Consider the following 57,041-nt stretch of genomic DNA (forward strand, 5'->3'; position numbering starts at 1 on the left):
AGGGTCAGGCGTCGTGGCGCTCGGGACCGAGCATCATCAAGGCTACCAACTCGTCGGCCGCAGCGTGAACTTCGTGGTTGACGATGGTCACGTCGAACTCACTCTCGGCGGCCAGCTCGTCGCGTGCGGTGTCGAGCCGACGGGCCCGCTCCTCGTCGTCCTCGGTGCCCCGACCGACCAGTCGGCGGACCAGCTCGTCCCACGACGGCGGCTTGAGGAACACGAAGACCGCGTCGGGCATCGTACGGCGCACCTGCCGTGCGCCCTGCAGGTCGATCTCGAGCATCGAGGGCCGGCCGGCCGCGAGCGAGACGTCGACGGGGCCTCGCGGCGTCCCGTAGCGCGCACGCTGGTGGACGACGGCCCACTCGAGGAGCTCGTCGTCGGCGACGAGCCGGTCGAACGTCGCGTCGTCGACGAAGTGGTAGTGCACGCCGTCGATCTCACCGGGACGCGGCGCCCGGGTCGTCGCCGACACCGAGATCCACACGTCGGGGTGTCGCTCGCGCACCGCGGCCGCGACGGTCCCCTTGCCGACGGCGGTGGGGCCGGCCAGCACGACGAGCCGCGTGGGGGTGATCGGTCCGCTCACGGAGCGTCGGGCGCGAACTCGCGCTCCAGCGACGCGATCTGCTTGGTGCCCAGGCCGCGGACCCGACGCGACTCGGCGATGCCGAGGCGCTCCATCACCTGGCGGGCCCGGACCTTGCCGAGGCCCGGCATCGACTGCAGCAGGTCGACGACCCGCATCTTGCCGATGACCTCGTTGGTCTGGCCCTCGGTGACCACGTCGATGATCGAGGCACCGGAGTTCTTGAGCCGGTTCTTGACCTCGGCCCGCTCGCGGCGGGAGGCGGCGGCCTTGTCGAGCGCCGCCTGGCGCTGTTCGGGGGTCAACGGGGGCAGGGCCACGTGCGGGGACTTCCTGGTGGGGTGGGCGGCGGGAGCAGAGAAGCCGCTAGCGGGTCACACTAGCCAGGTGACTCCGCGAGGGGCAATGCACCCGTTGATGATGCGCTGAGGGGGTGGCGCTACGGGACCAGCGAGGTCCCGCAGACGTCCCTGGCCTGCTGCTGGACGTTGTCGAAGGCCTCCACCACGCCCTCGGTGGCCAGGCTGCCGGCCGCGAGCGAGATGGCCTCGCGCTCCTTGGCGGTGACGCCGTCGGGCGGGTCGACGGGGTCGTACGACGCCGGGTCGGCCCCGGCGTCCTCGAGGGCCTGGGACAGGCCCCGCAGGCGCTGCACGACGACCGACCAGTCGTCGGCGATGTCGCGGGGTGCGGCGTCCTCGAGACGCTCGAACACCGGCAGGGCGGGAAGCAGCCCGGAGGACCCGCTGCCCTCGTCGAGGAGCTTGCCCAGCCCGGGCCGCTCCTTCTTCACCACCGCGCAGTAGGAGTCGACCGGGTCGTCGTCGCCGCAGCCGACGGTCACCAGCGGCAGCAGCAGGACGACGGACGCCAGCGCGCCGGCCCTGGCCCCCCGGGTGGTCACCGCAGGCCGCGCAGGTCGTCGTTGGCCCGTCGTACGGCGTCCTGCATCGCGCCGTGGTCGGGCCCGGCCCGCAGCACCTCGCGCGACGAGCTCGCCGCGACCTGGCCCGCCGAGGCACCGAAGATGCGACGGATGTCGTCGACGGTGCCGCCCTGCGCGCCGAAGCCCGGCGCGAGGATCGGTCCGTTGAAGGCCAGGTCGGCCCCGGTCTCACCGATGGTGGCGCCCACCACCGCACCGAAGGAGCCCAGCGGGCTGGCGTCGGCGTTGAGCGCGCGGAGGTGGTCGAGCATCCGGTCGGCGACGGTCTCGCCGGTGTCGGTGCGGGCGTGCTGCACCTCGGGACCCTCCTTGTTGGAGGTGAGCGCGAGCACGAACAGACCGCCGTCGTGCTTGCGTGCGGTGTCGACGAACGGGTCGAGCGAGCCGAAGCCGAGGAACGGGCTGACCGTGACCGCGTCGGAGCCGAGCGGGCTCGCCGGGTCGAGGTAGGCGTCGGCGTAGGCCTGGGACGTGGTGCCGATGTCGCCGCGCTTGACGTCCATCAGGACCAGCGCGCCGGCCGCACGGGACTCCGCGACGACGCGCTCGAGCACGGCGACGCCGCGCGAGCCGAACCGCTCGTAGAAGGCCGACTGCGGCTTGACCATCGAGCACAGCGGCGCCACGGCCTCGACCACCGAGAGCGCGAAGGTCTCCAGGCCCGCGACGTCGTCGTCGAGGCCCCACTCGTGGAGCAGCGCGGCGTGGGGGTCGATGCCGACGCAGAAGGGCCCCCGCTCGGCGAGGGCGGCGACGAACCGGGCTCCGAAGGTCACCGCGCCACCTCCGAGCCTGCGAGGAGGTGGACCACGCGGGGAGGTCGAGGAGTCGCGCGAGCGACGCAGGACCTCGCGACCGGCGTCTCGCGACCCATCACGAGGACCTCCGGTGCTGGTCGACCAGCGCGTCACGGGTCAGGTCGGACAGCGTCGGGTAGCCGTCGACGCCCATGATCAGGTCGGCCTCGGCCTGCAGGGAGCGGATGACGTGGACGCCACCGGGGACCCCGCCGAGCGCGAGGCCGTAGACGTAGGGGCGCCCGACCGCCACCGCGGTGGCGCCCAGCGCGATCGCCTTGACGACGTCGGCGCCGGTGCGCACGCCGGAGTCGAAGACGACCGGGGCGCGTCCGTCGACCGCGTCGACGACGCCGGGCAGCCAGTCGAGGGCTGCTCCCCCGCCGTCGGCCTGGCGGCCGCCGTGGTTGGAGCAGTAGATGCCGTCGACGCCCTCGTCGATCGCGCGGCGTGCGTCGTCGGGATGGCAGATGCCCTTGAGCAGGATCGGCAACGAGGTCAGCGAGCGCAGCCACGGCAGGTCGTCCCAGGTGAGGGGGTTGCCGAAGGTGCCGGCCCACGTGAAGACGACCGTCGAGGGGTCGGGGTCGGGCCCGGTCATCTCCTGGAACACGGGGTCGGAGGTGTAGTTGGCCAGGGCCTTGCCGCGCAGCTGGGGGAAGTTGCCGCTGGCCAGGTCGCGCGGGCGCCAGCCGGGGACCCACGTGTCGAGGGTGATCACGATGGCGTCGTAGCCGGCGGCCTCGGCACGCGAGACCAGGCTGGCGGCGAGCTCGCGGTTCTTGGGCGTGTAGAGCTGGAACCACGCCGGGGTGTCGCCGGTGGCGACCACCACGTCCTCGAGCGGGTCGCTCATCAGCGTCGACCCGATGAGGGGTACGCCGGTCGCCGCGGACACCTCCGCGGCGTGGATGTCGCCGTGCTGGTCGGGGGTGCAGAGCCCGACGACCCCGACCGGCGCCATCAGCAGCGGGCTGGTCAGGGCCTTGCCGAACAGCTCGATCGACAGGTCGCGCTCGGCGTGGGCGTTGAGCATCCGCGGCACCAGGGCCCACCGCTCGAACGCCGAGACGTTGGCCCGCTGGGTGCCCTCGGTGCCGCTGCCGCCGGCGACGTAGGTGCGCAGCTCGGGTGGCAGGGCCGCCAGCGCGTTGGCCTCGAGCTCGGCGTGGTCGAAGGGGTGCGGCGGGAGGGTGCCGCTCAGCGCCCCGAGGTAGAGCTCGAGCTGGTAGTCACCGAAGGCCATCGTCCAGTCCCTTCACGATGCGGCGGGGCCACGTCGGGCCCCCGTAGACGAACGCCGTGTAGGCCTGCAGGAGGTCGGCGCCGGCCTCCACCCTCTCTCGTGCGTCGTCGGCGGTCGAGATCCCCCCGACCCCGACCAGGGTGAGGTCGGGACCGACACGCCCGCGCAGCAGTCGGAGCACCTGGAGCGAGCGCGCGCGCAGCGGCCGGCCGGACAGCCCGCCGGCTCCGACGCCGGCGACCTGGTCGGCGTGGCTGCGCAGCCCCTCGCGACTGATCGTGGTATTGGTCGCGACGATGCCGTCGAGCCCGACCTCGAGGGCCAGGTCGGCGACCGCGAGCACGTCGTCGTCGGCGAGGTCGGGAGCGATCTTGACCAGCAGCGGGACCCGCGCGGTGCTGACCGCGTCGGCCACCCGGCGTACGTGGGCGAGGAGCGGGCCCAGCCGCTCGACGGCCTGCAGGCTGCGCAGACCGGGCGTGTTGGGGCTGCTGACGTTGACCACGAGGTAGTCGGCGTGGGGCGCGAGAAGGCGCGTCGAGAGCCCGTAGTCGGCCAGGACCGCTGCCTCGTCGTCCTCGGGCACGACCTTGGTCTTGCCGATGTTGATGCCGAGGACGGGTCCGGGTCTCGACGAGCCCGACCTCCGATGCCCGCGTCGGGCGAGCCGGTCGGCGACCGCCGGCGCCCCCTCGTTGTTGAAGCCCATCCGGTTGACGACCGCCCGGTCGGCGACGAGCCGGAACAGCCGCGGTGTCGGGTTGCCGGGCTGGGGCCGGGCGGTGACGGTGCCGACCTCGACGTGGCCGAAGCCCAGCGCTCCGAGGGCGTCGATGCCGACGGCGTTCTTGTCGAAGCCCGCGGCCAGGCCCAGCGGGTGGGCGAACCTCAGGCCCATGGCGGTGACCGGCGTCGAGCGCAGCGGGAACCGGGCCACGAGCGGCGCCCCGGCCCGGATCGCGCGGAACCCGAGGTGGTGCGCCCGCTCGGCGTCGAGCCGGCTCAGGCCGTGCTCGAAGGCCCGCTCGTAGAGCGTCACCCGGTGACGCCCTGGCGCAGGAGCGCCCAGTCCTGGAGCGAGCGGACGCCGATGTCGCCGTGCCGCATCGCCTCGATGCCCTGCACGGCCGCGCCCAACCCCTGCACGGTGGTGATGCACGGGACGTTGGCCATCACCGCCGCGGTGCGGATCTCGTAGCCGTCGAGGCGCACGTTGCCACCGCTGCCCGCACCGTAGGGCGTGTTGACGATGAGGTCGATCTCGCCGTCGTGGATCAGCTGGACGGTCGTCCGCTCGCCCTGCGGCCCGACCCCCTCGTGCTGCTTGCGTACGACGGTGCACGCGACGCCGTTGCGGCGCAGCACCTCGGCGGTGCCCTGGGTCGCGAGGATCTCGAAGCCCATGTCGGCGAGCACCTTGACCGGGAAGATCATCGAGCGCTTGTCGCGGTTGGCCATCGACACGAACACCCGGCCCGCCGTCGGCAGCGGGCCGAACGCCGCCGCCTGCGACTTGCTGAAGGCGGTGCCGAAGTCGCGGTCGAGACCCATCACCTCGCCCGTCGACTTCATCTCCGGGCCCAGCACGGTGTCGACCTGCTGGCCGTCGGGGGTGCGGAACCGGTTGAACGGCATCACCGCCTCCTTGACCGCGATCGGCTGGTCGGGCGGCAGCGCTCCCCCGTCACCGGTCGCCGGCAGCAGCCCCGCGGCGCGCAGGTCGGCGATCGACTCGCCGAGCATGACGCGCGCCGCGGCCTTGGCCAGCGGCGTCGCCGTCGCCTTCGACACGAACGGCACCGTGCGCGAGGCCCGGGGGTTGGCCTCGAGGACGTAGAGGATGTCGGAGCCGAGGGCGAACTGGATGTTGATCAGCCCACGTACGCCGACCCCGCGGGCGATCGCCGCGGTGGCGACCCGGATGCGGTCGACCTCGCGCGCGCCGAGCGTGATCGGCGGCAGCGCGCAGGAGGAGTCGCCGGAGTGGATCCCGGCCTCCTCGATGTGCTCCATGACGCCCCCGAGGAACAGCTGGTCGCCGTCGTAGAGCGCGTCGACGTCGACCTCGACGGCGTCGTCGACGAACCGATCGATGAGCACCGGCGCCTGGCGGCTGATCAGGCCGGCGGCGACGTACTTGTCGAGATAGGTGCGCAGGGTGTCGTCGCCGTAGACGATCACCATGCCGCGCCCGCCGAGCACGTAGGACGGGCGCACGAGCACCGGGTAGCCGATCTCGGTGGCGATCTTCTGCGCCTCGTCGTAGGACGTGGCGGTGCCGTGCTGCGGTGCGACGAGCCCGGCCTCGGCCAGCACCCGGCCGAAGGCGCCGCGGTCCTCGGCCAGGTCGATCGCGTCGGGCGAGGTGCCGACGATCGTGACCCCGTTGGCGGCCAGGCCCTGGGCCAGCCCGAGCGGCGTCTGGCCGCCGAGCTGGCAGATGACGCCGGCGATCGGACCGGCCTGCTGCTCGGCGTGGACGATCTCGAGGACGTCCTCGAGAGTGAGCGGCTCGAAGTAGAGCCGGTCGGAGGTGTCGTAGTCGGTCGAGACGGTCTCGGGGTTGCAGTTGACCATGATCGTCTCGTAGCCGCCGCCCGGGATCGACGGGTCGCTCAGCGCGAGCGAGGCGTGCACGCACGAGTAGTCGAACTCGATGCCCTGCCCGATCCGGTTGGGTCCCGAGCCGAGGATGATCACCGCCGGCTTCTCGCGCGGCGTCACCTCGGTCTCCTCGTCGTAGGAGCTGTAGTGGTAGGGCGTCTTGGCGGCGAACTCGGCCGCGCAGGTGTCGACGGTCTTGTAGACCGGGCGGATGCCCAGGGCGTGGCGTACGCCGCGGACCACGTCGGGCGTCATCCCGCGGATCTTGCCCAGCTGGACGTCGGAGAAGCCGTGACGCTTGGCCAGGCGCAGCAGCCCGGGGGTGAGCTCGGGCGCGGCGGTCACCTCGGCGGCGACCTCGTTGATCAGCGCGAGCTGGTCGAGGAACCACGGGTCGATCTTGGTGGCGTCGAAGACCTCGTCGGGTGTCGCGCCGGCGCGGATCGCGTCCATCACCTTCTTGAGCCGACCGTCGTGGGGCACCGCGATCTCGGCGAGCAGCGCGTCCTTGTCGAGGTCGACCCACTCCTTGCTCCAGTCGAACGGCGCGTCGGCCGACTCCAGCGAGCGCAGCGCCTTCTGCAGCGCCTCGGTGAAGTTGCGGCCGATGGCCATCGCCTCGCCGACGCTCTTCATGTGGGTGGTGAGCACCGGGTCGGCGCCCGGGAACTTCTCGAACGCGAACCGCGGCACCTTGACGACCACGTAGTCGAGCGTCGGCTCGAACGCCGCGGGCGTCTCCTGGGTGATGTCGTTGGCGATCTCGTCGAGGGTGTATCCGATCGCCACCTTGGCGGCGATCTTGGCGATCGGGAACCCGGTGGCCTTGGAGGCGAGCGCGCTCGACCGGCTCACCCGCGGGTTCATCTCGATGACGATGACCCGACCGTCGGCCGGGTTGACGGCGTACTGGATGTTGCAGCCGCCGGTGTCGACGCCGACCTCGCGGATGATGCCGATGGCCAGGTCGCGCAGGTGCTGGTACTCGCGGTCGGTCAGGGTCATCGCGGGCGCGACGGTGATGGAGTCGCCGGTGTGGACGCCCATCGGGTCGACGTTCTCGATGGAGCAGACGATGACGACGTTGTCGGCCTTGTCGCGCATCACCTCGAGCTCGTACTCCTTCCACCCGATGATCGACTCCTCGATCAGCACCTCGGTGGTCGGGCTCGCGGCCAGGCCGGCACCGGCGATCCGGGCCAGGTCGTGCTCGCTGTAGGCGATGCCCGAGCCGGTGCCGCCCATGGTGAACGACGGGCGTACGACGGCCGGGTAGCCGAGCTCGGCGACGGCCGCCTCGCAGTCGGCGAGGGTGTGGCAGACGCGGCTGCGCGCGGTCTCGCCGCCGACCTTGGCGACGATCGCGTTGAAGAGCTCGCGGTTCTCGCCGCGGTGGATGGCCTCGAAGCTGGCGCCGATCATCTCGACGTCGTACTTCTCGAGCACGCCGTTGGTGTGCAGCGCGATGGCCGCGTTGAGGGCCGTCTGGCCGCCGAGGGTGGGCAGCAGGGCGTCGGGGCGCTCCTTGGCGATGACCTTCTCGACGTACTCGGGGGTGATCGGCTCGACGTAGGTCGCGTCGGCGAACTCGGGGTCGGTCATGATCGTCGCCGGGTTGGAGTTGACCAGGATGACCCGGATGCCCTCCTCCTTGAGGACCCGGCAGGCCTGGGTGCCGGAGTAGTCGAACTCGCAGGCCTGGCCGATGACGATCGGCCCGGAGCCGATGACCATCACGGACTTGAGGTCGGTGCGCTTGGGCATCAGAGAGCCTTCCCGTCCACGTCGGTCGAGGGGATCTCGACAGGCTCGATCACCGAGCCCGTCGTCGGTCGAGCCTGTCGGGACCCCATCAGGTCGACGAACCGGTCGAAGAGGTAGGCCGCGTCGTGCGGACCGGCAGCCGCCTCGGGGTGGTATTGCACGGAGAAGCTCTTGAGAGCACCGCTCTCGTCACGCAGCTCGAGGCCCTCGACGACGTCGTCGTTGAGGCAGACGTGGCTGACGGTCGCCACGCCGTAGGGCGTGGTCGTCGGGCCGTCGAGCGGCGCGTCGACGGCGAAGCCGTGGTTGTGGGCGGTCACCTCGACCTTGCCGGTGGTGCGGTCCATGACGGGCTGGTTGATGCCGCGGTGGCCGTACTTGAGCTTGAAGGTGTCGAAGCCGAGGGCACGACCGAAGAGCTGGTTGCCGAAGCAGATGCCGAAGTAGGGCAGGCCCCGGGCCAGGGCGCCCTGGAGCACCTCGACCTGGTGGGTCGTCGCGGCCGGGTCGCCGGGCCCGTTGGAGTAGAACAGCCCGTCGGGCTGGAGAGCGGTGATCTCGTCGAGGGTCGCCGTGGCGGGCACGACGTGGACCTCGATCCCACGCTCGGCCATCCGGTGGGGCGTCATCGTCTTGATGCCGAGGTCGAGGGCGACGACGGTGAACCGCTTGTCGCCGAGCGCCGGCACGACGTAGGTCGACGGCGTCGAGACCTCGCTGGCCAGCTCGCTGCCGGCCATCTCGCCTGCGGAGAGGACGCGCTCGAGGAGCGCGGCCGGGTCGGTCTCGGTCGAGGAGATGCCGACGCGCATCGCGCCCCGCTCACGCAGGTGGCGGGTGAGCGCACGGGTGTCGACGCCGGAGATGCCGACGACGCCCTGGGCGCGCAGCTCGTCGTCGAGGGTGCGGACCGACCGCCAGCTCGAGGGGACCCGGGCGGGGTCGCGCACGACGTAGCCCGCCACCCAGACGCGGGAGGACTCAGGGTCCTCGTCGTTGACGCCGGTGTTGCCGACGTGGGGAGCCGTCATCACCACCACCTGGCGGTGGTAGGACGGATCGGTGAGCGTCTCCTGGTAGCCGGTCATGCCGGTGTTGAAGACCGCCTCGCCGAAGGTCTCGCCCTCGGCGCCGTAGCTGTCGCCACGAAAGGTGCGACCGTCCTCGAGGACCAGGATCGCGGGTGCATGCACGGGCACGCCGTACCTCCTTCTCCGCCTCACAGGACGGATCGTTAAAGGATGTTCGAGCAGTCGGGATGTTATCAGCGCGGACGCCTCGCGGGGCCCCGGGACGGCGCCGCGGACAGCGGGTCCTCGGGCCAGGCGTGCTTGGGGTAGCGCCCGCGCAGGTCGGCCCGCACGGCGGCGTAGCCGGTGGCCCAGAACGACGCCAGGTCGGCGGTGACGGCGGCCGGTCGCCGGGCCGGTGACAGCAGGTGGAGCAGGACCGGGACCCGGCCGTCGGCGAGGCGGGGCGTGGCGGTCCAGCCGAAGACCTCCTGCAGGCGTACGGCGAGCACGGGCTGGTCGGCGCCGTAGTCGAGGGCGACCGTCGACCCGCTCGGGACGGTGAGCCGCTCGGGCGCGAGCTCGTCGAGGCGCGCCGCCTCCGGCCAGGGCAGCAGCCGGCGGATGGCCTGGGTGAGGTCGAGGCGTCGGGGGTCGCTGCCGTCGAGCCAGTCGGCGGCCCGGTCGAGCAGCGCGTCGTCGGAGACGTCGGGCCAGGGGGCACCGATCGCGCGGTGCAGGAAGGCCAGGCGCGCGCGCAGCGCGGTCGCCGAGGGGGTCCAGCGCAGGACGCCGAGCCCGTCGCGGCGCAGCGCGTCGGCGACGGCCGTGGCGACGTCGGCCGGGTCGGGGTGGGCCAGCGGGGCCGAGGACAGCTCGATGCTGCCGAGCCGGGTGACCCGCCGTGCGCTGATGCGGCCGTTGCTCCAGGTGACGACGTCGGCCTCGTGCCACAGCGCAGCCGCGGCCTCCAGCGCCGTGGCCTCGTCGACCGGGGCGGCGGCTCGGATCGTGGCGTCCCGCTGCCCGGGGCGCCGGTCGGCGTCGGCGACCGCCAGCCACGGCGTACCGGCGAGCGGGGAGCCGGGGGCCAGGACCGCGCCGGTCCCGCCCACGGTCGCGTACGACGCCCCGCCGGGTCGCAGCCGGGCCAGGCGTCCGGGGAACGCCAGGGCCACGACGAGCCCCACGGCGAGGTCGTCGCCCGCGCCGGGCTCGCCGGCGCCGGCCGGCACGTGCCCCTCGAGGCGGCGGGCGGCGGCCCGCCAGGGGCGGTTGTTGCGGCGGGCCTCGCGCAGCGCGGCGGCGAGGTCGGCGCCGGGGGCGCGGACGTCCTCGCCGATGAGGGCGACGACCTCGGCGGCCCGCCGGCTGCCGACGGCGACCGCGCCGTCGAGCAGGGCGCGGGCCAGGCGCGGGTCGGCCGGCACCCGGGCGATGGCGCGACCGCGGCCGGTCACGGCGCCGTCGTCGTCGACGGCGCCGAGGGTGCGGAGGGTCTCGCGGGCCGCGGTCATGGCGGGGCCCGGCGGCTGGTCGAGCAGCGCGAGCCCGGCACCGTCGGGACTCCCCCAGGCCGCCAGCTCCAGGGCGAACGACGTGAGGTCGGCCGTGACGACCTCGGGCTCGGGGTGGTCGGCCAGGTGGGCGTGGTCGGTCTCGGACCAGCAACGGTAGACCGCGCCGGGGGCCTCGCGGCCCGCGCGACCGGCGCGCTGGTCGGCACCGGCCTTGCTCACGCGCACGGTGACCAGGCCCGCGAGTCCGCGGGCGTGGTCGGTCTGGGGCCGGCGCGCGAGCCCGGCGTCGACGACCGAGCGGACGCCGGGGACCGTGAGGGACGACTCGGCGACGGCCGTCGAGACGACGACGCGCCGTCGTGCGCCGGGCGTCAGCGCGCGGTCCTGGTCGCGGGCGTCCAGGCGCCCGTGCAGCTCGAGGACGTCGAGGTCGGCGGCTCCCGGGCCGCCGAGGCGTCGTACGACGCCGCCCACCTCGCCGACGCCGGGCAGGAACACCAGCACGTCGCCGGGCTGCTCGGCCAGCGCCCGGCGGGTCGTCGCCGCGACGTGGTCGAGGAACGCCGGCGTCACCCCGCGCTCGTCACGTGGGAGCACGCCGGGTGGCGGCGGGCTCCAGTGGCGGGCGACCGGGTGCAGCGAGCCCGGCACGTCGACGACCGGGGCCGGTCGGTCGGCGTCGAGGACGCCGGCGGTGCGCTCGGCCTCGACGGTCGCCGACATCGCGACGACGACGAGGTCGTCGCGCAGGTGGCGCCGTACGTCGACGAGCAGCGCGAGCACCAGGTCGGCCTCGACCTGCCGCTCGTGCACCTCGTCGAGCACCACCGCGGCGGTGCCGGCGAGCTCGGGGTCGCGCTGCAGCCGCCGGAGCAGGACGCCCGTGGTCACCATCTCGACCCGCGTCGCGTCGCTGGTGCGGCTCTCGCCGCGCACCGTGAACCCGACCGTCTGCCCGACCGGCTCGCTCAGCAGCGAGGCCAGCCGGTACGCCGCCGCGCGCGCCGCGATCCGGCGCGGCTGGGTGACCACGACACGACCACCCGTCGCCATGGCGACGGCGGGCGGGACCAGCGTGGTCTTGCCCGAGCCCGGCGGTGCCTGGACGACCACCACCCCACGCGCGCGGACGGCGTCCGCCACCTCGCCGAGACCGGCCGCGACGGGCAGGTCGGGCGGGTGGGCCAGGAGCCGCTGGAGGGGGGTCACGTGGGCCCTGGCCCGGGCGGCGGTGAGCTGGCGACCGATGTCACGACGTGATCGGTCGCTGGGGCACCGCCGGCCGGCCGCGCCCCGGAGGAGCGGTGCCGTGGCGACCAGCCTCGTCGGAATCCGGGTCGCTGACTCACCGCTCCTCGGCGACGAGCCCGGTCACGGCTCGGTGAGCTCGCCACCGAGCACCGTGGGTCTTCCGCGCAGGAACGTCGCGACGACGCTCGCGCCGAGGGTGCGGCCGTGCCAGGGGTTGTTGCGCGACAGGGAGACCGAGCGCTCGCGGTCGACGACGAGCGTGGCGGCCGGGTCGACCAGCACCAGGTTGGCCGGTTGGCCGACCTCGAGCGGACGGCCCTGCGACCCGAGACCCGCGATCGCGGCGGGCGTCGACGACATCACCCGGGCCACCTCGGCCCAGGTCATCAGTCCCGAGGACACCATCACCGAGGCGACCACCGGCAGCGCGGTCTCGAGGCCGAGCATCCCGAACGCCGCGTCGACGAACGCGTGTTCCTTGTCGTGGCGCGCGTGCGGGGCGTGGTCGGTGGCGACGGCGTCGATGGTGCCGTCGGCGAGCGCGGCGCGCAGGGCGTCGACGTCCTCCTGGGGGCGCAGCGGCGGGTTGACCTTGTAGGTCGGGTCGTAGCCGGCGAGCAGGTCGGTGGTCAGCAGCAGGTGGTGGGGGGTGACCTCGGCGGTCACCTCGATGCCGAGGGACTTGGCCCAGCGCAGCACCTCGACGGTGCCGGCGGTCGAGGCGTGCGCGACGTGCACCCGCGATCCCGTGTGGCGCGCGAGCATGACGTCGCGCGCGACGACGACCTCCTCGGCGATCCCGGGCCAGCCGGGCAGCCCGAGGCGCCCGGACAGCTCGCCCTCGTGGCAGCACGAGGTCGGCCCGGCCAGCGACGGGTCCTGCGCGTGCTGGCTGACGACCCCGCCGAACGCCTTGACGTACTCGAGCGCGCGACGCATCACCCGGGCGTCGGCGACGCACCTGCCGTCGTCGGAGAAGACCGACACCCGGGCACGCGAGCGGTGCATCAGCCCGAGCTCGGCGAGCTCCTCGCCGCCGAGCCCGCCGGTGACGGCGCCGACGGGGTGGACGTCGACCAGCCCGGCCGCACGCCCCAGGTCGTGGACGCGTTCGGCGGCCTCGGCGGTGTCGGTGACCGGCGAGGTGTTGGCCATGGCCAGGACGGCGGTGTAGCCGCCCACGGCCGCGGCCCGTGATCCGGTCAGGATCGTCTCGGCGTCCTCGCGGCCGGGCTCGCGCAGGTGGGTGTGGAGGTCGACGAGGCCGGGCAGCGCGATTAGCCCGTCGGCGTCGACGATCCGCGCACCGTCGGGTGTGGAGATCGAGCCGATCTCGGCGATCACGCCGTCGCGCAGCAACAGGTCGGCCGTGCGGTCGCCGTACAGGCTTGCGCCCTTGACCAGGGTCGTCTCGCTCATGCTTCGTCTCCCGCCAGGAGGTGGTAGAGGATCGCCATCCGGATCGCGACCCCGGCCGAGACCTGCTCGAGCACGGCCGACTGGGCGGCGTCGGCGGCGTCTGCGGCGATCTCGAGGCCGCGGTTCATGGGTCCGGGGTGGCAGATCGGGACGTCGGGCCCGAGCAGCCGCAGCCGGTCGCGGGTCAGGCCGTAGCCGACGGTGTACTCGCGGGCGCTCGGGAAGTAGCCGCCGGTCATCCGCTCGCGCTGGACGCGCAGCATCATCACGGCGTCGGCCGTGGGCAGCACCTCGTCGAGGTCGTACGACGTCGCGAACCCGGCCTCCCGCGACCACGACCCGACGCCGCTCGGCATCAGGGTCGGCGGGGCCACGACCGTGACCGACGCCCCCAGCTTGGTCAGCAGCAGCACGTTGCTGCGGAAGACCCGGCTGTGGGTGAGGTCGCCGACGATCGCGATGCGCTTGCCCTCGAGGGAGCCGGGCCCGCCGAGGCGGCGCTGCAGCGTGTAGGCGTCGAGGAGTGCCTGCGTGGGGTGCTCGTGGGTGCCGTCGCCGGCGTTGATGACCGCGGCGTCGATCCACTGGCTGACCTGGAGCGCCGCGCCGCTCGCGGGGTGGCGCATCACCAGGGCGTCGACACCCATGGCGGCGATGGTCAGCACGGTGTCGCGCAGGCTCTCGCCCTTGCTGGCCGAGCTGCCCTTGGCGGCGATGTTGATCGTGTCGGCACTGAGCCACTTGCCGGCGATCTCGAAGCTCGACCGGGTGCGGGTGGAGTCCTCGAAGAACAGGTTGATGATCGTGCGACCGCGCAGGGCCGGCAGCTTCTTGACCTGACGGCTCTGGACGTCGTGCATCTCGGCCGCGGTCGCGAACAGGGTGACCGCGTCGTCGGCGCTGACGTCGTCGATGGAGAGCAGGTGCTTGCGCATTACGAGATCCACACCCCTTCGACGCCGTCCTCGTCCGCGAGGCGGACCATCACGCGCTCGGTGTGGGCGCTGGGGAGGTTCTTGCCGACGTGGTCGGCGCGGATCGGCAGCTCGCGGTGGCCGCGGTCGACGAGCACCGCGAGGCGGACCACGCCGGGGCGGCCCAGGTCGTTGAGCGCGTCGAGCGCCGAGCGCACCGTGCGCCCGGAGTAGAGGACGTCGTCGACCAGGACGACGGTGCGTCCGTCGACGCCGCCGGGGGGTACGTCGGTGGGGTGCGGGCTGCGGGCCGGCTGCCGACGCAGGTCGTCGCGGTACATCGTCACGTCGAGCGCGCCAACCGGCACGTCCACGCCCTCGACGTCCTTGATCCGCGCCGCGATCCGTCGCGCGAGCGGGACACCGCGACTCGGGATGCCGAGCAGCACCAGGTCGCTCGCACCTTTGTTGCGCTCGAGGAGCTCGTGCGCGATGCGGGTCAGCGCCCGGGCGATGTCACGGGCGTCGAGGACGACGCGGCCCTCGGGCTCGTGCTGGGGCTCCGAAACTGAGGCTGCAGCGGAGGCTGCGGGGGGCTCGGGGGGTGGCGCGGACACGTGGCCCAGGACCTCCTTCTCCGCCTCTCGGGACGGCTCGTTAAAGGATGTCGATCGCCGCCGACCCTAGCAGCGCCGCCCCGGCCCCGACATGGCCCGACATACGCCGACCTACGCCGGACCTACGCCGGGTCGGGCGGGGGCTGCGTAGGGTCGGGGCATGCCCTCGCTCCCGTTCCGCGACGACGTCCGCGCCCTGCTGCTGAAGCCCAACCCGGCGGTCATCGCGACGCTGCGCTCCGACGGTGCGCCGGTGACGGTGGCGACGTGGTACCTGCTCGAGGACGACGACCGGGTGCTGGTCAACATGGACGACACCCGGGTCCGGCTGCAGCACCTGCGTCGCGACCCCCGGGTCTCGCTGACGGTGACCGACGCCGACGACTGGTACACCCACGTCTCGATCGTGGGTCGCATAGAGGGGCTGGTCGCCGACGAGGGCCTCGTCGACATCGACCGGCTCAGCACCCACTACGCGGACCGGCCCTACCCCGACCGCGAGAGCCCGCGCACCAGCGCCCGGATCGTCGTCGAGCGCTGGCACGGCTGGGGCGCGACCAAGTAGCGCGAGCAAGTGACGAGTGGGTGGCGCAGGGTTACGCGAGGTCGATGAGGACCTTGCCGACGGCCCCGCCCTCGACCGCGTCGTGGGCCGCCGCGGTCTCCTCGAGCGCGAAGTGGTGCAGCGGCACGCCGCGCTCCTCCCCCACGCCGAGCGCCCCGTCGGTGACGGCTGCGGTGACGTCCTCGGCCCCGATCCGCAGGGCCTCCTCCCCGACGGTGTAGAGCAGGATCCCCTGCAGCCGCACGTTCTTGGAGAAGCTCGGCCGCAGCGGCATCGTGACCTCGTCGCCGCCGTTGTTGGCGTAGAACGCGATCGTGCCGAGGTTGGCGACGACCTCGAGGTCGAGAGCGAGGTTCTGGGCCGGCGCCACCTCGACGACCAGGTCGACGCCGTCCGGGGCGATCTCGCGCACCCGCGCCGCAACGTCCGCGCTGGTGTAGTCGATCACGTGATGGGCCCCGGCGGCCCGCGCCAGGTCGCCCTTGGCGTCGCTGCTGACGGTCGTGACGACGGTGGCCCCGGCCCAGACCGCGAGCTGGATCGCGGCGTTGCCGACAGCCCCGGCACCGCCCGCGACGAGGACGGTGCGGCTGGCCAGCGACCCGGGGGCGACCCGCCCGTCGGCTGTGGCGAACGACAGCGCCCGGTGCGCGGTGAGGGCCGGCACCCCCAGGCTCGCGCCGACGTCGTACGACGCCGCGTCGGGCAGCGGGGAGACGTGGGCGGCGGGCTGCACGGTGAGCTCGGCGGCGGTGCCGATCGGTCGGCCGTGCTGGGCCATCGCCACCCACACCCGGTCGCCGACCGCGAGGGTGTCCACGCCTGCGCCGACGGCCTCGACCGTGCCGGCGCCGTCCTGACCGGGCGAGACCTGCTCGTGGACCTTGGGCATCATCCCGGCCCGGAACTTCCAGTCGGTCGGGTTCACCCCCGCGCGCACCAGGCGGACGACGACCTCGCCGGGACCCGGGGTCGGGTCGGGCAGGTCGACGAGGTGCAGGACGGAGGAGGGACCGTTGTCGGTGTAGACGACTGCGCGCATGTGAGCCGTAACCGGTGCGGGCGCCGAGGGATTCCGTGACGACCGCACCGGAGCGTCGACGACGAGCCGGGGCGGTGCGTCGTTCAGCCCAGCGCCTGCCGGGTCAGCTCGTGCAGGCTCCGGTCGGGCTCGTGCTCCAGCCAGTGCTCGTAGGCGTGCTCGGCCGCCGCGAGGCGGCCGGCCACCAGCGCCCCGGGCCGTACGTCGACCGCCGGGTCGACCCCGAGCCGCTCCCCCACCAGCGCCACCAGCTCGGCCCGCTCGGCGGCGTCGAGCAGTGAGGCCCGACGCACGCGGGCCGGGGCCGACGCCATCGCGCGGCGCCACAGGTCGATCACGGTCGTCTCGTCGGCGAACTGCTCGGTGCGGTGCAGGATCGCCGCGACGAGCCCGTCGCCGACGGGCTCGTCGGCCGGGCGCTCCGCGAAGGCCCGGACGATGGCGGCGCGCCCGGTGCGGACGACCCCCACCAGGAGGTCCTCCTTGCTCGCCACGTGCCGGAACAGGGTGCTGAGCGACACCCCGACCTCGGCCGCGATCGCCTCGACCGTCACCGCCTCGTAGCCGTCGCGGGCGAAGAGCTCGAGCGCGACCCGGTCGATCCGCTCGCGCAGCTCGACCCGGCGCCTCTCCCGCAGCCCGCTCATCGAGACCTCATCCGGCCGACGGCTCCAGCGGCGGCACGGGCACGTCGATCGCCGGCCGCTCGCAGCCCCCGTCGACGTGCAGCAGCTTGCCCGTGACCCACGACGACGCCGGCGATGCCAGGTAGAGCGCGGCGCACGCGACGTCGTCCGGCCGTCCCGGGCGGCCCATCGGCGTGTTGGCCTCGAACTGGGCCCGCAGCGCGTCGTCGGTCAGCACCACCTCGAGGCCCCGGGTGGCCACGCCCCCGACGCCGATGGCGTTGACGCGGACCCGCGGCGCGAGCTCGACGGCGAGGTTGCGGGTCATCTGGTTGAGCGCGGCCTTGCCTGCGCCGTAGGCGACGAAGGAGCTCAGCACCATGTCGGAGGAGCGCGAGGACACGTTGACGATCGCGCCGGTGCCCGCGGTGTCGACCATCGCGCGGGCGGCGAGCTGGCTCATCAGGAACGGCTGGGTGACGTTGAACTTCATCGCCATGTCGAAGAACCGCTCCGAGGTCGCCATCGCGGGCCGTGGTCGGCTGCCACCCGCGTTGTTGACCAGCACGTCCAGCCGGCCGTACGTCGCCACGGCCGCCTCGATCAGGCGCTCGCGGTCGCCGGCGACCAGCACGTCGGTCACCACCGCGAGCCCGCGGCGGCCGGTCTCCTCGATCCGCGACACGACCTCGTCGAGGTCGGTCCGCGTGCGGGCCCCGACGACGACGTCGGCGCCGGCCTCGGCGAGCCCGATCGCGATGCCGCGACCGATGCCCTGCCCGGCGCCGGTGACCACGGCGACCATGCCGTCGAGCCGGAAGCTGTCGAGGATCACCGCGCGCGCCCGAGGTGCGGCGCCGCGCGGCCGGCGAGCAGCGGCAGGTCGAGGTAGGTGGCGATGCCCGGCTGGGCCGCGACGACGTACGGGATGGCGCTGACGCAGTGGTTGGCGGTGACCACGACCCCGGGGTTGCGGACCAGCCCCTCCTCGATGCTGGCTGGTTGCAGGCCCTTGAAGGTGACCTTGACGTCGGGGTCGCCGGTGACCTCGACCTCGAACCGCTCGCCCTCGGGGCCGAACTCCCACGCCGGGTCGAGGTGCTCCTCCCCCATCAGCCAGTTGACGGTGGCGGTGACGACCGGGACGCCGTCGACGGTGGCGCGCCAGTGGAAGCGGCGCGCAGCCACCTGTCCCGGCTCGACGACACCGATCGGCGCCTCGATCGGGGCGGTGGCGACCGCGATCTCCTGCACCGTCTCGATCTCGGGATCCACCGCGAAGCCCAGCTCGGCCACGATCATCCGGACCGAGGCCTTGAAGCCAGCGCCGAGCAGGCCGACGATCGGCCCGGACATCGCCTGCTCGGGGCTGACACCGAAGCCCATGATGTGACGCACGACGTCGGGGGCGTCGTAGGTACGGATGTCGCTGAACTCCTCCGAGCGCACGTGCGTGATGCTCGCGGTCAGCGCCGAGACCGTCAGCGGGAAGCGCTCGGTGATGCCGCCAGGGTGGATGCCCGTGCCGTGCAGCGTCGTACCGCCCTCGCGGCAGGCGTCCAGGATCGCGCCGCTGCGCTCCAGGTCGGGATAGATCCACCCGACCGGCGTCACGACGTTCTTGCCGCTGCGCAGCAGGGCGACGACCTGGGTCTCGTCGGGCACGAGCGGGCTGTAGACGACGACGTCGGCGTCGGTCGCCAGCACCTCCTCGACGCTGGTGGTCGCCAGCACGCCGACCGGGTCGAGGCCGGCGAGCGTGCCGACGTCCTGGCCGTGCTTGTCGGCGCTGTGGACCCACGCGCCCACCAGCTCCAGGTCGGGGTGGGCGACCACGCCCTGGATCGCGGCCTTGCCCACCCCGCCGGTCGCCCACTGGATGACCTTGATCCGCTGCGTCGTCATGACGAGCGATTCAGCCAGTGACGTAAGTCACTGTCAAGATCGAAGTCACTGTCATGTTCGGCGGCGCGTCGGTCAGAGGCCCTCGGCCATGCCGGCACACGCCTTGAGCCATGACATCCGGGTCTCCTCGGACAGCTGGGCGTAGGGCACCACGCCTCCGGCCACCAGGACCGGGTCGTAGGGCACCCGGTAGACCGCACGGGTCCGCTGCTCGTAGACCTGCACCAGGTCGTGCGCCAGCTTGTTGTCGACCTGCGGCGACGGGTCGGACAGCACCGTGACGCACTTGCGCTTCAGGTCGGTCAGGCCGGCGTCCTGCAGGGCGTCGAGCATCCAGAGCCCGCTGTAGCCGGTGTCCTCGCGCACGGTGCTGGTCACCACGAGCAGGTCGGCGGCCTCGGCGGCCGCGAGCCAGTTCTCGGCCCGCATGTTGTTGCCGGTGTCGACCAGGATGATCCGGTAGAACCGCTCGAGGAGGGCGTGGACCTCCTTGAAGTCGTCGGCGTGGATCATCCCGGTGACGTCGGGGCGCTCGTCGGAGGCCAGCACGTCGAAGTGGGCGTCGCCCTGCGAGCGCACGAACGCGCCCAGGTCACCGATCCGCGACTGGTAGACGTCCTTGAACCGGCCGAGGTCCTCGAGGAGCTCACGCGTGGTGTTGCGGTGCGAGCTGCGGGTGCCCCGGATGCCGAGGGTCCCGCGGGTCTCGTTGTTGTCCCACGCGACCACGCCGCCACCTCGGACGGTGCCGAAGGTGTAGCCGGTCGCCAGCACGCCGGTCGTCTTCGCGGCGCCGCCCTTGGGGTTGATGAACACGATCGTCCGCGGGCCGTCGAAGTCGCGCTGGATCGCCGCGCGGTCGGTCTCGTAGGCGACCTCCTTGGGGCCCATGGACGGCTTGATCGTGCCGCCGGACCAACGGCGGACGCGCCCGCGCCAGCCCCACGTCGCCGGGCCGAGCTCCTGCTCGCTGTCACGGCGGTCGAGGAAGTCGGTCGCGGTCATGAACCGCCGCGGCTCGGCCTGCGGCTCGCTCGCCGGTGCCGAGGCCGGCGGGGGCCCGACCGGCGGAGCACCGGACGGGGCACTGGGCGGGGCACTGGGCGGCACCGGCCCGGCCGCGGGCGGCGTGACCGGCGCTGCGACGGGGGGTGCAGCAGTCGGCGGTGCGGCAGCCGGGGGCACGGCGACGGGCGGCGGCGCGAACGCGGCCACGGGAGGCGCGCTCGGCGGTACGGCGGCAGCCGGCGGCGCAGACGGCGCTAGAGACGGGGCTGCGGACGGCGGGGGGCCGCTCGGGGGCGGACCCGCGGGGGCGCTCGGGGCCTGGCCGACCACGGGAGGAGCAGCCGGTCCAGCCGGTCCAGCCGGGGGGACGACCTGGGTCGGCCACGGGTCACCCAGCGGGTCGTGGAGCTGCTGGGCGAGCGCGTCCGAGGGGTTGACCGCGGGCGGGGTCGACGCGGGCGGCCCAGCCGGGGCAGCGGGGGCCGGCGCCACCTGCTGGCGCGCGTAGGCCTCGAGCTCCTCGGGGGTGTAGAGCCGGTCGCTGGTGGCGGTCGCCTCGGTCTCGCCCGGGTCGTCGGTGGGCGGGTGGGTCATGAGGCCTCCTCGAGAACGGTGTCACGACGCGGTGACTCTATGACCAGCGCGCCGTCGGGAGACACGTGCCCACGTGCCGACGACGGAAACTCCGGTCCGGAGCTCCCGGTCCGGGCAGCCCGCCCGTTCAGCGGTCGAGGTGACGGGCCCAGGCGAAGCAGAACAGCCCGTAGGCCGCGAACCCGAGGCCCATCAACGTCAGCAGCACCGGCCCGTAGGGCTGCTCGAGCACGGTGCGCAGTGCCTCGTCGAGCCCGCCGGACTTGTCGGCCTCGTGGGTGACGGCGGCGTAGACGAACAGGCCGCCGACCACCCCCAGGGCGATGCCCTTGGCGACGTGCCCGACCCGGCCGAGCACCCGGTAGGCGGTGCCCGTGTCGCCGCTGCGGCCCTCGCCGTCGAGCTTCTTCAGGTAGGACTCCTTCCAGGCGATCACCAGCAGGGCGATCCCGACGCCGATGACCGCCAGCCCGGCCGCACCCACGAGGATCTGCCCCCCGGGCAGGTCCATCACCTTCGCGGTGGTCGAGTCGGTGCCGTCCTTGGAACCGCCACCCGAGCCGGAGCCCGACGCGACGCGGAAGGCGCTGACCGCGATCACGGCGTACAGGACGGCCTTGCCGGCCGCGACGACGCGCTTGCGCAGCCGCTTCTTGTCGTCGGTCTCCTCGCGGTAGCCGACGGCGGCGTCCAGGCCCTTCCAGACGACCAGCAGCACCATGCCGATGCCGACGGCCCAGACCAGGGCGGTGCCGAGCGGCTGCTCCTGCAGCTGCTGGAGCGCCCCCTCGCTGTCGGCCGAGGACTCCCGGTCGCCGAGGGCGAGCTGGACGGCGAGCCACCCGATGATCAGGTGGACGACACCGAACGCGACCAGCCCCGCCGAGGCGGCCCGGTCGAGCCAGTCGCTGTCGTCGACCTGGCGCGCGGCGTTGTCGGCCGTGTTGCCGGGGGTGCTCACGACAGGTCCCCGATCGCGGTCTCGATCGCCCGGTGGAAGGTCGGGTAGGCGTAGATCATGGTGCGCATCATGGCGACCGGTACGGCGGCGTGCACGGCCAGGGCCAGCAGCCCGAGGATCTCGCCGCCGGCCGGCCCGACGACGGTCGCGCCGACGAGCACCCCACGATCGGCGTCCTCGACGACCTTGACCAGGCCCCGGGCGCCGGGACCATGGGTGAAGCCGCGCGAGGACTGCTCGAGCGGGGTGCTGCCCACCCGGACGCTCAGCCCGGCGTCGCGGGCCTGCTGCTCGGTCAGGCCGACGCCGGCGACCTCGGGATCGGTGAAGGTGACGTGGGGCAGTGCGTGGTAGTCGGCGGGCGACCCGTCCTGGCCGAGCAGGTCGCGCTGGGCGATGCCCGACTGGTACATCGACACGTGGGTGAACGCGCCCCGGCCCGTCACGTCACCGATCGCCCACAGGCCGTCGACGCCCTCGACCCGCAAGCGGTCGTCGACGTCGAGCCGGCGCGCGGACGGGTCGAGCCCGACGGTCTCGAGGCCGAGGTCGTCGAGGTTGGGGGTGCGGCCCGCAGCCACCAGCAGCTTGTCGGTGACGACGTCCTCGCCGTCGATCGTCAGCGTGAACGCGCCGTCGGCGTAGGTCACCCGGCTCGTCTCGGCCGAGGTCAGGACGCGGATGCCCTCGGCGACCAGGACGTCCTGCAGGATCGCCGACGCCTCGGGCTCGCTGGCCGGCACGAGCCGGTCGCCGTGCTGCACGATCGTGACCCGCACCCCGAACCGCGCGAACACCTGGGCCAGCTCGCAGCCGATCGGGCCGCCGCCGAGCACGACGATCGAGCCCGGCAGGGTGTCGGCGCGCAGGGCGTCGCGGTTGGTCCAGTACGGCGTCCCGTCGAGCCCCTCGACCGGCGGAGCGGCGGGCCGCGTGCCCGGGTTGAGCACGACGCCGCGCTCCGCGACGACGGTGCGCGTCGAGCCGTCGGGCAGCTCGACGGTGACCCGACCGGGTCCGTCGAGCCGGGCGACGCCGTGCTGGACCTCGGCGCCGGCGTCCTCGAGGCGGCGTACGGCGATGGTGTCGTCCCACCCGGAGGTGGCCTCCTCGCTGACCCGGCGCGCGACCGGCGCCCAGCTCGCGGTGACGCTCACGTCGCCCGCGAGGACGGCGGCGCGGCCGGCCTCGGCGAGGGTGTCGGCCGCGCGCACCATCATCTTCGACGGGATGCAGCCGTAGTAGGGGCACTCGCCGCCGACGAGGTGCTTGTCGACGGCGAGGACCTTCAGGCCCGCCTGGGCGGCGCCGGTGGCGAGGGCCTCCCCGCCGGGTCCGAGTCCGATGACGACGACGTCGTAGGTGTCAGGCATGGGTCCAGCATGTCGGACCGACGAGCCGGAGGTCAGTCGTCGGCGGGGTGAGCCCGCTGGATGGCGCCCAGGACGCCGTTGACGAAGGTCGGGGACTCGTCGGTCGACAGGTCCTGGACCAGCGCCATCGCCTCGGTCACCGCCACGGTGCCCGGGACGTCGTCGGCGTAGAGCATCTCCCAGACCCCCAGGCGCAGCACGTTGCGGTCGACGGCCGGCATCCGGTCGAGGCTCCAGCCGGTGGAGTACTGGTCGAGCAGGCCGTCGATGCGCACGACCTCGGCCGCGACGCCACGCACCAGGGTCAGGGTGTAGTCGTTGGGCGGGCCGTCACCGGCGTCGATGACGCGCTCGAGCGCCTCGGTCGGCGACTCGCCGCGCAGGTCGGCGGAGTAGAGCACGTCGAGGGCGCGCTTGCGGGCCTTGGAGCGGGCCCCCATCAGGCGGGGCCCACGGACGGGCTCGAGAACGGGGTCACGACTTGACGCGACCCATGTAGGACGAGTCGCGGGTGTCGACCTTGACCTTCTCGCCCTGGTTGATGAACAGCGGCACCTGGATCTCGTGACCGGTCTCGAGCGTCGCGGGCTTGGTGCGACCGGTGGCGCTGTCGCCGGCGAGGCCGGGCTCGGTGAAGGTCACCAGGAGCTCGACGGAGGCGGGCAGCTCGATGAAGAGCACGCGGCCCTCGTTGGTGGCGACCACGGCCTCCTGGTTCTCGAGCAGGAAGTTGGCGTTGCCGCCGACGATCTCGGGGGCGATCTCGAGCTGCTCGTAGTTGCCGGTGTCCATGAAGACGAAGGACGAGCCGTCGTTGTAGAGGTACTGCATCGTCGAGCGGTCGACCGTCGCGGTCTCGACCTTGGTGCCGGCGTTGAACGTCTTGTCGACGGTCTTGTTGGACTCGACGTTCTTGAGCTTGGTCCGCACGAAGGCGGGGCCCTTGCCCGGCTTGACGTGCTGGAACTCGATGACGGCCCAGAGCTGGCCCTCGATGTTGAGGACCATGCCGTTCTTGAGGTCGTTGGTGGTAGCCATGCGCGCAGGTCAGCCTTCGTCGTCGGGAGATGTCACGGGAGTTCTGTCGGTCGCCGGCACCGACATCTCAGGCGCCCGGGCAACAGCGCAGGAGTCTATCCGCCCGGACCGGATCTCAGCGATTGCCAGCGGCGGCGGTGCGTCTGGCCACACACTGGGGGTCGTTCCAAGGGAGGGACCCCACATGAAGAACGTCAAGACCGCGCGCCCCATGGCCGCCCTGGTGACCACCGTCGCCGCCGCCCTGCTCGTCGTCGCCCCGATCGCGGCCGGGCCGGCCGAGGCCGCCGCCAAGACCTACAAGAACTGCGACGCGATGCACCGCGACTACCCGCACGGTGTCGGCAAGCCGGGCGCCCGGGACAAGACGTCCGGCAAGCCGGTCACCAACTTCAAGGTCAGCACCGCGCTCTACAACGCCAACACCAAGAGCGACCGCGACAAGGACAAGATCGCCTGCGAGAAGCGCTGACCCCAGCCCTCAGCCCAGGCGCCACACGACCTTCACCGTGACGGACAGGTCCGAGCGTCCGGCCCGGATCGGCACGCTGCTCAGCGCGTCGGCGGCGTAGGTCAGCCGGTAGCCGGACGACCTCTGGACCTGGCTCTCGTAGGCCTCCGGTCCGACCTCGACCAGGGTCTCCACGTCGCCCAGCTCCTGGCCGGTCGCCTCGGCGTACTGCCGAGCCTTGGCGGTCGCGACCTCCACCGCCTTGGCCCGGGCCTTGGCCATCGCCGCCTCGGGGTCGCCGACCCGCAGCTGGATGTCGCCGACGCGCACGGCGTTGCCGCCGGCCGCGACCGTCGTCGTGATCGCCTGGCCGGTCCGGCCCAGGCGCTTGACCAGCACGGCGACCGACTGGTCGACCCGGTAGCCCCGGAGCACCGGGGGCTGACCCTTCACGCGGTCGTAGACCGGCGTCATCTGCAGGCCGGTCGTCTCGACGTCGCTGCGTGCGATGTCGAGTCCCTCAAGGCGCTCGAAGATGCGGTCGAGCACCGCGCTGGAGTCGTCGAGCGCGGTCTGCAGGTCGTCGCGCTCGACCTTCACCGACACGTCGAACGATGCCTGGTCGGGCACGACCGAGGCCTCGCCCTCGCCGCGCATGGTCAGGGTCCGTGGCTCGTCCGTGCCCGTGTCGTCGGTCGTGTCGTCGGCCGCCGCGACCGTGTCGCCGGGTGCGGCCTGGGCGCTGGCCGTCGTACCGTCGCGGCCGACGAGGAAGGCCGCCGCCAGCGCGAGCAGCACCACCCCTGCCACCAGGATCCCCTTGACGCTGACCGTCACCTGCTGTTCCATCGCTGCCTCCGTCGTCCACCGGTCGTCCGTGCGGCCACGTCTGTGGCTGTCCGGACGACGAGGTGGCGGCGGCTGGGGTTCCGTGCCGGGCTCGGTGCCCGCGCTCAGAGGCCGAGGCGCGCCAGCACCCGGTCGGTGGCGTGCCCGTCCTCGAGCGAGGTGAAGGTCGAGCGGAACCGTGCGTACTGGTCGGCGTGGCGCGCCACCTCGGCGTCGAGCCGGCCGAGCACCTCGACGAGCTCCTCGCTGGTGCGCACCAGTGGGCCCGGCGCCTGCGAGACGAGGTCGAAGTAGAAGCCGCGCACGGTGCCCTCGAAGCGCTCGAGGTCGTGGGCCAGGAGCACGATCGGCCGACCGGTCACGGCGAAGTCGAACATGGTGGAGGAGTAGTCGGTGACGAGCACGTCGGCGGCGGCGTACAGCTCGCTGACGTCGGGCCACCACGAGACGTCGTGCACCCCGTCGTGCGCGGCGATCTCGGCTCGCGCGGTCACCATGTAGTGCGCCCGGACCAGGAGGTCGTGGCTCTCCCCCAGCGTCTCGGCGAACAGCCCGAGGTCGAGGGGCAGCGCGATGGCGGGTGCACCGTCGGCGAAGGTCTCGTCGTCCCGCCAGGTCGGTGTGTAGAGGACCACGCGCGAGGCCTCGTCGAGCCCGAGGGCGTCGCGGACCCGGGTACGCACGGCGGCGGCGTCGGGGCTGCTGAGCAGGTCGTTGCGTGGGTAGCCGTGCTCGAGGACCTCGCCGTCGTAGCCGAAGGCCTGCCGGAAGCGGGGGGTGCTGGCGGGGTTGGGCGACAGCAGCAGGTCCCACCGGGCGACGTCGTGGTCGAGCCGGTCGAGCCGGCCCGGCGGTGCCCAGAGGACGTCGCGGTGGATGCGCTTGAGGGGCGTGCCGTGCCAGGTCTGCAGGTAGGTCGTCGTGGACGGCTTGTCCCAGTCGACCTCGGTGTGGGTGTTGGCGATCAGCAGGTCGGCGGACTCCAGCGTCGCGCGGGCGTCGGGTCCGGCGATGTCGACCACCTCGACGTCGTCGGGGAACCCGGCCCGGTGGCCCTGGTCGCCCAGCCACACGTGCTCGATGTCGGGGCGGTCGCGCAAGGCCTCGAACAGCACCCGGGGGTTGTCGCTGTAGCGGCCGCCGAAGCTCTGGTAGACGATCCTCATCGCGGGTCTCCCGGGGTCGTGAGCGAGGTGGTGACGAGGTCGTGGACACCGGCCCAGTCGTCCACCACGGCGTGGGCGCCGGCGTCGAGCAGCTGGGCGCGCCGGGTGGCCCGCTCGTCGGCGGGCACGAACACGAGGTTGCCGATCACCGGGATGCCGGCGCCGACGGCGGACAGCACGCCAGCCGTGGCGTCCTCGACCGCGAGCGCGTCGGCCGGCTCGACCCCCAGCACCCGGGCGGCCAGGACGTAGACCGCGGGGTCGGGCTTGCTCGTGGGGACCTCGAGGGAGTCCTGGGCACTGAAGCGGTCGGCCTCGGGGAAGAGGTCGGCCAGGGCGGTGGCCTGCAGGCAGGCGTCGAGGCGGGCCAGGGCGCTGGAGCTCACCAGGGCGAGCCGCACCCGGTCGGCGAGCCCGCGCAGGACGTCGCCCACCGCGGCGTCGGGGCGCAGCACCGAGGCGAGGTGGGCGGTGACCACCCGTGCCTCCTCGTCGACCTGCTCGTCGAGCTCGGTGGGGTCCAGGTGCCGTCCGTGCTCGCGGGCCAGGTCGCCGGCGAGCGCGCGGAAGTTGCGGCCCAGGGCCTCGCGGCGCAACGTCGCGGCGTCGTACTGCAGGTCGACGCCGAGCCGCGTGAGGAACCGGTTGGTCACCGCGACCGAGGCGTCGAAGGCGGGGTCCTCGGACGGGAACAGGTTGCCGTCGGCGTCGCACAGCAGCGCCCGGACCGGGGTGGGCAGGGGCTTAGGAGGCAGCGGCACGGGCCTGATCCTCCCCGGTGGTCAGTCGCCGCTGCACGGAGGCCACGAAGGCCGGCACCGCCGCGAGGTCCCCGAGGCCGGCCGCCACCAGGAACGGTCGTACGTCGTGGGCCGCGCCCCGCGCCAGGGGCACCAGCGTCGAGGCCGCCGGGTCGGTGGCCACCTCGGGAGCCTCCGCGTCGCGGTCGAGCTGGTCGATCCAGGCGGCGAGCGTGTCGGTCAGCACCGCGCGGGGTGCGCCGGCGTGCACGGCGCGGCGCAGCGGAGGGGCGAGGTAGTTGAGGACCCGGACCGACCCCCGGCCGCGCAACCGCTCCAGCGGGTCGGCCAGCGCCTGGTTGGCGAAACGACCGAGGAGGTCGGCGACGTAGGCGTCGAGGTCGACGCCGGGCACGTGGGCGAGCAGCGGCGTGACCTCGAGCCGCATCATCCGCGACACCGTCGCGGCGAGGACCTGGTCGCGCATCGCGTCGGCCGTCGTGCCGTGGCCGGCGCGGCCACCGAGGAAGCCCAGGGCGACGTGGCTGGCGTTGAGGAGGCTGGTCTTCATCGCGACGAACGGGCGGGCATCGGCGACCATCTGCACCCCGACGGCGTCCAGCGGCGGCCGCTCGGCGCAGAAGGAGTCCTCCACAACCCACTGGCGGAACGACTCGCAGACCACCGGAGCCGCGTCGATCAGGCCGTGGCGGCGCCGCAGCCACGCCCCGTGCTCGGCGTCGGAGGGCGGGGTGATCCGGTCGACCATGGTGCTGGGGAAGGTGACGTGCCGCTCGACCCAGGCGGCCAGCCGGGGGTCGCGGGCCTCGGCGACGGCGAGCACACAGGCCCGGGCGGCGCGGCCGTTGTCGGGCAGGTTGTCGCACGACATCACGGTGAACGGCCCGCGCCCGGCCCGACGACGGCGAGCGAGCGCGTCGACGACCAGGTCGAAGGCGTCGACCGGCGAGGGCGCGGGGATGCCCGGCGGCGTCGGGACGGCGGCGGCGTAGGCGGGTGCGGTGATGGTGAGCGTCACGACCTGGGTCTGCGGGTCGGCCATCCGGCGCACGAGGGCCGCCGGGTCCGCGACCGCGTCGACCTGGTCGCGCAGCACGCCGACCACCCGCACCGAGCGGGACTCGCGCCCCACCTCGGTGACCGAGTAGAGGCCGTCCTGGCGGGCCAGGCGGCGTACGGTCGTGTGGGACCGCAGGCTGCTGCCGACCACGCCCCACCGGTCGGACACGCCGCTCTGGGCGAGGTCGTGCAGGTAGACCGCCTGGTGGGCCCGGTGGAAGGCACCGGTGCCCAGGTGCACGATGCCGGGACGCAACGACGCCACGTCGTAGGACGGCACCTCGACGTCGGGACCGAGCCCGGACATCGGCTGGGTCCCGAGGCGGACGGCCCCACGGGCCGGTCCGGCGACCGGCGCACCGGGCCGGACGGCCGCCGTCACAGACGCTCGGACGGGCTGTCGCCGGGCGGTCCGGCAGAGCCGGGACGGGCCGAGAAGCCCGGGATTTCGGGGAGTGAGAATCGCGGGAACATGCCCCAAGGTACCCGGCGGACTCCGGTCCGGTTCACGCGGGAGTCGCCGGGGCGTCACCCGGCAGCCGTCTCGACGTCAGGGTCGGGTGAGCCGGGCGAGCGACTCGAGGGCCAGCCGGTAGCCGTCGATGCCGTGTCCGGCGACCACCTCGGCGGCGTGGGCGGTGACCACGGAGGTGTGCCGGAAGACCTCGGGGCGCTGGGTGGGGTCGCTGATGTGGACCTCGACCAGCGGCGCGCTGAGCTGCGCGCAGGCGTCGAGGAGGGCGTAGGAGTAGTGGGTCCAGGCCGCGGCGTTGAGCACCACCGGAGTGGCCTCGTCGGCGGCCTCGTTGAGCCAGTCGAGCAGGACGCCCTCGTGGTTGGTCTGGCGTACGTCGACCGCGAGCCCGAGCGGCTCGCCCCAGCCCACGCAGAGCGCGGCGAGCTCGGCGTGGGTCGTCGTGCCGTAGATCTCGGGCTGCCGTCGCCCGAGGCGCCCCAGGTTGGGGCCGTTGAGCACGAGCACCCTCACGACGCCGCCCCCGAGATCGCCGCGAACGCCTCGCGCAGGTGCTCCTCGGACGGGCCGGACAGCACCGTGGGGCGCCCGACGTCGTCGAGCACGACGAAGCGCAGCACGGCGCCGCGCGACTTCTTGTCCACGCGCATGGTGGCGAGCAGCTCGTCGAACCCGGCCCCCGCGTAGGTCGTCGGCAGCCCGACCCGCGCGAACGTCGCCCGGTGCCGGTCGACCACCTCGCGGGGCAGCCCGGCGGCCCGGTGGGCGAGCTCGGCGACGAAGACGCAGCCGATGGCCACGGCCTCGCCGTGGCGGATGCCGTAGTCCTCGGCCCGCTCGATCGCGTGAGCCAGGGTGTGGCCGTAGTTGAGGGCCTCGCGGCCGGGGTGGCCGTCGGCGCCGCCGGTCTCGCGCAGGTCGGCGACGACCACGTCGACCTTGACCCGGATGGCCCGCTCGACCAGCTCGCGCAGCACCGGGGACGACGCCACCAGCTCGTCGGGGTCGGTCGTCTCGACGAGCCGCAGGATCTCGGGGTCGGCGATGAAGCCGCACTTGACCACCTCGCCCAGCCCCGCGACGAGCTCGTCACGCGGCAGCGTCTCGAGCAGAGAGAGGTCGCAGATGACCCCGGCGGGCTCGTGGAAGGCGCCGACGAGGTTCTTGCCGGCCTCGGTGTTGATGCCGGTCTTGCCGCCGACCGCCGCGTCGACCATCGCCAGCAGCGTGGTCGGCACGTGCACCACGCGGACCCCGCGCAGCCACGACGCGGCGACGAACCCGCCGAGGTCGGTCGTCGCTCCCCCGCCGAGGGTGACGACGACGTCGGAGCGGGTGAACCCCTCCTCGCCCAGCGCCTCCCAGCAGGAGTTGGCGACCTCGGCCGTCTTGGCCTCCTCGCCGTCGGGCACGACGAGCACGGTGACGTCGCGGTCGGGGTGGCTCTCGACGAGGGCGTCGGCCACCTCGCCGACCAGCTCCTCGAGAGCCTCGGGGCAGATCACCGCGACCCGCAGCGCGTCGCCGACCATCTCGGGCAGGTGGTCGGCCAGGTGGTGGCCGACCACGACGTCGTACGGCGACGCGCCGCCGACGTGCAGGACCGTCTCGGGTGCGTGCTCGAGGTCGACGTCGTCGGGCGAGTCGTTCACAACGCCTCCAGGATGCGGGTGGCGACCTCGTCGGGCGAGGTCTCGTCGGTGTCGATCACGAGGGTGGCGACCGACTCGTAGATCGGCGCCCGGGTCTCCAGGGTGGTCTTGATCTGCGCGCGGACGTTGCCGAACAGCAGCGGGCGTCCGGCCCCGAGCCCGACTCGCTTGACCGCCTCGGCCAGGCCGACGCGCAGGAAGACCACGCGGTGCCCGGCGAGCAGGGCCTGGGTCGACTCGTCGAGCACGGCTCCCCCGCCGAGCGAGAGCACGCCGTCGTGCCCGGCCAGTGCCTCGGCGACGGCCGCACGCTCGAGCGCGCGGAAGTGCGCCTCGCCCGAGTCGACGAAGATGTCGGAGATCGTGCGCTGCTCGGCCGCCTCGACGTCGGCGTCGGTGTCGCGCGCCCGGACGCCGAGCCGCTCGGCCAGCAGCGCCGCCACCGTCGACTTGCCGGCGCCCATCGGGCCGACGAGCACGACCACCGGACCGTCGGTCACCTGTACCTCAGCGCCTCGACGTACGTCGACCAGTTGCGTCGGGTCTCGCCCAGCGAGTCGCCCCCGAACTTCTCGACCACGGCGTCGGCGAGCACGAGGGCGACCATCGCCTCGGCGACGATGCCGGCCGCGGGCACGGCGCACACATCGGAACGCTGGTGGTGGGCCGCGGTCTGCTCACCGGTGGCGACGTCGACGGTGCGCAGGGCGCGCGGCACCGTGGCGATGGGCTTCATCGCCGCGCGGACCCGCAGCACCTCACCGGTGGTCATGCCGCCCTCGGTGCCGCCGGAGCGGTCGGTGACGCGGCGCAGGGCCCCGTCCTGGGTGACGATCTCGTCGTGGGCCAGGGAGCCCGGGGTCGCGGCGAGCTCGAACCCGTCGCCGACCTCGACGCCCTTGATCGCCTGGATGCCCATCAGCGCGCCGGCCAGGCGCGAGTCGAGGCGTCGGTCCCAGTGGACGTGGGAGCCCAGGCCGGGCGGGAGCCCGTGCACGACGACCTCGACCACACCACCGAGGGTGTCGCCGTCCTTGTGGGCCTGGTCGATGCGGGCGACCATCGCGGCAGAGGCCTCGGGGTCCAGGCAGCGCACCGGGTCGTCGTCGAGCCTGGCGACATCGTCGGCCTCGGGCCACAGACCCGCAGGCGCGCGCACGCCGCCGAGCTCGATGACGTGGGAGACGATCCGCGCGCCGACGGCCTGCTCCAGGAAGTTGGAGGCGACCCGGCCCAGCGCGACCCGGGCGGCGGTCTCGCGCGCCGAGGCCCGCTCGAGCACCGGCCGGGCCTCCTCGAAGTCGTACTTCTGCATGCCGGCCAGGTCGGCGTGGCCGGGGCGCGGTCGCGTGAGCGGGGCGTTGCGACCGGTCTCCTTCAGCAGGCCCGGGTCGACCGGGTCGGCCGACATCACGGTCTCCCACTTGGGCCACTCGGTGTTGCCGATGGTGATCGCGACGGGTCCGCCCTGGGTGCGCCCGTGGCGCACGCCGCCGTTGATGGTGACCTGGTCCTGCTCGAACTTCATCCGCGCGCCGCGGCCGTAGCCGAGGCGTCGGCGCGCGAGCGAGTCGTCGATGTCGGCGGTCGTCACCTCGACGTGGGCCGGGAGCCCCTCGAGGATCGCGACCAGGGACGGGCCGTGGGACTCACCCGCGGTCAACCAGCGCAGCATGGCGCCAGTCTCGCACCGGCGTCGTCACCGACGGTGCGCGGTCACCCCGTCGCGAGACGGTCGGCGACCGGGCCGCCGGCGAGAAGGCCCACCACGATCCCGGCCAGCAGGAACGGACCGAACGGGAAGTGGTGCTTCAGCAGCCCCGCGTCGCGGCGTACGACGGCGAGCAGGACCCCCGGGACACCGAACAGCAGGAACGCCGAGTAGAGCCCGACCGCCCACTCCGCCCACCCCTGGTGGGCCAGGGCGAGGCCACAGAGCCCGGCGAGGCGGACGTCGCCGTAGCCCATCCCGGGCGGGTAGACGAACCAGATCACGAAGAACAGCCCGAACCCGAGGGCGAGTCCGACGACCCCCCGCACGAGCTGGTCGGGCTCGCCGGACAGCGGCCACAGCACGAGCGCCGCGGTCAGGGCCAGCACGACCGCACCCGAGACCACCGACCGCGGCAGCAGCCGGGTGTGCAGGTCGACGACCGCGAGCAGCACGCCGATCGGGACCAGCGGCAACAGCACCGCGAGGTCGCGGTCGACCCCGACCGCCACCACGACCAGCACGGCCACCACGGCCGCCACGACGCTGGAGACCGGCCCGAGGTACGGCGCGGCGGCGACGTCGACGTAGAGCGGCTTGGGACCCTCCTGGAGCCGACGCTGCTGGCGCTCGGTGAGCGTGCCCCCGAGGGCGAGGGCCTCGAGCTCGGCGCGCTCCGGGTCGGGCCCGGGCTCGGGCAGGTGAGCGATCGCCACCGGCACGAGCAGCCCGAGCAGCCCGCACGCCACCGCGGCCAGGGCCGCGACCAGCACCACCTGGTCCGTCAGCTGGGCCATCAGCCAGCCGCCGCACGCGCCTCGAGGGCGCGCTGCCCCGCCGTCCGCATCGCCTCGAGGGGGCCCGGATGGCCGGTGAACAGCTCGACCTGCAGCACCGCCTGGTGCACCAGGAGGTCGAGCCCGGCGACCAGCGCCCGGTCCGACGCCACGGCGGCGGTCGCCAGCGGCGTGGGCCAGGGGTCGTAGAGCACCTCGAAGACCACGTCCACGTCGTCGCAGCGGCGCACCAGGTCGGGGGTCTGCGCTGCCGCCGGGACCGTCGACACCAGCACGTCGGCGACGACGGGGGCCTCGTCGAGGGCGCCCACGCTCACCGCCGGACCGCCAGGGTGCGCCGCGATCGCCGCGACCGTGTCGGCCGCCCGCTCCGGCGAGCGGACGAGCAGGCGTACGGCGCGTGCGCCCAGGTCGCACATCGCCAGGGCGGCCGAGGCGGCCGTGGCCCCGCCGCCCAGCACCAGCACCGTCGACACGTCGTCGGACCAGCGCTCGCGCACCGCGGCCGCCGCACCCGGCAGGTCGGTGTTGTCGAGGCGCAGCCGCCCGTCGTCGACCACCACCGTGTTGGCGCCCCCGGCCAGGTCGACGGCCGGGGTCCGGTCGGCGACCAGCGCCAGCACCTCGCGCTTGAGGGGCATCGTCAACGACAGCCCGCGCCACGTCCCGTCGGCGACCCCCTCGAGGAACCCCGCGAGCCCGCCCGACGGCACCCGCACCGCGTCGTAGGTCCAGTCGAGCCCGAGCACGTCGTACGCCGCCCGGTGCAGCGTCGGCGACAGCGAGTGGGCGATGGGGTCGCCGAGGACGGCGCAGCGCATCAGCAGCGGTCGGATTCGTTGTCGCAGTAGTCGCGCAGCTCCTGCTTGAGGCCCAGGAACTCGTCGTAGGTCTCGGCGAACTTGGTCTCGCCGGTGCCTAGGTTGACCGTGACGTAGTAGAGCCAGTCGCCCTTGGCCGGCTTCGTCGCCGCCTCGAGGGCCGCACGGCTCGGGGTGGCGATCGCCCCGGGAGGCAGACCGACGTTGGTGTAGGTGTTGTAGGGGCTGTCGGCGACCTCGTCGATCTGGGCCTGCGTGAGCACCGCGACCCGCTCCTTGCGCGCGAAGTTGACCGTCGCGTCGAGCTGGAGCTTGCCGATCGTCTCGGCGGTCGGGTTCTCGAGCCGGTTGTAGATGACGCGGGCGATCTTGGCCTTGCCCTTCTCGTCGAGCAGGCTGCCCTCGGCCTCGATGAGGCTGGCGATGGTGACCAGGTCGTGGGCGCTGTAGTCGAGCCGCTTGGCGGCCGAAGCGACGCCGAGCCTGCCGAGGGTCTGCTTGGTGCGCGAGACCATGGCCGACAGGATCGCCGTGGCGTCGTCGTCGGGGAAGAACGTGTAGCTGCCCGGAGAGAGGTAGCCCTCGACGTCGCCCTCGGCCTGCGCGGGCAGCCCGAGCGACTCGGGGTCCTCGAGTGCGGCCTGGTACTGCCCACGGCTCACCCCGGTGTCCTTCGCGAGCAGCGAGACCACCTCGGAGACCCACTTGCCGGAGGTGAACGTGAACGACGTCCCCTCGGTCCTGCCGCTGACCAGGAGGTCGACCACGTCGGCGGCCTTCATCTCCTTCTTGAGCTGGTAGACGCCCTCGCCGATGCCGCGCGAGGCCGTGTCGGCCTCGGCGGCCTCCACGTAGGCCTTGCTCGAGGCGACCACGCCGAGCTCCTCGAGGTTGCGCCCCATCGCCGAGATCGAGTCGCCGGTGGACACCGTGAAGACCACCTCGCCGGTGCCCGGCCCGGAGTAGTCCTTGGCCTCGTCGGAGGCGAAGGGGTTCTTCAGGTCGATGCTGCGGACGAGGAAGAAGCCTCCGGCCGCGACCAGGGCCAGCACGATCAGGACCGGGAGGCACCCCGAGCGGCGCTTGCGCCCGCGGCGTCGTCCGCCGGCGGCGGAGCCACGGGGGGCCGCCGCCGCGGAGCCGCCGAGCAGGCCGTCGTCGTCATGGCTCCCGTGGTCGACCCCGTAGGGCTCGTGGTCAGACATCGGGCTCCTCGGGCGGTGGGGACGTCGGCTGAATCGTCACGAGCTCCCCTGGGGGGAGCCCGGTGGCCCGCTCGGTGTCGAGCGCGTGCTGCAGGATCAGGACGGCCGCGGCCTGGTCGACCACCGCGCGTCGCTGGGCGCCCTTCGTGCCACGGTCGCGCAGCATAGCCTCCGCCGAGACGGTGGTCAGCCGCTCGTCGACCAGGCGCACCGGGAGCGGGGCCACCGAGGTGGCGAGCTTGAGGGCCCACTCCCGCGTCTTGAGCGCCGCCGGTCCCTCCCTGCCGGACAGCGAGCGCGGCAGCCCGACGACCACCTCGAGGACGCCAGGGCCGGCCGAGTCGTCGGCGATCGCGCGCAGGATCTGACGGATCCGCTTCAGGTCGCCCTGGCCGCGTCGTACGGTCTCGACGGGGGTGGCCAGGAACCCCGACGGGTCACTGCGCGCGACGCCGATCCGGGCGTCACCCGGGTCGATGCCGAGCCGCGGGCCCGGCCTCATCGGGTCGGCCTCAAGAGCCGCTCGAGGCGACGGCGGCGCGCACCGCGGCGAGCGCCTCGTCGAGGCGCGAGGTGTCGGTGCCGCCGCCCTGCGCGACGTCGGCCTTGCCGCCACCCTTGCCGCCGACGAACGGGCCGACCGCGCGCACGAGGTCGTTGGCGCTGAGCCCCCTGGCCTGCGCGGACTCGTTGAGCGCCGCCACCACCGACACCTTGCCGTCGGCGGCGCCGATCACGACGACCGCCGCCGGCTGGTCGCCGGCGAGCCGGCCGCGCACGTCGAGGGCCAGGGTGCGTACGTCGCCCCCGCCGGCCCCGTCGACGCGGTGCGCCACGACCCGGACGCCGCCGACGTCGACCGCGGAGGCCGCGAGCTCGGCGCCGCCCGACAGCAGCTGCTGCAGGCGCGCCCTCTCGATCTCCTTCTCGGCCGACCGGAGCCGGTCGACGAGGTCGGCGACCCGCGGGACGAGGTCCTGCGGCTGGATCTTGAGCAGGCTGGTGAGCTGGCCGACGACGTCGCGCTCGCGCGCGAGGTAGTTGAAGCCCTCGACGCCGGTGAACGCCTCGATGCGGCGGTTGCCCGAGCCGACCGACGCCTCGCCGGTGACCACGAGGGTGCCGATCTGCGAGGCGTGGTCGACGTGGGTGCCGCCGCAGAGCTCGCGCGACCAGGGACCGCCGATCTCGACGACCCGGACCTTGGTGTTGTCGTAGGTCTCGCCGAACAGCGCGACCGCGCCCCAGTCCTTGGCCTGCTCGAGCGTCATGTACTGCCAGCCGACGGGCAGGTCGGCGCGCAGCGCCTCGTTGGAGACCCGCTCGATGTCCTTGACCTGCTCGGGGCTCAGCCCGGTGGTCCAGCCGAAGTCGAGGCGCAGGTAGCCGGGCCGGTTGTAGGACCCGGACTGCAGGGCGCTGGGCCCGAGCACCTGGCGCAGTGCGGCGTGGACGACGTGGGTGCCGGAGTGGGCCTGGCGCGCACCGGTGCGCCAGTCGGGGTCGACCTGCGCGTGCAGGAGCGCGGCGTCGGCGGGCAGCTCGCCGTCGACGACGCGCACCTGGTGCACGACCAGACCCTTGATCGGCCGCTGGACGTCGACGACCTCGAGGCGTCCGCCGTCGAACTCGATGATGCCGGCATCGGCCGCCTGGCCGCCGGACTCGGCGTAGAAGGGCGTGCGGTCGAGCACGATCTCGCCGACCTCGCCGTTGCCGAGGGATGTCACCGCGACGCCCTCGCGCAACAGCGCCAGCGGGCGCGACTCGGTCTCGAGCGTCTCGTAGGCCAGCCACTCGGTGGGTCCGTGCGCGTCGAGGACGGCCCGGTAGGCAGCAGTGTCGGCGTGCTGGCCGCGCTTGCTGCGTGCGTCGGCCTTGGCCCGCTCCCGCTGCTCGGCCATCAGGCTCCGGAACCCGTCCTCGTCGACCGACAGACCGGCCTCGGCGGCCATCTCCAGCGTCAGGTCGATCGGGAAGCCGAAGGTGTCGTGCAGCTGGAACGCCTCGGGCCCCGCGATCGCCGCGCCCCCGGACTGCTTCACGCGGCTGGCGGCCTGGTCGAACATCGTGGTGCCGGCCTGCAGCGTCTTGCGGAAGGTCTCCTCCTCGGCGTACGCGACCCGCGAGATGCGCTCCCAGTCGGTGTGCAGGTCGGTGTAGGTCTCGCCCATCTTGTCGCGGCTGATCGGGAGCAGCTCGGGCAGCGACGGCTCGTCGTAGCCCAGCAGGCGCATCGACCGGACCGCGCGGCGCAGCAGGCGGCGCAGCACGTAGCCGCGCGCCTCGTTGCCCGGGGTCACTCCGTCGCTGATGAGCATCATCGAGCTGCGCACGTGGTCGGCGACGACCCGGAACCGGACGTCGTCGACGGGGTCGGCGCCGTAGGCCCGGCCGGTGAGCTCCATGGCGCGCTCGATGACCGGGAACATCACGTCGATCTCGTACATGTTCTGCTTGCCCTGCAGCAGCAGCGCGATCCGCTCCAGGCCCATGCCCGTGTCGATGTTCTTCTTGGGCAGCGACCCCGCGATGTCGAAGTCCTCCTTGGAGCGCACCGCGCTGAGCTCGTCCTGCATGAAGACGAGGTTCCAGATCTCCAGCAGCCGGTCCTCCAGCGCGAACGGCATGTCGGGACCGAGCGACGCGGGGTCGAAGTCGGGGCCGAAGTCGGGGCCGCGGTCGTAGAGGATCTCCGAGCACGGACCACCGGGACCCGGCACGCCCATCGACCAGTAGTTCTCCTTGCGTCCGAGCTTGAGGATGCGGTGCTCGGGCAGGCCGGTCACCTTGGTCCACAGGGCCAGCGCCTCGTCGTCGCCGTCGAGGATGGAGGGGTAGAGCCTGGACTCCTCCAGGCCCCAGCCGCCGTCGGCCTGCGACTTCGTGACCAGGTCCCAGGCGAGCTCGATGGCCCGCTCCTTGAAGTAGTCGCCGAAGGAGAAGTTGCCGCACATCTCGAAGAACGTGCCGTGCCGCGTGGTCTTGCCGACGTCCTCGATGTCGGGGGTGCGGATGCACTTCTGCACGCTCGTCGCGGTGTCGTACGGCGGCGTCTCCTGGCCCAGGAAGTAGGGCTTGAACGGCACCATGCCCGCGTTGACGAACAGCAGGTTGGGGTCGTCGAGCAACAGCGAGGCCGAGGGGACGGGGGTGTGCCCGGCGGCCTGGAAGTGCGCCACGAACCTCCGTCGGATCTCCGCGGTGTCCATCAGCTGCTGCCTGCTTCCTTCTCGATGCTTCTCGGTGTGGGGGTGTCCAGCTCGCGGTGCTCATGGAGCGCCAGGCCCATCCGCTCGCGCAACTGGGATTCGGTGTCGGCCTTGCCCTGGGCGACCTCGTCGCGGAACATCCGCAGGCCCACCACGGCGGCGCCCACGCGGTCCTGCAGGCCGTCGACGGTGAGCACCTCGGCGGCGCGACGGGCGCGGACGGCGGCGTAGAGCCCGGCCCCGGCCCCCGCGGCGAACCACAGGGTCCGGCTCATGCCGCGTTCTCCACGGCACCACGCTGGCGTGCGTCGTACTCGCGCTTGGCCTGACGCAGGTCGGCCCGCCGCTGCTTGCGCGCCCGCTTGACCTCGCGCTTCATCTCGAACCGGATCCGGTGCCGCGCCTCGGGCGCGAGCGCGCGCCGCAGGCCGGCGGCCAGCGAGGCCGCCTGGACGACACCCTCGCGCAGCACCAGGTCGGCGAACAGCGGAGCCGGTACGACGGGGGCCGGCTCGTCGGACTCCCCCGGCCCGGTCTCGCGGCCGAGCATGGTGACGACGTACTCGGTCTCGTCGGCGCGGACCGCGGGTGCGGGCTCGGCGAGCCGCTGCTCGATCGCCTCGACCTGCAGGGCCAGCGCGGCCGCGTCGGCGCGCGCCCCCTCGAGCGCCGCGGTGTGGCGCGACCGGGTCCGCACCAGCGCGAGCACGAGCACGACGACGAGGACGGCCAGCACCGCAAGGGCCGCGAGCACGACCCAACCGGGCACGCTCCACTCGTCGGTCATGGAACAGAACCCTACCGACCCTTCGAGGCTCGCTCCGCTCGCACCTCAGGGACCGCCCTCCGAGGCCCGGACCGCGAGCCAGGGACCGCCCTCCGAGGCTCGGACCGCGAGCCAGGGACCGCCCTCCGAGGCTCGGACCGCCAGTCAGGGACTTCCCCGGATGATCCGCCGGACCCGCTCCCAGCGCTCCTTGATCGCGGACTCGGCCCCGATCTCCTTGGGGCGGTAGTAGGCCGCCTCGGCGATGACGTCGGGGGCGTACTGCTGCTCGGCGATGCCGTAGGGCTCGTCGTGGCTGTAGGTGTAGCTGGTGCCGTGACCCAGGTCCTTGGAGCCCGCGTAGTGCGCGTCGCGCAGGTGGGGCGGGACGGTCCCGACCTTGCCGGCGCGGACGTCGGCGCGCGAGGCCGCCAGGGCCAGCGTGACCGCGTTGGACTTGGGCGCCACCGCGAGCGCGATCACCGCGTGGGCGAGGTTGAAGGCTGCCTCGGGCATGCCGATCAGCTGGACGGCCTGGGCGGCGGCGACCGCGGTCTGCAGGGCGGTCGGGTCGGCCAGCCCGATGTCCTCCGAGGCCAGGATGACCAGGCGCCGGGCGATGAAGCGCGGGTCCTCCCCCGCCTCGATCATCCGGGCCAGGTAGTGCATCGCGGCGTCGGCGTCGGACCCGCGGATCGACTTGATGAAGGCGCTGGTGATGTCGTAGTGCTGGTCGCCCTGCCGGTCGTAGCGCACCGCGGCCCGGTCCACGGCGGTCTCGGCGGTCTCCAGGTCGATCTGCGCCGAGCCGCGGGCCGTCGCGGCGCCGGCCGCCGCCTCGAGGTAGGTCAGGGACCGCCGGGCGTCACCGCCGGCCAGGCGCACCAGGTGGTCGAGGGCCTCGTCGTCGATCTCGAAGGCCCCGCCCAGCCCCCGCTCGGCGTCGGCCAGGGCGGAGTGCATGACCGAGCGGACGTCGTCGTCGGTCAACGACTCCAGGCGCAGCAGCAGGCTGCGCGACAGCAGCGGCGAGATCACCGAGAAGAACGGGTTCTCGGTCGTGGCGGCGACCAGGGTCACCCACCGGTTCTCGACGCCGGGGAGCAGCGCGTCCTGCTGGGCCTTGCTGAAGCGGTGCACCTCGTCGACGAACAGCACCGTCTCGGCCCCGGTGCGGACCAGGGCGTTGCGGGCGGTGTCGATCGCGGCCCGCACGTCCTTGACCCCGGCGGACACCGCCGAGACCTCGACGAACCGGCGCCCGGTCTGGCGCGACAGGATCGAGGCGATCGTCGTCTTGCCGGTGCCGGGCGGACCCCAGAGCAGCAGCGACATCGACTGGTCGCCCTCGATCAGCTGGTGCAGCGGCGAGCCCGGGGCGCGCAACTGGGCCTGGCCGGCGAGCTCGTCGAGGGTGCGCGGACGCATCCGTACGGCGAGCGGCGCCGACGCGTGGCCGGCCGAGGAGAGCGACCCCCCGCCCCCTGCTGCCGGCGGCAGGTCCCGAGCGGGCAGGCTGCCGGTCGACCCGGCCCCCGGAGCGGGGTCCGGGAACAGGGCCTCAGGCTCGTCCAAACGTCCTCGTGTCCAGGTCGAACCACGTGTCGGCGTAGCCGGGGATGGTGGTGATCTCCTCCGACGGGGTCGAGCCCGGGTCGGGGCTGCCCTGGTGGTCGACGCCCAGCATCCGCGCGGTGATCGGCGTGTCCGGCGGCTGGTTGATCCGCCCCGGGAAGTGGCAGGCGACCTTCTGGCGCGGCCCGATCTGCAGCAGCGGCGGCTCGTGCTTGGCGCAGATCTCCTGCGCGATCGGGCAGCGGGTGCGGAACCGGCAGCCCGACGGCGGGTTGATCGGGCTGGGCACGTCGCCGGTCAGCCGGATCCGCTCGCGGCGCCCACCGGTGGCGGCCTGCTTGATGTCGGGCACCGCCGACAGCAGCGCCTGCGTGTAGGGGTGGTGGGCGTTGTCGTAGATGCTGTTGCGGTCGCCGATCTCGACGATCTTGCCGAGGTACATCACCGCCACCTCGGGGCAGAAGTGGCGTACGACGGCGAGGTCGTGGGCGATGAACAGGAACGCCACCCCGAAGTCGCGCTGGATGTCCTGCAGGAGGTTGATCACCTGCGCCTGGATCGACACGTCGAGCGCGGACACCGGCTCGTCGGCCACCATCAGCTTCGGCTGCAGGGCCAGGGCACGCGCGATGCCGATGCGCTGGCGCTGACCGCCGGAGAACTCGTTGGGGTAGCGGTTGTAGTGCTCGGGGTTGAGACCCACGACCTGGAGCAGCTCCTGCACCCGCCCGAGGACCTTGTTCTTGGGCACCACCTTGTGCACGCGCAGCGGGGTGCCGACGATCTGCCCGACGGTATGACGCGGGTTGAGCGAGCTGTAGGGGTCCTGGAAGATCATCTGCACCTCGCGGCGCAGCGGCTTCATCTCCTTCTCCGACAGCTGCGCGAGGTCGACGTCGCCGAAGCGCATCGAGCCGGTGGTCGGCTTGTAGAGCCGCGAGACGAGCCGACCGGTGGTCGACTTGCCGCAGCCGGACTCGCCGACCAGACCGAGCGAGCCGCCGGCCGGGACCTCGAAGGACAGGCCGTCGACGGCCTGGACGTCACCGATCTTGCGGCGGACCAGCCCGCCGGACATCACCGGGAAGTACATCCGCAGGTTGTCGACGGACAGCACCGGCTCGGCCGACGGGTCGAGCTGCGCGGCGGTGTGCGCGTTCTCGGCGACCGCAGTGAACGGGTCGTCCGGCACGCCCTTGTGCAGTCCTCCGGTGGACGGGGACTCGGTCATGACAGCTCCTCGGCGAGGGACGGCGCGATCTCCGGCAGCACCTCGGTGATGTAGATCGCCTCCGGGTCGGCCAGGTGGCAGCGCTTGAGGTGTGCGGGGTTCCTCGAGCCGGGCGACATCGGCGGCAGGGTCGTGGCGCACAGGTCGCCGGGCACCTTGTCCTTGTGGACACAGCGCGGCTCGAAGGCGCAGCCCTTCGGCGGGTTGAGCAGGCTCGGCGGGGTGCCGGGGATCGGGATCATCCGCGCGTCGGGGTCGGAGCTGATCTCGGGCACGCTCGACAGCAGGCCCCAGGTGTAGGGCATCTCGGGCCGGACCAGGATGTCCTTGGTCGAGCCCTGCTCGACCGCGCGGCCGCCGTACATCACCAGCACGTCGTCGGCGATCTCGGCGATCACGCCGAGGTCGTGGGTGATCAGCACGACGGCGGAGTTGTACTCGGCCTGCAGGTCCTGCAGCAGGTCGAGGATCTGGGCCTGGACGGTCACGTCGAGCGCGGTCGTCGGCTCGTCGGCGATCAGGAGCTTGGGGTTGTTGATCAGGCCCATCGCGATCATCACGCGCTGACGCATGCCGCCGGAGAACTGGTGCGGGAAGTTGTCCACGCGCCCGGCCGGCTCGGGGATACCGACCCGGTCGAGCATCTCGATGGCGCGCTTGCGCGTCTCGCGCCGGGTCGCGGAGGGGTGGTGGACCTTGTAGGCCTCCCCCAGCTGCGCGCCGACCCGGTAGAACGGGTGCAGCGCCGCGAGGGCGTCCTGGAAGATCATCGCCATGGCGTTGCCGCGCAGCTGACGCAGCTTGCCCTCGGAGATGCCGACGATCTCGGTGCCGCCGACCTTGATCGACCCGGTGATCTGGGCGGTCCGGGAGTCGTGCAGGCCGAGCACGGCCATGCTCGAGACCGACTTGCCCGAGCCCGACTCACCGACGATGCCGAGGGTCTTGCCGAGCTCGACGGAGTAGCTCAGGTCGCTGACGGCCTGGACCAGCCCGTCGGCGGTGGGGAACCGCACCGTGAGGTCACTGACCTGGAGGTAGGGCTCACCGAGCTCGCCCTTGGCGAGGTGGGGAGACGAGGAGGAGCTGGACAGGAGTTCGCTCATGACACGGTCACCCGGGGGTCGAGGAAGCTGTAGAGGATGTCGACGATCAGGTTGGCGAGCACCACGAGCGTGGCGCTCACCAGGACCGCGGCACTGATGACGCTGAAGTCGAGCGGGTTGCGCAGCGCCTGGATGCTCCAGTTGCCGATGCCGTCGATGCCGAAGATCCGCTCGGTGAACACGGTGCCGGCCAGCAGCGTGGCGAAGTCGAGCCCGAAGATCGTGATGACCGGGACGATCGCGGCACGCAGGCCGTGCTTGAACACGACGCGGTTGGATCGCAGGCCCTTGGCCGAGGCGGTGCGGATGTAGTCCTCGCTCAGCACGTCGACCATCTGTCCACGAGAGAAGCGCGCGTACTGGGTGGCGTTGGTGAGGCCGATGACCAGCCAGGGCAGCAGGAGTCCTGCCGCCGTCTTGGCCGGGTTGTCGGTGATCGGGAAGTAGCCCGTCTGCGGGAAGACCTGGGCCTGCTGGGTGAGGTAGATCCAGCTCAGCAGGGCGACCAGGTAGAACGGGATCGAGGAGATCACCAGGGTGCTGGCCATCATCCCGCGGTCGAGGGCGCTGCCTCGTCGTCTGGCCGCGACCGAGCCGAGGACCACGCCCAGCACGAGGTAGATGGCGGCCCCGCCGACCGCGAGCGTCAGCGTGGCGGGGTACTTGTCCTTGAGCTCGTCGGTGACCAGGGCGTTGCCGTTGCCGATCGAGATGCCGAGGCACGGCGCGGGGCAGGCGTACTTCTGGGGCGAGGCGCCGAGGCTGATCTCGCGGCCCTTGAAGATGCCGACCACGAAGTTCTTGTAGTTCTCGGTGAGCGGCTTGCGCAGGTCCATCCGCTCGGCGAACACCTCGCGGGCCTCCGAGGTGCAGCGGTCCTTGAGCGCGCGCTCGCAGGCCTGGTTGGCAGGAGCGTCGCCGAGCCCCTTGAAGAAGAGGACGAAGACGAAGATGGAGGTCAGCACCACCACGAGAAAGGCCGTCAGGAGGCGCCTGACGATGAATCCTGCCATGAGGAACGGGTCCGATCTGCGCGAGCGAAGGGACGGTGTGGGGCACGACCTCGCGGCCGTGCCCCACACCGGGGTGAACTGTCAGTCAGACATGCAGGTCGGCATCAGCCGACGTGGATGTCCTTCCAGGTCGGCATACCGAACACCGAGTCGTTCTCCATGCCCTGGATCTTGGATCCGTGGGCCATCACGACACCGCCGTACCAGCGGGTGATGATCGGGAAGTACTTCTCCGCGATCTCCTTGTCGAGGTCGTTCCACAGGCCGGGCTGGTCCTCGATCGGCTGGGTCTGGATGTCAGCGATCTTGGCGTCCACGTCGGGCTCGGAGAACGCGGCGTAGTTGGCCTGCAGCGACTTGCTGTTCTCGACGTCGGTCGAGCCGAGGAGCGGCGGGATCCAGCTGGCGCCGGAGGGCCAGTCGGAGCACCAGCCACCGGAGCGGATGTTGATGTCCTTGTCCGGGTTGGCGCGGTCGGCGGCGTTGTCGGCCAGGGTCGTGGAGACGGGGGTGGCCTTGAAGCCACCGGCCTCGAGGCCCTTGACGACGGCGTCCTTGACCTTGACACCGATCGGGTCGTCGCTGGTGAAGAGGAACTTCAGCTCGTAGCCCTCGGCGCCGGCCTCCTTGAGGAGCGCCTTCGACTTGGCGGCGTCGGTCGCGAAGTCGCCGTGGTCGAGCACGTTGTACTCGGTGCGGCCGGGCAGGCCCGGGGGCATCAGGTTGGTGGCCGGGATGGCCGTGACGCCCGGGATGTCACCGCTGGCGAGGATGACGTCCTTGTAGGGGTAGGCCCAGGCGTAGGCCTGGCGGATCAGCTTGTCGGTGATCTTGCGGTTGTCGGGGGCCGTGTAGTTGGTGCACGGCTGACCACCGGCGACGATCCGGTCGGGGTCGTCCTGGCTCATCTTGTTGTAGTCCGACGACAGCAGGTTGTCGTAGGTGAGGGTCGTCTGACCGTCACCGGAGTCGCCGAGCAGGATCTGGTCGACCTTGGCCGACTCGACCTGCGAGGAGAAGTTGTAGCCGTCGGGGTACTGGGTGCGAGCCGGGTCCGTGGTGGCGTCCCACTGGTCGTTGCGCTCGAGCACGAGGCTCTTGGCGACCGTGTAGGACTTGATCTTGTAGGGACCGTTGGACAGCGGGCGGGTGGCGTACTTGGCGGGCTCGGAGTCCGCGCCCTCCTTGACCGCACCCATGGCCGGGAACGCGCCCCAGTAGGGCATGTCGGGGAAGGGCTTGCTCATCTTGAAGGTGAGGGTGCTCCCGTCGACGGTGACGCCGTCGAACTCGCCCTTGGGGTCGGTGTAGGGGCCCTTGTACTTGTCGCCACCGAGGAAGTAGTCGTTGGAGTAGGTCGCGCCGGTCGGGAACGCGTCGCGGTCCATCGAGCGCTTGACGCCGAAGAGGACCTCGTCGGCGGTGACGGGGGTGCCGTCCTCCCACTTGACGCCGTCACGGATGGTGAACTTCCACTCCGTGAAGTCGTCGTTGGGGGTGCCCAGGTCGGTGGCCAGGTCGGGGACCAGGATCATCTGCTTGGACTCGGCGTCGTACTTGTACTGGGTGAGCGACCGGGTGATGAGTCCCCTGAGGATCGACGACGTGTCGATGTAGTAGGCCTCGGAGGGGTCGATCGTCGTGGTGAACCCGACGTTGGTCGGGACGTTGACGATCCCACCCTCGGTGGCGCCGTCGATGGTGACCGGACCCTTGGCCTCGGGGTCGGTGCCGTCACCGGTGTTGGCGAGGTTGTCGTTCTGGGACGATTCGCCGTTGCCGGGGTTGTCGTTCTTGTCGTCGCCACTGCCACCGCAGGCGGCGAGGGCCGCCATCGAGACAGCGGTGATGGCGATCAGCGGAGCTTTCAGCCGCATGGGTCACCCTTTCCTTTGTTGGGGGGTACATCTCCCGGAGAACGGGTCACCGGCGAGTCTTGGGGTCGAACGCATCCCGGATGGCGTCACCCAGGAGATTGAGGGCCAGCACCAGGATGGTGATGGTGACGACGGGCGCCCACAGGTAGAGCGGGTAGACCTCGAAGTAGTTCTGCGCGTCGAAGATGGTCTGTCCCAGCGAGGGCTGACCGGTCAGGCCGATACCGAGGTAGGACAGGCCCGCCTCGGCGGTCACGAAGGCCGGCAGCGACAGCGAGATCGACACGATGATCGGGGCCACCATGTTGGGCAGCAGCTCCTTGAACAGGATCTGTCGCGTCGGCACGCCGATCACCTGCGCGGCCTGGATGAACTCGCGCTCGCGCAGGGAGAGCACCTGACCGCGGATCAGCCGGGCCAGGCCCATCCAGCCGAAGAACACCAGGATCACGATCAGCGCGATCAGCTGGGCGCGGCCCAGGCCGTCGATGTCCTCGTCGTTGAATCGCGCCCGCAGGATCGGGGCCATCGCCATCGCGCCGAGGATGAAGGGGAACGACAGGAACAGGTCGGTGGTGAACATCAGCAACCGGTCGAGCCAGCCGCGGGAGAACCCCGCCACGAGGCCGATGACGACGCCGACGATCGTGCTGATCACCGTGGCCAGGGTCGCGATGAGCAGCGAGGTGCGCAGCCCGAGCAGGAGCCGCGCCAGGTTGTCGAGCCCCTGACCGGGCGACAGACCCAGGGGGTGGTCGGCGGTGAAGCCGTTGACCGGCGGGCCGACGTTGGGCAGGCCGTTGTTGGGTCCGCCGAAGTAGAGGACGTCGGTCGGCGAGTAGGGCAGCGAGCTGGCCTCGCCGTAGATGTTGAGCATCTTGTTGATCAGCGGGGCGAACGCCGCGGCGATGACCAGCAGGATGACGACGATCGTGCAGACGACGGCGACCTTGTCCTTGCGGAGCCGGTCGAACGCGATCCGGGTCGGAGACTTGCCGGCGACCTTCTTCTCGCCGGGCGGGGGCTCCACGACCGCGGTGGGATCGTCGCCCTCGTGAGCGCCGAGCTCAGCCTCCGTTACCGACACAGTCACCTCTCAGGCATCACGCTTCGTCGTCGTGCAGGTCACTGCTGGGGTCCAGGACCGAGACCGGACTTTACGTGACGCGACTCGTCACGGCGGTCCACGAGCGGTAACGATCTGGTCTCGACTACACCGGAGGACGTCTTGCCGTTCAGGCCTGCTGAGGGACGTCCTTCGCCGGGGCGCCGTCGACGCCCGCCTCCTTGCGCTGCTGCGGTGTGATCGGGGCCGGCGCGGCCGTGAGCGGGTCGTATCCCCCACCGGACTTGGGGAACGCGATCACGTCGCGGATCGAGTCGGTGCCGGCGAGCAGGGCACAGATGCGGTCCATGCCGACCGCGATGCCGCCGTGCGGCGGCGCGCCGTAGGCGAAGGCGTCCAGGAGGAAACCGAACTTCTCCTGCGCCTCGGCCTCGTCGAGACCCATGACCGCGAACACGCGCTTCTGGATGTCGCCGCGGTGGATCCGGATCGAGCCGCCGCCGAGCTCGTTGCCGTTGCACACGATGTCGTAGGCGTAGGCGAGCGCCGGGCCGGGGTCGGTGTCGAAGGTGTCGAGGAACTCCGCCTTGGGGCTGGTGAAGGCGTGGTGCACCGCGGTCCAGGCGCCGGCGCCGACGGCGACGTCACCGCTGGCGACCGCGTCCGAGCTCGGCTCGAACAGCGGCGCGTCGACGACCCAGGTGAAGGCGAAGACGGAGTCGTCGAGCAGGTCGGCGCGACGGCCGATCTCGAGCCGGGCAGCGCCCAGCAGGGAACGGCTGGGCTTGGGGGCACCGGCGGCGAAGAACACGCAGTCGCCCGGTGCGGCACCGACGTGGGCGGCCAGGCCGGCCTTCTCGTCGTCGCTGAGGTTCTTGGCCACGGGACCGCCGAGCTCGCCGTCCTCCTGAACCAGCACGTAGGCCAGGCCCCGGGCGCCGCGCTGCTTGGCCCAGTCCTGCCAGGCGTCGAGCTTCTTGCGGGGCTGGCTGGCACCTCCCGGCATCACCACGGCGCCCACGTAGGGCGCCTGGAAGACCCGGAACGGGGTGTCCTTGAAGTAGTCGGTGCAGTCGACCAGCTCCAGGCCCATCCGCAGGTCGGGCTTGTCGGAGCCGAACCGCGCCATCGCGTCGGCGTAGGTCATCCGCGGGATCGGCCGGGGGATCTCGTGGCCCACGAGCGCCCACATGGCGGCCAGGACCTCCTCCATCAGCTCGATCACGTCGTCCTGCTCGACGAAGCTCATCTCGATGTCGAGCTGGGTGAACTCCGGCTGCCGGTCGGCGCGGAAGTCCTCGTCGCGATAGCAGCGCGCGATCTGGTAGTAGCGCTCGAGGCCGCCGACCATCAGCAGCTGCTTGAAGAGCTGGGGGCTCTGCGGCAGGGCGTACCAGCTGCCTGGGGCCAGCCGGGCGGGCACCAGAAAGTCGCGGGCCCCCTCGGGCGTGCTGCGGGTCAGGGTGGGCGTCTCGACCTCGACGAACGCGCGCTGGTCCAGCACGTCGCGCGCGGCCTTGTTGACCTTGCTGCGCAGGCGGATCGCGGCGTTGGGACCGCTGCGACGCAGGTCGAGGTAGCGGTGCTTGAGCCGCGCCTCCTCCCCCACGTCGACGTGGTCGCTGATGGGGAACGGCAGCGGCGCCGAGGCGCTGAGCACCTCGACGTCGGTGGCGACGACCTCGATGCCACCGGTGGCCAGGTTGGGGTTCTCGTTGCCCTGCTTGCGCGCGATCACCTCGCCGGTGACCTTGAGGCAGAACTCGGCGCGCAGCTGGTGGGCGACGGCCTCGTCGCGGATGACGACCTGGACGACGCCGCTGGCCTCGCGCAGGTCGATGAAGGCGACGCCGCCGTGGTCGCGACGGGTCGCCACCCAGCCGGCGAGGGTGACGGTCTGGCCGACGTGCTCGGCGCGCAGGGCGCCGGCGTCGTGGGTGCGGATCACTGTGGTTGCTCCTTGATGAGGACCTGCGGTCGCAGGTCCGCTGCGGGTGGGGTCCAGGTGTCCGGGTCGGCGTCGTGCTGCTCGCCGGAGCGGATGTCCTTGACCTGGTGGGTGGTCGTGCCCTCGTCGTCGTGCTCGAACCAGACGTACGGGATGCCGCGGCGCTCGGCGTACCGGATCTGCTTGCCGAACTTGGCTGCGGTGGCGGCCACCTCGCACGGCACGCCCCGGGCGCGCAGCGAGGCGGCCACGAGATCGCTGCGCCCACGCGACTCCTCGTCGGTGACCGCGACCAGCACGGCGCTGGGGACCTTGCGGTCGGCCACCAGGTCGCCACGGTTGAGCAGCGGCACCAGGACCCGGCTGACGCCCAGGGAGATGCCGACGCCGGGGTAGGTGGTGCGGCCGTCGGTCGCCAGGGCGTCGTAGCGCCCGCCGGAGCAGATCGAGCCGAGGGCCTCGTGCCCGCGCATCCGGGTCTCGAAGACGGTGCCGGTGTAGTAGTCGAGGCCGCGGGCGATCTTGAGGTCGGCGACCACGTCGACGGTGGGGCCGACCAGCGACGCGCACCCGTCGACGACGGCGGCCAGCTCGACCAGGCCCTCGTCGAGCAGCGGGTGCTCCACGCCGAGGGCACGCACGCGCTCGACGAAGGAGCTGTCGGGGGTGCAGATCTCGGCGATGGCCAGGCAGCGGTGGGCCAGCTCGGTGTCGAGGCCGGCCTCGACGAGCATCGCGGCGACCGCCTCGACCGGCTGCTTGTCGAGCCGGTCGACGGCCGTCATGGCCAGGGTCGTCGTCGCGTCGTCGAGGCCCAGGCCGCGGAAGTAGCCCTCGAGCACCTTGCGGTTGTTGACCTGCAGCCGGAAGCCGGGCAGGAACTCGATGCGGCGCAGCGCGTCGAGCATCACCCGCGCGACCTCGACGTCGTGGTGGACCGGCAGCACGTCGCGCCCGACGACGTCGATGTCGGCCTGGGTGAACTCGCGGTAGCGGCCGTCCTGGGGCCGCTCGCCGCGCCATACCTTCTGGATCTGGAAGCGGCGGAACGGGAAGTCGAGCTTGCCGGCGTTCTCGACCACGTAGCGCGCGAAGGGCACGGTGAGGTCGAAGTGGAGGCCCAGGCCGGCGTCCTTGCCGGACTCCTGCTCCTGCAGACGACGCAGCACGTAGACCTCCTTGGAGGTCTCGCCCTTGGTCAGCAGCTGCTCGAGCGGCTCGACGGCGCGGGTCTCGATGCCGGCGAAGCCGTGCAGCTCGAAGGTGCTGCGCAGGAGGTCGACGACGTCCTGCTCGACGACGCGCTGCTCGGGCAACAGCTCGGGGAACCCGCTCAGCGGGGTGATCTTGGTGCTCATCACAGGTCCTGGAGGAAGGGGTTGGTGGCGCGCTCACGACCGATGGACGTCTGCTCGCCGTGACCGGGCAGCACCACGATGTCGTCGGCGAGCGGCAGCACCTTGTCGCGCAGCGAGCGCAGCATGGAGGGGTGGTCGCCCCCGGGCAGGTCGGTGCGCCCGATCGAGCCCGCGAAGAGCAGGTCACCGGAGAACAGCACCTCGGACACGTCGGCGTGACCCTGCTCGACGCCGTAGGGCGTGCGGAAGGTGACCGAGCCCTCCGTGTGGCCGGGGGTGTGGTCGACGACGAAGCTCAGCCCGGCGAGCTCGAGCGACTGCAGGTCGGTGAGCTCGCGGACGTCGTCGGGCTCGGCGAACTCGTAGCTGCCGCCGAGCATCATCGCGGTCGTCTCGGGCGACATGCCCTGCATCGGGTCGGCCAGCAGGTGCCGGTCCTTGGGGTGGATCCAGGCGGTGGCGTCGTAGGTGCCGGCGACGGGCGCGACGCTCCACATGTGGTCGACGTGACCGTGGGTGACCAGCACCGCGACGGGCTTGAGCCGGTGCTCGCGCACGACCCGGTCGACGTCGGGGCCGGCGTCCTTGCCGGGGTCGATGACCACGCACTCGGCGCCGGGTCCGGTGGCCGCCACGTAGCAGTTGGTGCCCCACGGTCCTGCGGGGAAGGCGGCGATCAGCACCGGCTCAGGGTAGCGAGGCCGGCGTGCTCGGGGCTCCCCGGTATTGGCCTCGCAGGTGAGCCGCAGGTCGGCCGGTACCGCCGAGGCTGGTAGCGGCGCTCGCCACACCGACGTCTTCCCTTAGGGTGGGGCAGCGCCACGACCGACGAAGAGGGAACGCAGTGACGAGCAGCGAATGGGGTCGCGTCGATGACGACGGCACCGTGTATGTCAGGACCACCGACGGCGAGCGGTCGGTCGGGTCCTACCCGGCCGGGACGCCCGAGGAGGCCCTGGCCTTCTTCACCGAGCGTTTCGACGCGCTCTCCTTCGAGGTGCAGCTCCTCGAGCAGCGGGTCAACTCGGCCAAGCTGACTCCCGAGGAGGCGGCCGAGTCGATCAAGACCGTGCGCGCCCAGGTCACCGACGCCAACGCGGTCGGCGACCTCGCCTCGCTCAGCGGTCGGCTCGACGCCCTGGCCCCCGTGCTCGCCGTACAGCGGGAGGCACGTCGCGCCGAGAAGGCCGAGAAGGCTGCGGAGTCCAAGGCCGCCAAGGAGTCGATCGTCGAGGAGGCCGAGAAGATCGGCGCCGGCACCGACTGGCGCAACGGCGCCAACCGGCTGCGCGACCTGCTCGACCAGTGGAAGGTGCTCCCCCGCATCGACCGCGCCTCCGACGACGCGCTGTGGAAGCGCTTCTCCAGCGCCCGCACGGCCTACACCAAGGCCCGCAAGATCCACTTCGCCGAGCAGGACGAGAAGCGCGAGGGCGCTCGCGTCGTCAAGGAGCGGCTCTGCAAGGAGGCCGAGGCGCTGGCGACCTCGACCGAGTGGGGCCCCACCGCCGGGCGCTACCGCGACCTGATGCGCGACTGGAAGGCCGCCGGCCCCGCCCCCAAGGACGTCGACGACGTCCTCTGGGCCAGGTTCCGGGGAGCCCAGGACGCCTTCTTCGGTGCCCGCGACGCCGCCAACGCAGCGCTCGACGCCGAGTTCGCCGCCAACGCCGAGGTCAAGGACGCGCTGATCGTCGAGATCGAGGCGCTGCTGCCGATCGGCAACCTCGAGGCCACCAAGAAGAAGTTCCGCGACCTCGCCGACCAGTGGGAGGCCGCCGGCAAGGTCCCCCGCGACCGCATCAAGGACCTCGAGGCCCGGATGCGGACGGTCGAGACGGCCCTGCGCAACGCCGAGGACGACCAGTGGAAGCGCTCGGACCCCGAGAAGTCCGCCCGCGCCAACGACATGGTCACCAAGCTCGAGGACGCCATCGCCAAGGTCGAGGCCGACCTCGAGAAGGCCCGCACGGCCGGCAACGACAAGAAGGTCAAGGAGCTCGAGGACAACCTCGAGTCCCGCCGGTCCTTCCTCGACATGGCCCGTCGCGCGTCGGCTGACTTTTCTGGTTAGAGGCCGTCACTGGCGGTCGTCGAGCCGGGCGAGCGCCAGCGAGCCCGAGTCGAGACGCTCGCGACCGATCTCGACGCTCGACCAGGGGTCGGGTCACGAGACCGGCTGCGGTGATTTCGACGCGCTTCGCGGCTTCGTTCCTCAGCCGCTGCGCTTGCTCGATCTGCGCCCGCCACGCGAGCGCGCTCGTTCCTCGCGCCCTCGCTGCGGACTTAGGCCGTGACGCGGTAGGCGTCGAAGACGCCCGGCACGCTGCGCACGGCCTTGAGGACCGTGTCGAGGTGCTTGGCCTCGGCCATCTCGAAGGTGAAGCGCGACTTGGCGACCCGGTCGCGGGTGGTCGACAGGTTGGCCGACAGGATGTTGACGTGGGCGTCGGACAGCACCATGGTGATGTCGGAGAGCAGCCGGGCCCGGTCGAGGGCCTCGACCTGGATGTTGACCAGGAACATCGACTGCGCGGTCGGTGCCCACTCGACGTCGAGCACCTTCTCGGGTTGGCGCAACAGCTCACCGGCGTTGGTGCAGTCGCGGCGGTGCACCGAGACGCCGCCGCCCTTGGTCACGAAGCCGAGGATGTCGTCGGGCGGCACCGGGGTGCAGCACTTGGCGAGCTTGACCCACACGTCGGGTGAGCCCTTGACGATGACCCCGGAGTCGGCACCGCCGCCGATGCGCGAGCGACCGCGCCGCCCGGTGATGGTGACGGCCTCGGCGAGGTCCTCCTGGACGCCTGCGTCGCCACCGAGCAGGTCGATCACCCGGCGTACGACGGCCTGGGCGCTCAGGTTGCCCTCGCCGACCGCGGCGTAGAGGGCGGTGACGTCGCCGAGCTTGAAGTGGGCGGCGACCTGGGTGAGCGTGTCGTGGGTGAGGAGCCGCTTGATGGGCAGCCCCTCCTTGCGCATGAGCTTGGCGATCTGGTCCTTGCCCTGGTCGACGGCCTCCTCGCGGCGCTCCTTGGTGAACCAGTGCCGGATCTTGGAACGGGCCCTCGGGGACCGCACGAAGGTCAGCCAGTCGCGCGAGGGACCGGCGTTGACCGACTTGGAGGTGAAGACCTCGACCACGTCGCCGTTGTCGAGGGTCGACTCGAGAGGCACCAGGCGACCGTTGACGCGCGCACCGATGGTGTGGTGACCGACCTCGGTGTGCACCGCGTAGGCGAAGTCGACGGGGGTGGCGCCCGACGGCAGCGCGATCACGTCGCCGCGGGGTGTGAAGACGTAGGTCTCGGACCGGTTGATCTCGAAGCGCAGGGACTCGAGGAACTCGCCCGGGTCCTCGACCTCGGACTGCCAGTCGAGGAGCTGGCGCACCCACGACATGTCGTCGGTGTCGCCCCGGGCGTCGGTGTCGCGGCCCTCGCGCCCGTCCTCCTTGTACTTCCAGTGGGCGGCGACGCCGTACTCGGCGCGGCGGTGCATGCCGAAGGTACGGATCTGCATCTCGACCGGCTTGCCCTGCGGGCCGATGACCGTCGTGTGGAGCGACTGGTACATGTTGAACTTCGGCATCGCGACGTAGTCCTTGAACCGGCCGAGCACGGGGTTCCAGCGTGAGTGGAGCACGCCGAGGACGGAGTAGCAGTCGCGGTCCTCGTCGACCAGGATGCGGATGCCGACGAGGTCGTAGATGTCGGAGAACTCGCGGCCGCCGACGATCATCTTCTGGTAGATCGAGTAGTAGTGCTTGGGCCGCCCGGTGACGGTGGCCTTGACCTTGGCCTCGCGCAGGTCCTTCTCGACCTGGGTGATGACCTCGGCCAGGAAGCTGTCGCGCGACGGCGCCCGCTCGGCGACCAGGCGCACGATCTCGTCGTAGATCTTGGGGTGCAGCGTCGCGAACGCGAGGTCCTCGAGCTCCCACTTGATGGTGTTCATGCCGAGCCGGTGGGCCAGCGGGGCGTAGATGTCGAGGGTCTCGCGGGCGGTGCGCTCCTGGCTCTTGAGCGGCACGTAGCGCAGGGTGCGCATGTTGTGGAGCCGGTCGGCCAGCTTGATGACGAGCACCCGGATGTCGCGCGACATCGCGACGATCATCTTGCGGATGGTCTCGGCCTGCGCCGAGTCGCCGTATTGGACCTTGTCGAGCTTGGTCACGCCGTCGACCATCGCCGCGACCTCGTCGCCGAAGTCGTCGCGACACTGCTGCAGCGTGTAGGGCGTGTCCTCCACCGTGTCGTGGAGCAGGGCGGCGACCAGGGTCGCCTCGGTCATGCCGATGCCGGCCAGGATGGTGGTGACGGCGAGCGGGTGGGTGATGTAGGGGTCACCGCTCTTGCGCATCTGGCTGCCGTGCATCTTCTCGGCCGTGACGTAGGCCCGCTCGAGCAGCGCCAGGTCGGCCTTGGGGTGGTTGGCGCGCACCGCACGGAACAGCGGCTCGAGCACCGGGTTGAGCCCGGGGCTGCGGGTGCCGATGCGGGCCAGCTTGGCGCGCATGCCGCGCCCGGGACCCGATGGACCGGCCTCGGTGGGCGGCAGGTCGGCCGGCGTGTCGTGCCGCGACGGGGTGGTCCGTGGCGTGGGCGGCGTACGGCGTCCGCTGCTGGGGGCCGTGCGCTCCTCCGTCATCTGGTCAGTCTAGGCGGAGCCGGGTCGCTCAGACGACGGCGAGGGCGGTGACGGGGACGTCGCCCGCCGTCTCGCGGCCGGGCAGGAAGGACAGCTCCATCAGCACCGCGACCCCGACGGTCTCACCGCCGCACGCGGCGATGAGCTCGCGGGTCGCGGCGACGGTGCCGCCGGTGGCCAGGACGTCGTCGACGAGCAGCACCCGCTCCCCCGGCGCCACGGCGTCGCAGTGGACCTCGAGGGTCGCCTCGCCGTACTCGAGCGCGTAGGAGACCGCGTGGGTGGGCCCGGGGAGCTTGCCGGCCTTGCGCACCGGGACGAACCCCACGCCGAGGGCCAGGGCGACGGGGGCCCCGACGATGAACCCCCGGGCCTCCATGCCGACCACCTTGTCGACGACGACCCGGCCCTCGCCGTCGCGCCCGGCGGCGGCGAGCCCGTCGACCACCGCGGCGAACCCGGCCGGGTCGGACAGCAGCGGCGTGATGTCCTTGAAGACGATGCCCGGCTCGGGATAGTCGGGGACGTCACGGACGAGGCGGTGGAGCGCGTCGGACGCCGCTCCCACCGCTACTTCCCGCGCTTGGACTTGGGCTGACGCGACGGCTGCACGCGCCCGGAGCTGCCGCTCTGGCCGAGCGGGCCGCGGGCCGGCGGCACGGTGCGACCGCGACCGGGCTCGGTCGGCTCGGCCGGCGGGCGCGCCTTGGTCAGTCGCGGCGCCGACGTCTCGAGCTCGTCGTCGTGCTCGTCGACCGGTTCACCGTCGGGGTCGTCCTGCACGGGCAGGTCGTCGGCGAAGGCGGGGACGGCGGCGTAGGGGTCGGCCTGGGCCCGCGCGCGGGCCTTGGCCCGCCGCTCGGCGAGCTTGACCTCGTCCTCGCCCGACTTCAGGTGCACGAGCACGCGCGGGGCCAGGATCACCGAGGAGTAGACGCCGACGGCCATGCCGACGAACTGCGACAGCGCGAGGTCCTGCAGCGAGCTGGCGCCGAGCTGGGCGGCGCTGACCCACAGGATGGCGCCGATCGGGATCAGCGCGACGATGCCGGTGTTGACCGAGCGGACCAGCGTCTGGTTGACCGCGAGGTTGGCGGCCTCGGCGTACGTCTGACGGTTCTTGCGCATGTCGCGCGTGTTTTCCTTGATCTTGTCGAACACCACGACGGTGTCGTAGAGCGAGAAGCCGAGGATCGCCAGCAGTCCGGTGACGGCGGCTGGGGTGACCTGGAAGCCCGAGAGCGCGTAGACGCCCATCGTGATGGTCACGTCGTGCACGAGGGCGACGAACGCCGCCAGCGACATCTTCCACTCGCGGAAGTAGAAGCCGATGAAGATGAGCACCAGCACCAGGAACACGATCACGCCGAGGATCGCGCGGTTGGCGACCTCCTGGCCCCAGCTGGCGCCGAGCTCGGAGAGGTTGACCTGGCTGGTGGGCACGTCGATGACGGTCTGGATCGCCGTCAGCACCTCGTCACTCTGCGAGGCGCTGAGCTCCTCGACCTGGACCAGGATCGCGTCGCCCGCGGTGGTCACCACGGCGCCCTCGGTGCCGGGCACGTCGGTGTCGACCACGGTGTCGCGGACCTTCTCGGCCAGGGCCTGCGAGCTGCCGTCGGTCGTGGGCACCCGGAACTCGGTGCCGCCGGTGAACTCGATGCCGAAGTTGAGGCCCTTGACGATCAGGGCGAGGAAGGCGAGCGCCACGATGCCGCCGGTGATGGCGTACCAGAGGGTCCGCTTGTGGACGAAGTCGTAGGACTTGCGTCCGGTGTAGAGATCGTTGCCGAGTCTCGATGCCTTGCCCATCAGGCCGGCCCTCCTGCGGTGGTCGGGGTGGTGCGGGCGGGCCTCGGCGGCCCGTCGATGCCGAGGGTCTCGGGGCTGAGGCCCGAGAGTCGGTGGCCGGAGTTGAAGAAGGTGAAGCGGGCCAGCCACGACACCATCGGCTTGGTGAACCAGAACAGGATCGCGAGGTCGACCAGGGTGGTCAGGCCGAGCGCGAACCCGAAGCCCTTCACCGCGCCGGTGGCGAAGATGTAGAGCACCGCCGCCGACAGCAGCGAGACGACCTGGGCAGCGAGCCGGGTGACCTTGGCGCGCTTCCAGCCGGTCTCGACCGCGACGCGCATCGACTTGCCCTCGCGCATCTCGTCTCGGATGCGTTCGAAGAAGATGATGAAGGAGTCGGCGGTGACACCGACGGCGATGATCAGGCCGGCGATGCCGGGCAGGGTGAGCACGAACCCGGCGGTCTCGCTGAGCAGCAGGACCAGCGCGTAGGTCACGGCCGAGGCCGACAGCAGCGAGGCCACGACGACCAGGCCGAGGCCGCGGTAGTAGAGCAGGCAGTAGATCAGCACCAGCGCGAGACCGAAGGCACCGGCGGTGAGGCCGGCGGAGAGCTGGTCTCCGGCCAGGGAGGGCCCGATGGTCTCGGTGTTGGCGTCGAACTGGATCGGCAGCGAGCCGTACTTGAGGCTGGTCGCGAGGCTGC

General features: G+C 72.3%; 52 protein-coding genes (1 of these 52 only partly in view). 3 read left to right on the top strand and 49 right to left on the bottom strand.

The window, feature by feature from the left end:
* Window positions 1–4: 4 nt before the first annotated feature.
* The 12 genes from gmk to pyrR form a co-directional block, all read right to left on the bottom strand.
* Complete coding sequence (gene gmk / locus FJQ56_RS22320) at window positions 5–592, bottom strand: guanylate kinase (protein ID WP_246083920.1); 588 nt, start codon at window positions 590–592, stop codon at window positions 5–7.
* Complete coding sequence (gene mihF, locus FJQ56_RS22325) at window positions 589–912, bottom strand: integration host factor, actinobacterial type (RefSeq protein ID WP_211350709.1); 324 nt, start codon at window positions 910–912, stop codon at window positions 589–591. The genes gmk and mihF overlap by 4 nt, the downstream gene beginning before the upstream one ends.
* A gap of 119 nt (window positions 913–1,031) precedes the next feature.
* On the bottom strand, window positions 1,032–1,496 hold the full coding sequence (locus FJQ56_RS00290) for a hypothetical protein (RefSeq protein ID WP_140007229.1): 465 nt from the start codon (window positions 1,494–1,496) through the stop codon (window positions 1,032–1,034).
* On the bottom strand, window positions 1,493–2,314 hold the full coding sequence (gene pyrF / locus FJQ56_RS00295) for an orotidine-5'-phosphate decarboxylase (RefSeq protein ID WP_140007230.1): 822 nt from the start codon (window positions 2,312–2,314) through the stop codon (window positions 1,493–1,495). The genes FJQ56_RS00290 and pyrF overlap by 4 nt, the downstream gene beginning before the upstream one ends.
* A gap of 97 nt (window positions 2,315–2,411) precedes the next feature.
* Complete coding sequence (locus tag FJQ56_RS00300) at window positions 2,412–3,581, bottom strand: alpha-hydroxy-acid oxidizing protein (RefSeq protein ID WP_140007231.1); 1,170 nt, start codon at window positions 3,579–3,581, stop codon at window positions 2,412–2,414.
* A complete protein-coding gene (locus FJQ56_RS00305; RefSeq protein ID WP_140007232.1) occupies window positions 3,568–4,620 on the bottom strand; it encodes a quinone-dependent dihydroorotate dehydrogenase in 1,053 nt (350 codons plus the stop codon). Before FJQ56_RS00305 ends, FJQ56_RS00300 begins: the two co-directional genes overlap by 14 nt.
* Entirely contained in the window at window positions 4,617–7,949 is a 3,333-nt protein-coding gene (carB, locus tag FJQ56_RS00310) for a carbamoyl-phosphate synthase large subunit (RefSeq protein WP_140007233.1), read from the bottom strand. The genes FJQ56_RS00305 and carB overlap by 4 nt, the downstream gene beginning before the upstream one ends.
* Entirely contained in the window at window positions 7,949–9,148 is a 1,200-nt protein-coding gene (gene carA, locus FJQ56_RS00315; RefSeq protein WP_140007234.1) for a glutamine-hydrolyzing carbamoyl-phosphate synthase small subunit, read from the bottom strand. The genes carB and carA overlap by 1 nt, the downstream gene beginning before the upstream one ends.
* Before the next feature lie 65 nt (window positions 9,149–9,213).
* The gene (gene hrpB / locus FJQ56_RS00320) at window positions 9,214–11,688 is read right to left on the bottom strand and encodes an ATP-dependent helicase HrpB (protein ID WP_140007235.1); all 2,475 of its coding nucleotides are present in this window, start codon (window positions 11,686–11,688) and stop codon (window positions 9,214–9,216) included.
* A 162-nt stretch (window positions 11,689–11,850) separates the two neighbouring features.
* Window positions 11,851–13,149 (bottom strand): dihydroorotase, encoded by a 1,299-nt coding sequence (locus tag FJQ56_RS00325; RefSeq protein ID WP_140007236.1) that lies wholly within the window; start codon window positions 13,147–13,149, stop codon window positions 11,851–11,853.
* Entirely contained in the window at window positions 13,146–14,084 is a 939-nt protein-coding gene (locus FJQ56_RS00330) for an aspartate carbamoyltransferase catalytic subunit (RefSeq protein WP_140007237.1), read from the bottom strand. Before FJQ56_RS00330 ends, FJQ56_RS00325 begins: the two co-directional genes overlap by 4 nt.
* The gene (gene pyrR, locus FJQ56_RS00335) at window positions 14,084–14,680 is read right to left on the bottom strand and encodes a bifunctional pyr operon transcriptional regulator/uracil phosphoribosyltransferase PyrR (protein WP_140007238.1); all 597 of its coding nucleotides are present in this window, start codon (window positions 14,678–14,680) and stop codon (window positions 14,084–14,086) included. The genes FJQ56_RS00330 and pyrR overlap by 1 nt, the downstream gene beginning before the upstream one ends.
* 160 nt (window positions 14,681–14,840) lie before the next feature.
* Between pyrR and FJQ56_RS00340 the strand changes: the two genes are divergently transcribed.
* Window positions 14,841–15,245, top strand: a complete 405-nt coding sequence (locus FJQ56_RS00340) for a PPOX class F420-dependent oxidoreductase (RefSeq protein WP_140007239.1) — start codon at window positions 14,841–14,843, stop codon at window positions 15,243–15,245.
* Window positions 15,246–15,276: 31 nt separating this feature from the next.
* Here the strand turns inward: FJQ56_RS00340 and FJQ56_RS00345 are convergent, their stop codons facing one another.
* The 9 genes from FJQ56_RS00345 to efp all read right to left on the bottom strand — a co-directional run bounded on the left by FJQ56_RS00345 (window position 15,277) and on the right by efp (window position 23,792).
* A complete protein-coding gene (locus FJQ56_RS00345) occupies window positions 15,277–16,287 on the bottom strand; it encodes an NADPH:quinone reductase (protein ID WP_140007240.1) in 1,011 nt (336 codons plus the stop codon).
* An 83-nt stretch (window positions 16,288–16,370) separates the two neighbouring features.
* Window positions 16,371–16,934, bottom strand: a complete 564-nt coding sequence (locus tag FJQ56_RS00350; protein ID WP_140007241.1) for a TetR family transcriptional regulator — start codon at window positions 16,932–16,934, stop codon at window positions 16,371–16,373.
* Between the two features lie 7 nt (window positions 16,935–16,941).
* A complete protein-coding gene (locus tag FJQ56_RS00355) occupies window positions 16,942–17,748 on the bottom strand; it encodes a glucose 1-dehydrogenase (RefSeq protein ID WP_140007242.1) in 807 nt (268 codons plus the stop codon).
* Window positions 17,745–18,818: an NAD(P)H-dependent amine dehydrogenase family protein gene (locus FJQ56_RS00360; RefSeq protein ID WP_140007243.1), complete on the bottom strand. Its 1,074-nt coding sequence runs from the start codon at window positions 18,816–18,818 to the stop codon at window positions 17,745–17,747. Before FJQ56_RS00360 ends, FJQ56_RS00355 begins: the two co-directional genes overlap by 4 nt.
* Before the next feature lie 72 nt (window positions 18,819–18,890).
* On the bottom strand, window positions 18,891–20,420 hold the full coding sequence (locus FJQ56_RS22565; protein ID WP_246083921.1) for a MinD/ParA family ATP-binding protein: 1,530 nt from the start codon (window positions 20,418–20,420) through the stop codon (window positions 18,891–18,893).
* A gap of 127 nt (window positions 20,421–20,547) precedes the next feature.
* Complete coding sequence (locus FJQ56_RS00370; protein WP_140007244.1) at window positions 20,548–21,381, bottom strand: DUF1206 domain-containing protein; 834 nt, start codon at window positions 21,379–21,381, stop codon at window positions 20,548–20,550.
* Window positions 21,378–22,754, bottom strand: a complete 1,377-nt coding sequence (locus FJQ56_RS00375; RefSeq protein WP_140007245.1) for a dihydrolipoyl dehydrogenase family protein — start codon at window positions 22,752–22,754, stop codon at window positions 21,378–21,380. Before FJQ56_RS00375 ends, FJQ56_RS00370 begins: the two co-directional genes overlap by 4 nt.
* Before the next feature lie 32 nt (window positions 22,755–22,786).
* Window positions 22,787–23,194, bottom strand: coding sequence for a transcription antitermination factor NusB (gene nusB, locus FJQ56_RS00380; RefSeq protein WP_140007246.1), 408 nt, complete (start codon window positions 23,192–23,194; stop codon window positions 22,787–22,789).
* 34 nt (window positions 23,195–23,228) lie between these two features.
* Entirely contained in the window at window positions 23,229–23,792 is a 564-nt protein-coding gene (gene efp, locus FJQ56_RS00385) for an elongation factor P (protein WP_140007247.1), read from the bottom strand.
* A 184-nt stretch (window positions 23,793–23,976) separates the two neighbouring features.
* On the opposite strand from efp, the gene FJQ56_RS00390 reads away from it, so the two are divergent.
* Entirely contained in the window at window positions 23,977–24,264 is a 288-nt protein-coding gene (locus tag FJQ56_RS00390; protein WP_211350710.1) for an excalibur calcium-binding domain-containing protein, read from the top strand.
* Between the two features lie 9 nt (window positions 24,265–24,273).
* Here FJQ56_RS00390 and FJQ56_RS00395 read toward each other — a convergent pair whose 3' ends face one another.
* The 24 genes from FJQ56_RS00395 to FJQ56_RS00510 form a co-directional block, all read right to left on the bottom strand.
* Window positions 24,274–25,092 carry an SIMPL domain-containing protein gene (locus tag FJQ56_RS00395; protein WP_140007248.1) on the bottom strand — a complete coding sequence of 273 codons (819 nt, stop codon included), beginning with the start codon at window positions 25,090–25,092 and terminating at the stop codon, window positions 24,274–24,276.
* Between the two features lie 104 nt (window positions 25,093–25,196).
* Window positions 25,197–26,258 (bottom strand): CDP-glycerol glycerophosphotransferase family protein, encoded by a 1,062-nt coding sequence (locus tag FJQ56_RS00400; protein WP_140007249.1) that lies wholly within the window; start codon window positions 26,256–26,258, stop codon window positions 25,197–25,199.
* Entirely contained in the window at window positions 26,255–27,019 is a 765-nt protein-coding gene (locus tag FJQ56_RS00405) for an HAD family hydrolase (RefSeq protein WP_246083922.1), read from the bottom strand. Before FJQ56_RS00405 ends, FJQ56_RS00400 begins: the two co-directional genes overlap by 4 nt.
* Window positions 27,003–28,385, bottom strand: coding sequence for a mannitol dehydrogenase family protein (locus FJQ56_RS00410; protein ID WP_140007251.1), 1,383 nt, complete (start codon window positions 28,383–28,385; stop codon window positions 27,003–27,005). The genes FJQ56_RS00405 and FJQ56_RS00410 overlap by 17 nt, the downstream gene beginning before the upstream one ends.
* 243 nt (window positions 28,386–28,628) lie before the next feature.
* Entirely contained in the window at window positions 28,629–29,066 is a 438-nt protein-coding gene (locus FJQ56_RS00415) for a type II 3-dehydroquinate dehydratase (protein ID WP_140007252.1), read from the bottom strand.
* The gene (aroB, locus tag FJQ56_RS00420) at window positions 29,063–30,205 is read right to left on the bottom strand and encodes a 3-dehydroquinate synthase (RefSeq protein ID WP_140007253.1); all 1,143 of its coding nucleotides are present in this window, start codon (window positions 30,203–30,205) and stop codon (window positions 29,063–29,065) included. The genes FJQ56_RS00415 and aroB overlap by 4 nt, the downstream gene beginning before the upstream one ends.
* A complete protein-coding gene (locus tag FJQ56_RS00425) occupies window positions 30,202–30,705 on the bottom strand; it encodes a shikimate kinase (RefSeq protein WP_379148450.1) in 504 nt (167 codons plus the stop codon). Before FJQ56_RS00425 ends, aroB begins: the two co-directional genes overlap by 4 nt.
* Window positions 30,702–31,880, bottom strand: coding sequence for a chorismate synthase (gene aroC, locus FJQ56_RS00430; protein ID WP_140007254.1), 1,179 nt, complete (start codon window positions 31,878–31,880; stop codon window positions 30,702–30,704). Before aroC ends, FJQ56_RS00425 begins: the two co-directional genes overlap by 4 nt.
* A 41-nt stretch (window positions 31,881–31,921) precedes the next feature.
* Complete coding sequence (locus FJQ56_RS00435; protein ID WP_140007255.1) at window positions 31,922–32,713, bottom strand: prepilin peptidase; 792 nt, start codon at window positions 32,711–32,713, stop codon at window positions 31,922–31,924.
* Complete coding sequence (locus FJQ56_RS00440; protein ID WP_140007256.1) at window positions 32,713–33,534, bottom strand: shikimate dehydrogenase; 822 nt, start codon at window positions 33,532–33,534, stop codon at window positions 32,713–32,715. Before FJQ56_RS00440 ends, FJQ56_RS00435 begins: the two co-directional genes overlap by 1 nt.
* Window positions 33,534–34,739: an endolytic transglycosylase MltG gene (mltG, locus tag FJQ56_RS00445; RefSeq protein WP_140007257.1), complete on the bottom strand. Its 1,206-nt coding sequence runs from the start codon at window positions 34,737–34,739 to the stop codon at window positions 33,534–33,536. The genes FJQ56_RS00440 and mltG overlap by 1 nt, the downstream gene beginning before the upstream one ends.
* The gene (gene ruvX, locus FJQ56_RS00450; RefSeq protein ID WP_140007258.1) at window positions 34,732–35,241 is read right to left on the bottom strand and encodes a Holliday junction resolvase RuvX; all 510 of its coding nucleotides are present in this window, start codon (window positions 35,239–35,241) and stop codon (window positions 34,732–34,734) included. Before ruvX ends, mltG begins: the two co-directional genes overlap by 8 nt.
* A gap of 10 nt (window positions 35,242–35,251) precedes the next feature.
* On the bottom strand, window positions 35,252–37,951 hold the full coding sequence (gene alaS / locus FJQ56_RS00455) for an alanine--tRNA ligase (RefSeq protein ID WP_140007259.1): 2,700 nt from the start codon (window positions 37,949–37,951) through the stop codon (window positions 35,252–35,254).
* Complete coding sequence (locus tag FJQ56_RS00460; RefSeq protein ID WP_170215212.1) at window positions 37,951–38,226, bottom strand: DUF6167 family protein; 276 nt, start codon at window positions 38,224–38,226, stop codon at window positions 37,951–37,953. Before FJQ56_RS00460 ends, alaS begins: the two co-directional genes overlap by 1 nt.
* Window positions 38,223–38,738 (bottom strand): hypothetical protein, encoded by a 516-nt coding sequence (locus FJQ56_RS00465; RefSeq protein ID WP_140007261.1) that lies wholly within the window; start codon window positions 38,736–38,738, stop codon window positions 38,223–38,225. The genes FJQ56_RS00460 and FJQ56_RS00465 overlap by 4 nt, the downstream gene beginning before the upstream one ends.
* A gap of 144 nt (window positions 38,739–38,882) precedes the next feature.
* On the bottom strand, window positions 38,883–40,232 hold the full coding sequence (locus tag FJQ56_RS00470) for a replication-associated recombination protein A (protein WP_246084095.1): 1,350 nt from the start codon (window positions 40,230–40,232) through the stop codon (window positions 38,883–38,885).
* A gap of 46 nt (window positions 40,233–40,278) precedes the next feature.
* Window positions 40,279–41,523: an ABC transporter ATP-binding protein gene (locus FJQ56_RS00475; protein WP_140007262.1), complete on the bottom strand. Its 1,245-nt coding sequence runs from the start codon at window positions 41,521–41,523 to the stop codon at window positions 40,279–40,281.
* A complete protein-coding gene (locus tag FJQ56_RS00480) occupies window positions 41,520–42,629 on the bottom strand; it encodes an ABC transporter ATP-binding protein (RefSeq protein WP_140007263.1) in 1,110 nt (369 codons plus the stop codon). The genes FJQ56_RS00475 and FJQ56_RS00480 overlap by 4 nt, the downstream gene beginning before the upstream one ends.
* Window positions 42,626–43,642 (bottom strand): ABC transporter permease, encoded by a 1,017-nt coding sequence (locus FJQ56_RS00485; protein ID WP_140007264.1) that lies wholly within the window; start codon window positions 43,640–43,642, stop codon window positions 42,626–42,628. Before FJQ56_RS00485 ends, FJQ56_RS00480 begins: the two co-directional genes overlap by 4 nt.
* A 104-nt stretch (window positions 43,643–43,746) precedes the next feature.
* Window positions 43,747–45,519 carry an ABC transporter substrate-binding protein gene (locus FJQ56_RS00490; protein ID WP_140007265.1) on the bottom strand — a complete coding sequence of 591 codons (1,773 nt, stop codon included), beginning with the start codon at window positions 45,517–45,519 and terminating at the stop codon, window positions 43,747–43,749.
* 46 nt (window positions 45,520–45,565) lie between these two features.
* A complete protein-coding gene (locus tag FJQ56_RS00495) occupies window positions 45,566–46,549 on the bottom strand; it encodes an ABC transporter permease (RefSeq protein ID WP_211350711.1) in 984 nt (327 codons plus the stop codon).
* A 205-nt stretch (window positions 46,550–46,754) separates the two neighbouring features.
* Complete coding sequence (aspS, locus tag FJQ56_RS00500; protein ID WP_140007266.1) at window positions 46,755–48,533, bottom strand: aspartate--tRNA ligase; 1,779 nt, start codon at window positions 48,531–48,533, stop codon at window positions 46,755–46,757.
* Window positions 48,530–49,891 (bottom strand): histidine--tRNA ligase, encoded by a 1,362-nt coding sequence (hisS, locus tag FJQ56_RS00505; protein WP_140007267.1) that lies wholly within the window; start codon window positions 49,889–49,891, stop codon window positions 48,530–48,532. Before hisS ends, aspS begins: the two co-directional genes overlap by 4 nt.
* Window positions 49,891–50,574: an MBL fold metallo-hydrolase gene (locus FJQ56_RS00510; RefSeq protein WP_140007268.1), complete on the bottom strand. Its 684-nt coding sequence runs from the start codon at window positions 50,572–50,574 to the stop codon at window positions 49,891–49,893. The genes hisS and FJQ56_RS00510 overlap by 1 nt, the downstream gene beginning before the upstream one ends.
* A gap of 203 nt (window positions 50,575–50,777) precedes the next feature.
* Here FJQ56_RS00510 and FJQ56_RS00515 point away from each other — a divergent pair, with 203 nt between their 5' ends.
* Window positions 50,778–51,965 carry a DUF349 domain-containing protein gene (locus FJQ56_RS00515; protein WP_246083923.1) on the top strand — a complete coding sequence of 396 codons (1,188 nt, stop codon included), beginning with the start codon at window positions 50,778–50,780 and terminating at the stop codon, window positions 51,963–51,965.
* Between the two features lie 212 nt (window positions 51,966–52,177).
* Here the strand turns inward: FJQ56_RS00515 and FJQ56_RS00520 are convergent, their stop codons facing one another.
* From FJQ56_RS00520 to secD, 4 genes are all read right to left on the bottom strand, one after another.
* Entirely contained in the window at window positions 52,178–54,409 is a 2,232-nt protein-coding gene (locus FJQ56_RS00520; RefSeq protein ID WP_140009625.1) for a RelA/SpoT family protein, read from the bottom strand.
* Window positions 54,410–54,569: 160 nt separating this feature from the next.
* Entirely contained in the window at window positions 54,570–55,109 is a 540-nt protein-coding gene (locus FJQ56_RS00525; protein ID WP_140007270.1) for an adenine phosphoribosyltransferase, read from the bottom strand.
* Window positions 55,110–55,111: 2 nt separating this feature from the next.
* The gene (gene secF, locus FJQ56_RS00530; protein ID WP_140007271.1) at window positions 55,112–56,353 is read right to left on the bottom strand and encodes a protein translocase subunit SecF; all 1,242 of its coding nucleotides are present in this window, start codon (window positions 56,351–56,353) and stop codon (window positions 55,112–55,114) included.
* Window positions 56,353–57,041 carry the 3' end of a protein translocase subunit SecD gene (gene secD, locus FJQ56_RS00535; RefSeq protein ID WP_140007272.1) on the bottom strand. It continues 1,240 nt past the right edge of the window, so only the last 689 of its 1,929 coding nucleotides appear in the window; its start codon lies off the right edge, out of view; its stop codon occupies window positions 56,353–56,355. The genes secF and secD overlap by 1 nt, the downstream gene beginning before the upstream one ends.

Source organism: Nocardioides plantarum (assembly GCF_006346395.1).
GTDB lineage: Bacteria > Actinomycetota > Actinomycetes > Propionibacteriales > Nocardioidaceae > Nocardioides > Nocardioides plantarum.

What these genes read in the sequence shown, in the direction of transcription:
- FJQ56_RS00300 (WP_140007231.1), bottom strand. Translation starts at nt 3,581, where the DNA reads ATGGCCTTCGGTGACTACCAGCTCGAGCTCTACCTCGGGGCGCTGAGC.
- carB (WP_140007233.1), bottom strand. Translation starts at nt 7,949, where the DNA reads ATGCCCAAGCGCACCGACCTCAAGTCCGTGATGGTCATCGGCTCCGGG.
- FJQ56_RS00325 (WP_140007236.1), bottom strand. Translation starts at nt 13,149, where the DNA reads ATGAGCGAGACGACCCTGGTCAAGGGCGCAAGCCTGTACGGCGACCGC.
- FJQ56_RS00330 (WP_140007237.1), bottom strand. Translation starts at nt 14,084, where the DNA reads ATGCGCAAGCACCTGCTCTCCATCGACGACGTCAGCGCCGACGACGCG.
- FJQ56_RS00340 (WP_140007239.1), top strand. Translation starts at nt 14,841, where the DNA reads ATGCCCTCGCTCCCGTTCCGCGACGACGTCCGCGCCCTGCTGCTGAAG.
- FJQ56_RS00345 (WP_140007240.1), bottom strand. Translation starts at nt 16,287, where the DNA reads ATGCGCGCAGTCGTCTACACCGACAACGGTCCCTCCTCCGTCCTGCAC.
- FJQ56_RS00350 (WP_140007241.1), bottom strand. Translation starts at nt 16,934, where the DNA reads ATGAGCGGGCTGCGGGAGAGGCGCCGGGTCGAGCTGCGCGAGCGGATC.
- FJQ56_RS00360 (WP_140007243.1), bottom strand. Translation starts at nt 18,818, where the DNA reads ATGACGACGCAGCGGATCAAGGTCATCCAGTGGGCGACCGGCGGGGTG.
- FJQ56_RS22565 (WP_246083921.1), bottom strand. Translation starts at nt 20,420, where the DNA reads ATGACCCACCCGCCCACCGACGACCCGGGCGAGACCGAGGCGACCGCC.
- FJQ56_RS00375 (WP_140007245.1), bottom strand. Translation starts at nt 22,754, where the DNA reads ATGCCTGACACCTACGACGTCGTCGTCATCGGACTCGGACCCGGCGGG.
- nusB (WP_140007246.1), bottom strand. Translation starts at nt 23,194, where the DNA reads ATGGGGGCCCGCTCCAAGGCCCGCAAGCGCGCCCTCGACGTGCTCTAC.
- efp (WP_140007247.1), bottom strand. Translation starts at nt 23,792, where the DNA reads ATGGCTACCACCAACGACCTCAAGAACGGCATGGTCCTCAACATCGAG.
- FJQ56_RS00390 (WP_211350710.1), top strand. Translation starts at nt 23,977, where the DNA reads ATGAAGAACGTCAAGACCGCGCGCCCCATGGCCGCCCTGGTGACCACC.
- FJQ56_RS00395 (WP_140007248.1), bottom strand. Translation starts at nt 25,092, where the DNA reads ATGGAACAGCAGGTGACGGTCAGCGTCAAGGGGATCCTGGTGGCAGGG.
- FJQ56_RS00400 (WP_140007249.1), bottom strand. Translation starts at nt 26,258, where the DNA reads ATGAGGATCGTCTACCAGAGCTTCGGCGGCCGCTACAGCGACAACCCC.
- FJQ56_RS00410 (WP_140007251.1), bottom strand. Translation starts at nt 28,385, where the DNA reads ATGTCCGGGCTCGGTCCCGACGTCGAGGTGCCGTCCTACGACGTGGCG.
- aroC (WP_140007254.1), bottom strand. Translation starts at nt 31,880, where the DNA reads ATGCTGCGCTGGTTGACCGCGGGTGAGTCCCACGGCCCGTCCCTGGTC.
- FJQ56_RS00435 (WP_140007255.1), bottom strand. Translation starts at nt 32,713, where the DNA reads ATGGCCCAGCTGACGGACCAGGTGGTGCTGGTCGCGGCCCTGGCCGCG.
- FJQ56_RS00440 (WP_140007256.1), bottom strand. Translation starts at nt 33,534, where the DNA reads ATGCGCTGCGCCGTCCTCGGCGACCCCATCGCCCACTCGCTGTCGCCG.
- mltG (WP_140007257.1), bottom strand. Translation starts at nt 34,739, where the DNA reads ATGTCTGACCACGAGCCCTACGGGGTCGACCACGGGAGCCATGACGAC.
- ruvX (WP_140007258.1), bottom strand. Translation starts at nt 35,241, where the DNA reads ATGAGGCCGGGCCCGCGGCTCGGCATCGACCCGGGTGACGCCCGGATC.
- alaS (WP_140007259.1), bottom strand. Translation starts at nt 37,951, where the DNA reads ATGGACACCGCGGAGATCCGACGGAGGTTCGTGGCGCACTTCCAGGCC.
- FJQ56_RS00460 (WP_170215212.1), bottom strand. Translation starts at nt 38,226, where the DNA reads ATGAGCCGGACCCTGTGGTTCGCCGCGGGGGCCGGGGCCGGGCTCTAC.
- FJQ56_RS00465 (WP_140007261.1), bottom strand. Translation starts at nt 38,738, where the DNA reads ATGACCGACGAGTGGAGCGTGCCCGGTTGGGTCGTGCTCGCGGCCCTT.
- FJQ56_RS00475 (WP_140007262.1), bottom strand. Translation starts at nt 41,523, where the DNA reads ATGACCGAGTCCCCGTCCACCGGAGGACTGCACAAGGGCGTGCCGGAC.
- FJQ56_RS00480 (WP_140007263.1), bottom strand. Translation starts at nt 42,629, where the DNA reads ATGAGCGAACTCCTGTCCAGCTCCTCCTCGTCTCCCCACCTCGCCAAG.
- FJQ56_RS00485 (WP_140007264.1), bottom strand. Translation starts at nt 43,642, where the DNA reads ATGGCAGGATTCATCGTCAGGCGCCTCCTGACGGCCTTTCTCGTGGTG.
- FJQ56_RS00490 (WP_140007265.1), bottom strand. Translation starts at nt 45,519, where the DNA reads ATGCGGCTGAAAGCTCCGCTGATCGCCATCACCGCTGTCTCGATGGCG.
- hisS (WP_140007267.1), bottom strand. Translation starts at nt 49,891, where the DNA reads ATGAGCACCAAGATCACCCCGCTGAGCGGGTTCCCCGAGCTGTTGCCC.
- FJQ56_RS00520 (WP_140009625.1), bottom strand. Translation starts at nt 54,409, where the DNA reads ATGCGCGCCAAGCTGGCCCGCATCGGCACCCGCAGCCCCGGGCTCAAC.
- secF (WP_140007271.1), bottom strand. Translation starts at nt 56,353, where the DNA reads ATGGGCAAGGCATCGAGACTCGGCAACGATCTCTACACCGGACGCAAG.